Source organism: Microcoleus sp. PH2017_35_SFW_U_B, from assembly GCF_020737865.1.
Taxonomy (GTDB): Bacteria; Cyanobacteriota; Cyanobacteriia; order Cyanobacteriales; family Microcoleaceae; genus Microcoleus.
The window spans coordinates 1-48,998 of the sequence record NZ_JAEQDE010000076.1 but is presented as its reverse complement, the minus strand read 5'-3'; the positions used below and the strand labels follow the sequence as shown (position 1 = coordinate 48,998).

The window sequence follows — 48,998 nt, the reverse complement described above, 5'->3', positions numbered from 1 at the left end:
TCTTGAAGGAGTCAGTAGAGGCGCTTTGATTTCGCCTTTGAAAGTTCGCATTTGGACTCTTCAAGAATCCCCGTCCCGGAGCGGGCTGGGGAGTATCAAGGGACTACTGATACTAAATTCTGGTTTGTTACTCCTTGATGATTCGGCGATTGAAATCGCTACTACACAAGCGAAGTCCGCCTCCGCGGACTAAGAAATAAACGGGGTATTTAAGCTTGATTTGGCATGAAAACTGAAAACTGACAACTGAAAACTGAAAAATGCTTACTTTGATTCACCCAACTGCTGTGATTCATCCCCGCGCCGAACTGCACCCGACTGTAGAAGTGGGTGCTTATGCTGTAATTGGGGAAAGAGTGAAAATCGGGCCGGAGACTAAGATTGGTGCCCATGCAATTATCGACGGGCTAACAGAAATAGGTGCTCGCAATCAAATTTTCCCTGGTGCGGCCATTGGTTTGGAACCTCAAGATCTCAAATATGAGGGTTCTCTGACTAGGGTGACAATTGGCGACAACAATGTGATTCGGGAATACGTGACAATCAACCGCGCTACTGGAGCGGGGGAAAGCACGACGCTCGGCAATAATAATATGTTGATGGCTTACGTTCATGTGGGCCATAATTGCGATATTGCCGATCGAGTAATCATTGCCAACGCTGTAGCCCTAGCGGGACACGTCAAAATTGAGTCTCAAGCCAGACTCAGCGGGGTTTTGGGCGTTCATCAGTTTGTCCACATCGGCCGCTTATCCATGATCGGTGGCTTGAGCAGGATCGATCGAGATGTGCCACCCTATATGCTAGTCGAAGGGAATCCTTCGCGAGTGCGAGCTATCAACAAAATAGGCCTCGAACGTGCAGGTTTAACTCCAGAAGATTTGCTAGTTTTAAAGAAAACTTTTCGGATTTTATACCATTCTGGCTACACTCTCAATCAAGCTTTGGAACAATTGGATTTGTTACCGGAAAATCATCACTTGCAGCACCTGCGGAGATTTGTGCAACAGTCTGTAACCAAAGGGCGGCGAGGCTTGATTCCTGGTAAAAAATGAATGAGCCTTATATTAATTCTTGCGGACTCAAAGAATTAGTATTATTGAACCGCGAAGACGCGAAGGACACGAAGGAAGAGAAGGAAGCTGTACGGTGCGTCAGTCACCAGCTATAGGTAACTCAAACAGTTTTTGTCTGACGCACCTTACCGAGGATATTGAGGAGTTTATGAAAATTTTTATCAGCACTGGTGAGGTTTCTGGCGATTTGCAAGGAGCTTTGTTAGTTGCAGCTTTAAAACGTCATGCTGTCGCCGCTGGTTTGGAGTTGGAAATAACCGCATTGGGCGGCCCTCGTATGGCTCAAGCTGGCGCTACTATTTTAGGCGATACTCTGGGTATTGGTTCTATGGGTATTATAGAATCTGTGCCGTATATTTTGCCAACGATCGCAGTTCAGCAAAAAGCTAAACAATATCTAAAAAAATTCCGTCCCGATGTTGTTGTATTGATTGATTATTTGACTCCAAATCTCGGTATTGGTAGCTACATTCGCCGCTGTTTGCCCGATTTGCCGGTGGTTTGGTACATCGCGCCTCAAGAATGGGTTTGCTCGATTTCTCCTCGCAATACCGATCTGATTGTCAATATTGCCGATCGCATTTTGGCGATTTTCCCCGAGGAAGCTACTTATTATCGCGCCAAAGGCTCTCAAGTCAGTTGGGTTGGTCATCCTTTGCTGGATAGAATGCAATCTGCGCCCAGTCGGGAAGTTGCCCGCAAAACTTTGGGAATTGAGCCGGAACAGGTGTCAGTCGCGCTAATTCCGGCTTCTAGAAAGCAAGAACTCAAGTACCTGATGCCGGTGATATTTGAGGCTGCTCGCATTATTCAAGCTAAATTGCCGGAGGTTCATTTCTGGATTCCGGTTTCTCAAGCAGCTTTCCGCAGCAAAATCGAAGAAGCGATCGAGAATTACGGTTTGCGGGCTACTTTGTTGGAAAATCAAAATCTGGAAATCTTGGCTGCTGCCGACTTTGCGATCGCCAAATCTGGTACTGTTAATTTGGAATTAGCTTTGCTCGACGTTCCGCAAGTTGTCGCCTACCGCGTCAGTCGCATTACGGCAATGATTGCTCGCCACCTGCTGAAATTGTCGATTCCTTTTATCTCTCCGCCCAATTTGGTGCAAATGAAGCAGATCGTCCCGGAGTTGCTGCAAGACGAGGCTACTGCCGAAAATATAGTTTTCCACTCCCTGGAATTGCTGCAAAATGCCGATCGGCGCCAGCAAACCTTGGCGGATTATCGGGAAATGCGGGAAAGTCTGGGAGAGGTCGGTGTGTGCGATCGCGCGGCTGCCGAAATAATCAAAAATGTTAAAATAAATACAGCTTCTTAAAACAATTTTAGTATTGAAATATTATGTCAAGCTATCGGAAAAAGCGACCGATCGCTGTTGATTTATTTGCAGGCGCAGGCGGCATGACGCTGGGCTTTGAACAAGCAGGTTTTGATGTACTTGCCTCAGTCGAAATTGACCCCATCCACTGCGCTACCCACGAGTTCAATTTCCCGATGTGTTCTGTATTGTGCAAAGATGTCTCAGAGCTGACGGGAGCAGAAATTCGGCAAAAATCTGCGATCGGGCGGCGCGAAATCGACGTAGTAATCAGCGGTTCGCCCTGTCAAGGATTCTCGCTGATGGGGAAGCGCGATGTCGGCGATCCGCGAAATTCTCTAATTTTCCACTTTCTGCGCTTAGTTTTGGAGCTAAAACCCAAGTTTTTTGTAATGGAAAATGTGCCGGGAATTGTAGCAGGCGAACACAAAGAACTCCTGAATCTTTTAATTAGCTCTTTTCTGGAAGCAGGCTATCAAGTAGAAGAAAACTATCAAGTTCTCAACGCCGCTCACTACGGAGTGCCGCAAGCTCGCAAACGATTGTTTCTGATTGGTTGCAAAAAAGACTACGATCTGCCAAAATATCCTCAGCCAACTACTTTTTTGCCTAAAAAGAAACTTCCTAAACGCTATAAAAAAGTTAATTTACCTGCGGTTCCGACAGTTTTGGATGCGATTGGAGATTTGCCGGAAGTAGAAAAGTATAACGAGTTGCTGCACCGAGATTGGGTAATGGCGGAGTACGGAAAGTGCAGCAGCGATTACGCGAGTTTTTTGCGCGGATTCGATGATTTTGATAATGATTATGCTTACGATCGCCAGTACGATCGACAAATCCTCTCATGCAGTCGGCGCACCAAACATTCTGCCGAATGTATGGAAAGATTTGCAGCCGCAGCCTACGGCGAAAAAGAGCCGATCAGCCGTTTTTACAAGCTGCACCCCGACGGAGTTTGCAACACTCTCAGGGCTGGAACCGACAGGGCGAGGGGCGCTTATACTTCGCCAAGGCCAATTCACCCGATCGCGCCTCGGTGCATTACAGTCAGAGAAGCAGCGCGATTGCATTCCTATCCTGACTGGTTTAGATTTCACGTCACAAAATGGCACGGTTTTCGCCAAGTCGGAAATTCTGTACCGCCACTATTGGCGAAAGCTGTAGCAGCGCAGATTATTAGCGCTTTGGGCGTAAAACCAATTAAGCCGAGTTTCAAGCTTTCAAGTGGAGAAGATTCGTTACTTAAACTAAATTGGTCGGAAGCAGAACAATATTATCTCGAAACATAAGAGTTAGATTTAATAATTGGTAATTGGTAATTGGGAATGGGTAATTGGTAATTGGTAATTGGTAATTGGTAATTGGTGTTTCATAGCGGTTCTAAACTTTCGCGATCTACTCGCTATTTGTCTTGCTAATTAGCCATTACCAATTACCAATACTGTACCTCACTTGATAATTGCTATATATACTCTGATTATTAATCAATTATTTTTCTTGATTGTTACCTATTGACTGTAGATAAGCATTCAGCTTCGGTGACAATTCATCAATTATTGGTTGGAATCTTTTTACCTGTTCACTTCCCACTAATTTTCTGGCATATGCTAGCCTCAAAAAGCTGATTGTTTCATACAAAGAACCTCTGGCAATCTTGACAAAACGCCGATTGTCTTGATAATTATATCTACCACGTCCTTCTGCAATATTAGCGCAAACGCTATCGGCGGCGCGTACAAGTTGCTTCCCGATAGTATCTTTTGTAAAATAGTCCCATTCTTTGACGATAAACCAAACCTCATTTGCCAATTTTTCAGCCAACTTGTAAACATCCAAATCCTCAAAATCTGGTCTACTCATATCTCACACCCCTTAATCAATAATTACCAATTACCAGTTACCGGTTCCCAATTACCGATTACCAATTCCCAATTACCAATTCCCAATTACCGATTACCAATTCCCAATTACCAATTCCCAATTACCCATTCCCAATTCCCAATTAAAAATCAACTTCCAATCTTCCTTTTAATAAATAAGCAGCCATTTGGCCCTTACCTTTGACATTGATTAAACCGCGTTTTTCAAAATCATACTTGTCTTCTATAAGCAAATAAGTTGCGTCGGAAATCTGAATTCCGTCCGGGATACCGTGAGATTCCATGCGGGAAGCGGTATTTACCGTATCGCCCCACAAATCGTAAATAAACTTTTTTGTCCCGATGATTCCAGCTACCACTGGGCCCGAATGAATGCCGATGCGGATGCTAATAGTGAGACCGAACTCTTCTCTGTATTTCACTATGGCTTCTTGCATATCTATCGCCATTTCCGCGATCGCATCTCCGTGATCTGCTCTCGGATTTGGCAACCCCGCCACTACCATATAAGAGTCACCAATTGTCTTAATTTTTTCTAAACCGTGTTTTTCGGCGAGATCGTCGAACTTGGAAAATATATCGTTGAGTAAATGTACTAATTTTTTGGGCGATATTGATGCTGACAACTGGGTGAAGCCAACAATATCCGCGAACATCACGCTAACTGCTGCGAATTCGTCGGCGATTACACCTTGTTCTTTTTTTAATCTTTCGGCGATCGCCTCTGGCAATATATTTAACAGCAACTCCTGAGATTTTTTTTGTTCTATCTCTAATTTGACTAGATAATCCTGCATGGTTTGATAGGCGAGATTCCTTTCTTGCAGGTGCATATAAGCTTTTGAGTGATAGCGAATTCTAGCAATGAGTTCGACTGGATTGGGCAGTTTTACTAAATAATCGTTAGCACCCAAGGAAAATGCTTGCGCTTTTAGTTCCGCTTCTTCTTTACTGGAGAGAACAATCATCGGAATGTCTCGCGTCAGCGAATTCCCTCGAAAAAAGCGCAGCAACTGCAATCCATCTATTTCTGGCATTACTAAATCTTGGAGGATTACTGTTGGCTTCACCTCTAATGCTTTCTTAATTGCTTGAGCTGGATCGTTACAGTAATAAAATTTAATGTCTTTTTCATTAGCAAGCATTCGGCGCACCGCTTCGCCGATCATTTCCTGATCGTCAATCAGTAAAACTGTAACAGTGTATTCGGTCAAGCTAGATATTTTTTTGCTTTCTGAATTTAAAGGTAAATTTAAGTCGATCGAGTGACGGCTTTTCTCCAATTTGAGGTTACTGAGAATGGCGCTATCTCTGGCGGTAACTGGGTTTTTCCCATTGTTTCCCCTATCCTCAAACTTCAACTTTACCACGTTGCCGTTGACTATTTGACTTTCTCGTTGATTTAGTGCACAACTGCAATCGAATTCAATAGCCTGAGAGTGAGTTAATTTCATAACTAGATCGGGCAACGGCCATTGTCTGGAGAGGATCGAAACTTTTACTTAAATATTTTCTAAGTGTCAATAGCGACCCGGTATTATTTAAGTACGCTTACCAGGTGATAATACCAGGTTGGTAAAGTTTTATCCGCTGATTTTTGTAAAATCTTTACACAGCCTAGCACGCTTGACATTGATTGCAAGGGCTACGATCGCTAATTGTTGGGTCAGCCGACTGCTGCTTGCTAGCAGGTGCCCGGTAACCGCAGCATTCCGTGAAATTACAGACTGCTGGCAAGATACACGCGCGATCGCGATCCCAAAACATCACCCCAATAGATTGATTATGATCGCTGAGAGTCTGGCACGACCTCGGCCATTGTGCTCAACCACTTAAGCCTTATGGCCCAAACATCTCTAGTATTTTCTACACGAGATATTTCATGCAGGCTGGGGCGATCGCCTCGATCGGCAAAACCTGCACAGCCGCATTCAAATCAGCAGCAGCTTTCGGCATCCCGTAAACTACTGAGGTAGCGCGGTCTTGGGCGATCGTGTGCCAGCCTGCCGATCGCAAAACTTTGAGCCCTTTAGCGCCGTCTTTGCCCATACCGGTTAACAGCACTGCCACCCCTTTGCCCGGCCAGTATTGAGCGACACTCTCAAAAAAAGTGTCCACTGAAGGGCGGTAAGGATATTCTAAAGGTTCTTTCGTATACTTAAGTGTTAAATTCGATTGTAATACTAAGTGGTCGTTAGTCGCGGCAATTATCACCTTACCGACTTCCAAAGGTCGATCGGCAACTGCGACACTCACCGACAACTTACTTTTTTGACTCAGCCAATCTGCCAAACCAGGAGCAAACTCAGCATCTACGTGTTGGACGATCGCCACAGCCGCCGATAAATTGGCAGGTAAAGCCGATAGCAGAGTTGCCAAAGCTTGGGGCCCGCCAGTCGAAGAGCCGATCGCCAGCAGCGGCGGAGTCAAGCATTTAGGAGTTGCGCTGTGAAATAAAGAAGTCGAGTTACTTTTACCAATCAATCTAGCGACTTTAGAAATAGTTTTTAACAACTCCATACCGCCGCTTGGGGAATTGCCCATCAACCCCAAAATTGGCGTATTAATAGCATCCAGAGCTCCATATCCCATAGCTTCAAAAACCCTGCCCGCATTACCTGTCACCGAAGATGTCACTAGCAGAATCGCGCAGGGAGATTGCTTCATGATCAGGCGCGTCGCCTCAACACCATCCATCACCGGCATGATCAAATCCATCAATATCACATCCGGTGTATTGCGGGCGCACTTGGACACAGCTTCGGCCCCATCCGCCGCTATCCAAATAATTTCATACTCCGGTACCGTCACCAAAACTCGGCGCAAAGCTTCAGCAGCAATCAACGTGTCGTTGACGATCGCTATTTTCATGTTGAAATTGCTCATAGTTAATTAATTTTCAGTTGCGGGTAGTTGCGGGAGCCTGCCGATCCAGTTTTTTATGCTGCGGCCTTTTCTTTAAAACTGAGATATTGCACTATTGTCAATAAGCCTTTTATGAACAGGCAAGATGCCTGTTCCACAAGAGATGAATTTTTTTGTGGAACAGGCATCTTGCCTGTTCCTGAGAATGGTGTTCGTCGGTCAGTTAAAACTAAACTTGTAGACGGAGGCAGCAAACCGCTTCTCAATTAGCGATCGATACTGTTGGGTTAACACTTTTTCGGGCCCGGAGATCCCCCTAAATCCCCCTTAAGAAGGGGGACTTTGAGTGCTTCCGGTTCCCCCCTTCTTAAGGGGGGCTAGGGGGGATCTCCGGGCTCGGGGCCAAGCGTATTGAATTACCGATTGAATTACGAACTATCACGCAGCCTACCACTATTCATACCACATTTTGGTCGTATTTTTAGTTTTTAATTAAAAAAACTTAACCCGAGATTTTTTTTCAAGCCTCACCGATTAAATCAACCACCGCATTTAACAGCGTATCGTCGTGAAAACTGCTTTTAGTTAAATAATAATCCGCTCCCACTTCCAATCCTCTGATTCTATCTTGCTCGCGGTCTTTGTAAGAAACAATAATTACCGGAATCGACTTTAGGGCCGAATGATTTTTAATTTGACTAACCAGCTCAATCCCCGTCATGCGCGGCATATCAACATCGCTAATTACCAAATCAAACTGCCCGGTACGCAGAGCATTCCAACCATCCATACCATTAACAGCTATTTCTACCTCATATCCTTGATTTTCTAAAAGTTTGCGCTCTACTTCTCGAACAGTAATTGAATCATCTACTACCAAAACGCGCTTGCGAGTTGTTGATTCAGCAGTTTGTTCGGTTTTACTAACTTTCTGTAACTGACTTTCAGCCAGCAGTTTATCAGTCGATCGCACCAAATCTTCAACATCGATAATCAGCACCGGCGTACCGTCTTCCATAAAAGCAGCCGCGCTGATATCCGCTACCTTACCCAAACGCGGATCTAAAGGCCTGACAACTAAATCGCGTTCGCCCAGAAACTTATCCACAGCTAAACCATAACTGCTAGAGCGATCGCTCACAATGATCACCGGCAGCAAATCCAACTTTTCAGGTGGCGCAGCTAACTCCAACACCTGATAAGCTGTCACCAAACCAATATTTTGGTTGTCAAGAGTAAAATACTGTCGGTTTTCGGCGATCGCAATATCAGCAGACTCAACCATCACAATGCGATCGATCCGAGTCAGCGGAAAAGCATAAGGTTCCCCCGAAATTTCCACCAACAGCGTCCGAATTACCGACAGAGTTAGCGGCAACTGCAAATGAAAACTCATACCTTTTTCCGGCATAGATGTCGCCCGGAGAATGCCACCAACCTCCTGCACCATACTTTGCACAATATCCAAACCAACACCGCGGCCCGAAATTTCCGTCACTTGACTAGCAGTAGAAAAACCAGGCAAAAACAGAAAATCCATCAATTCCGGTTCAGTCAATTTCGCAGCCATTTCCGCACTTACCATACCTTTCGTGACAATTTTTTGGCGGAGTTTTTCCGGTTCTATTCCTTTTCCATCATCCGAGACGGTAATTGATAGCATCCCGCCCCGATGTGCAGCTTCCAGTCGGATCGTACCTTCAGCCGATTTTCCCGCAGCCAAACGTGCGTCTGGGAGTTCAATACCGTGGTCGATAGCGTTACGCAAAATGTGTGTTAGCGGTGCTTCTAATTTTTCTAAAATATCTCGATCTACCTGAGTAGATTTGCCAACAACTTCAAATTTCACTTGCTTACCCAACTGTCTCGCCAAATCTCTCAGCATTCGCCCAAAAGCTGAAACGCCGTCAGCAAACGGTCGCATATTGCTGGCAATAACTTCTCGGTACAAGCGATCGGACAAGTTGGCAGAACGGCGGGCAAACAGTTCTAGTTCGTTGAGGCGATCGGACAAAATATGGCGGCAATCATTAGCTTTTTTGCGAGCACTGCCGAGATAATCTTCCGATCGCTGATCTAGAACAGAATCGCTTAAAGATTCCTGCAATTTCTCCAACAAATTATAAAGCTGTCCTTGGTTTTTTCTCAGTTTTAATAATGAATCAGCAAACGGTTGCAGCCATTTTGCTTCTACTAAAGATTCGCCTGCCAAACCCATAATTCGGTTTAAGTTTTCCGCATTTACTCGTACTACGCGGTCAGCGGTTTTAGGCTTTTGAGCGTTTTCCCTGAGATTTGAAGGTGCAGGTTTTGCGCTAACAATTTTAGTCGGTCGTTGCTCTACAGCTACTGCTGTAGAATTGGCGACGGGGGAAATTTGACCGCTATTCTTTGTGCGTTGGGAAGCATTATCTTGAGGTTTTGGTTGTGGTGTCGGGGTTGTTTGGGGACTCGTTGCTTCGGCAGATTTTTGTGAAACAACTGCGGCAGTTGTTGCCGATTGTTTAGTTGTTAATAATTCAAGAATCTTACTTATATCTGCGACAATATTATCTATTTCTGCCTCTTTTTCTGCCAGCCAAGCTTCGATTTTCAGTACCGGAATTTCCTGCATATTTACCAGAAAATTTACTCCGGCGAGCAGGGTGTCAATTTGACTGGCATTTAAGCTAGATTTGTGCTTCTGAAGTGCCACAAATGTATCTTCTATCGCCTTCGCAAGTTTAACAACTTCATGGAACTGAACTATTCTGCCAGCACCTTTTATTAAATGAGCGGATTTAACAAGGGAGTCTAAGTCTAAATATTCATTGGGGTTATTTTTGAGCGAGAGTAAAGTTTGGTTTAATAGTATTGATTGTGCTTCTACTTCTCCGGCAAATAAAGCTAACATCGATAAATCAGTTTTAAGCAACCGAGTTTCTGGACTTTCAACCTGTGGCAAATCGGGCAATATTTCATGAGGAATATCAGAATTGAATTGTACGTGGTCTGTTATTTCTGCGGTAAAATCAACAGGTAATTGCGGCTCCCATTCCGGCAGAATTTCTGTTTCAACAATGGTCTCTTGTTCTATTGTTTCTGCTTCATCTGGGCTGCCCAAATCTAATTGTTCGTTATTGATAATTGCTAAGATGGCAGTTTCTAAGGTTTCAATTTGCGATCGATTAACCGGGAGCCAATTTTCGATCTCGGTTTCCGGAATCTGGCTGATTTGGGCCAAAAGGTCGATCGCCCGCAGCATCACATCAATCTTATCAGGTGAGTCTAGGGCGATCGAGCCAGCCTGCGCCGCCACAAAGCAATCCTCCATCACGTGAGCGATTCGCACAGCAGCATCCAGTCCCACAATCCGCGCCGCGCCCTTGAGCGAGTGGGCCGCCCGCATCAAAGATTCCAGTTCAGCCGGAGAATTAGGGTTATTTTCTAATACCAAAATGTTCTCATTTAATACTGCTACTTGAGTGTCCGCCTCCATGCGAAATAAATCCATCATGGAGAAATTGCTCATATCTTGATTGCTCATTTTTTATTAATCCTTAATTTATTCCAACCCACTTTCGCCCGGTTTTGTTCATGTAGGCGCGAATTCCCTTCGCCCGTTCTTCAACCCGCGGAGGCGGGTTTCGTCTGTGTAGGCGCGAATGACCTTCGCCCGCTTTTATTCGCCAGATTCCATTCACCCAATGCCCAATTCCCAATGCCCCATGCCCAATTCCCAATGCCCCATGCCCTATTCCCAATTCATTAGATAATCTTCTTATTCAACGTATAAAACAGCAAATCATCATCGAGATAACAAACACTTTGCCCCTGCCAACTGATAATCCCTTTAGTATAAGTTTCTGGCACTTTAGAAACAGTAGATGGAACATTTCTGATTTGTTCCGGGAGAATGCGGTGAATGCCGTAAATCTCATCCACTCCAAACACCCAGCGGCTGCCTTCTCTCTCAACAACTACCATCCTTTCGTAAACAACAGGACTAATATTTTGTCGGCTAGCATCTGCTGCTTCCAATCCCAAAAGTGCTTTTAGGGAAACGCACAACTGGATTTCACCGCGAATATTCACCAAGCCGATAAGTATATTATTACTGCGGTGTGGCAAAGTGTGGATAACAGAAATCTGCGTCACTTCCTTAAACAGCGCCGCCGGTAAAGCCAACCATTCGCCGTTAAGCCTAAAAATACCTACAGATATAGTACCCGCAGCCGTGACGGCGTTAGTTACTCCTTGACTCGATCGCAATAAATTAGTCCACTCTTCCAGATATCCAGTCGGCAATTCCTGTTCCAGCAAACTCCGGCCCGCGTCGGAATAGACTGGACAGTTGCGGCAGTGAATAAATGTTTTTAATTGAGGACAAGTGCGATCGCCCCCAACTCCGATCCGATTCCAGCAATCATCAGTCATTCGATTTTAGATTTTAGATTTTAGATTTTAGATTGTAGGGTGTGCACCGCGCACCAGTTTGTAGTTTGTAGTAGTTTGTAGGGTGTGCACCGCGCACCAGTTTGTAGTTTGTAGCGTGCGCACCGCGCACCAGTTTGTAGCGTGCGCACCGCGCACCAGTTTGTAGCGTGCGCACCGCGCACCAGTTTGTAGCGTGCGCACCGCGCACCAGTTGATTTAAGTGACATACTCCCACATCAACCTGAGTACAGGTATGATGTGGGCTTCTTAGCAGCCCGATGAAGGGTATGCAAGATTTCCTTCGCGGTACTGTCGTCCATAGTTCCTACTACAGAAAGATTCCCGCTACGGCGTTTTATTTTGGGGAAAATGTCCAACCCCAATTTCTTCAAATTAATCGAAGCGTTGATATCGCGATCGACCATTAAAGAATGTTGCTCGTCCCAATAGCTTCGCATACCGCAATCGGTGAAAACGATTTCATTCCGATAGCACAGAAGCATTGAGGTATAAGCAGGTTTTTGCGGAACGACGGCTGATCCAGCTTTTTCGGCTATGTATTCCAGCGTCTTGAAAAATTGACCAAACGCAGCATCCAGCCAAGACTTGTTTAGTCCTGATTTGGCTGATTGACCGTTTGGGAGGTAGTTACCCTCATCGTCTTGCTTAACTTTATTCCGCTTCGTTAAGCCTTTTAAGTTCAAATCTTCGTGAAAAAAGAATTTAGCTCCAGACCTGACAAGTTTGTGAGCTGTTTTATAGTGGAAGTCTTGGCGAGAACGCGCTATTTTTTGGTGCTGTCTCGCTTCTTTTTTTGCTAATTTCCGTCGGGCGCTACAGCCACGCTTCCGCTTATTCCGCTTTTTTGAAATGCGGTCTAACTTAGCTTGGTTTTTGCGAAGCGGTTTCAATGAAGGCAACTTTTCGCCCGATGACGTTGCTAAATAGACATCTTCATGCAGCACCGCATCTAACCCAATTGAGTTATCCCAGTTTGGGGTAACTTTGTCAGAAATAAACTGGGGTACTGAAGCGTCTTCAAGCATTATCTGGGCGAACCAACCATCAGCCTTTCTAGTTACACTAATTTGCTTGACGGTAAATCCATCGGGGATTGGGCGGTGCCTCCGAACTTTTATCACGCCCAACTTCGGCAATCGGATATAAAACCAATTCTTGCGAACCAACTTAATCCAATCGCTGTTAGCCGTAGAAAAAGTCATCGTCCGGTAATCAGCTTCAGTCTTGAATCGGGGTTTACCCGATCGACCGCCTTTACTATCCCCTACTATAAACCGTTCAAAGGCTTTATCTACTCGTTTAGAAACATCTTGCAGGATAGTTGAATCTACCTGCTTGAAGTCCAATAGCTCACCACTGTGGAAGACTTTTACTAGGTCTTTTTTGAGGGCGGGCAATTGTTGCTTTTGAGAGTAGTAGTTGGGCTTTTCGCGAGGCGCAGAGATGCTAGCAACCAATGGACAAGCATTTATAGCAGTGCGGTTTTTTTCCCACCAATCAAATCGATCGCCTAGCTGTCTGTTGTACCAATAGCGACAAATTCTCAACCAATGGTTGAGGGTTAATTTTTGATTGGTGTCGGGATAGAACTGATACTGATACGTTACTTTCATTGCGCTACGACCTTTACGCATTTGCTGGTCATAAAAATACCAGAAAATACTAGATAAAGTCAAGTAGTAATTTAATAATTGTGTCGAGTAATGATGCTAGCAGATAAAGATTTGTTGATCTCGTCATCCACACCTTCATTGCTCGCCCGCTATGCTGACGAGGACATGAAGATGTGGAATCCTCGGTTCACGCGCCTTTCATCCCACACTAATCGAAGCGATATAGTGTGGGGATTCCCGTCTGACTAGCTAAAAAAACCGACTCGATCCGCCGACTCCCTATTTACTTTAAAAACGCTAGCATTTCGTGGCGTAAACCGAGTGTAGCATCATTAACTTGCCCGATCGCCCCATTGATATCCCGGAGCGCCGACGCAGTTTGCGAAGAAGCCTCACTCAACTGCACCATCGCCTCGCTAATTTGCACAGCACCCTGAGACTGTGCATCCATCCCCTCATTCACCTCTTCAAAACGCGGAGTCAAAGCTTGCACCCGCTGGATAATCGATTCCAACTGCAAACTAATAGTTTGCACATCTTCCACCCCGCGGCGCACCTCATTAGTAAACTTATCCATTTCCATCACGCCAACACCCACCGCAGACTGCATTTCTTTAACCATATTTTCAATATCCAAAGTAGCCACCGCCGTTTGATCTGCCAGTCGGCGAATTTCCCTAGCCACCACCGCAAAACCCAACCCGTACTCTCCCGCTTTTTCCGCTTCAATAGCCGCGTTGAGCGAAAGCAAATTAGTTTGATCTGCCACCTTCGTAATCGTCGTGATAATACTGTTAATATTATTAGCTTTTTCGCTAATAACTCCCAATTTACCCGAGATCGCACTGGTAGAATCTGCTAATTTATTCATCGTGGATTCCATGCGACCAATTTCTTGTTTACCGCCGCCGGCAGATTGAGCAGCTTGGTGGGACATCTCCGAAACTTCATCCATTGTCCTCGCCAGTTGCATAGCAGTAGCAGCAATTTCTTTAGCCGTGGCTACTACTTCATTAGTCGAAGCCACTTGTTGATTCATCGTCGCTTCCAATTCCTTGCCGGAGGAGGCAATTTGGTTCGTAGATCCACTAATTCTGAGGCCCGACAGATCTATTTGATTTTCCAGAGTTTGGGATACCGTACTCGTGAGAAACAGTCCAAACAGTCCAGCCGTTAGCGGCCCGAGAATCATGCCCAAAATTACCCAGAATGTGGTTTGACTAATATCGTTTTTAGACTGCTGTTTAGCTAGTTGTCCCGTTGTTTCATTGATTTTGAGGTCTTCCAAGATTAAGTTAGTAGCTGATTCAAACGAGGATCGATTCGCTTTGGCGCGATCGCTCAATTGATTGTAAAACGCCCCAGCCCTTCTAGCAGCCTCGATATCGGGCGACTTAGTATTCCCTTGGCCAATCAGTTCGATCTGCCTTTTAAATGGGTTGAGAATTCCTAAACTCTCAAATCTTTTATTTAAATCTAAAAAAGCTTCGTGATTTTTCTTCCAGATATCCCATTTAGCCTGCAATTCTTTGTATATCTTATCTTCCTCCGCAGTTCTGGATGTGGTTTCATACTCTTTGAAACCCTCATTAATCTGCTCCCAAGCTTTCTGAATTCTCGTCAACTCACTTCTCCTTTCCTCTGGGCTGAGTTCCAGATCCAGTAATGCCCGTTCCGACGACTCAATTTGCGTTTGTCCTTCATTAACTTTCCACAATCCACTAACGCTCGGCAGGCTATTGTTAGCTAGCGTATCAATATGTCCACCTAGCCGATAAGTGCCACTCCAACCAATACAAGCCACAGCTAAAACAATCACAGCTAGAAAAATAAATGCAGCATTCAGGCGCTTTTTAAAACTGATATTTTTAAACATTTTCTACATCCTTATTGCTTACTTTAAACCGAGAAATTTCTTGACGCAAACCTTGAGATGCCTCATTTAATTGAGAGATAGCACCGTTAATTTCGCGCAATGCGCCCGCCGTTTGCGACGACGATTGACTCAGATACACCATCACCTCGCTAATTTGCTGAGCGCCTTCCGATTGAGCCTCCATACTCTGATTTACCACTGAAAAACGCGGAGTGATAGCCTGCACCTGCTCGATAATTTCAGTCAGTTGCCAGCTCACACTTTCCACATCCTCAACGCTATCATTTACTTCTTCAGTAAACTTGTTCATTTCCGTCACCCCAGTAGAAACTGCTGCCTGCATTTCTTTAACCATTTTTTCAATATCTAAAGTAGCAACAGCAGTTTGATCGGCTAAACGCCGAATTTCTCTAGCAACTACAGCAAAACCCATACCATATTTTCCTGCTTTTTCTGCTTCTATGGCAGCATTCAAAGAAAGTAAATTAGTTTGGTCAGCTACCTTGGTTATTGTAATAATAATTCGACTAATATTATTAGCTTTTTCGCTGATGTTGCTAAGTTGGCTAGAAATAGAAGTTGTGGCGGTTGATAATTCCCGCATGGTATTTTCCATGTGGCTTAAATTCCGCTGACCGCCCTCTGCTGCTATTGTGGTAGTTTGGAAGGTAGAAGTAATTCCCTGCATTGCTTGCTTCAGTTGTCGAGAAGTAGCAGCTATCTCTTTTGTAGTAGCTTCCACCTCTCTAATCGAAGCTGCTTGTTTGGCGATTACTTCCTCCAATTCCTTGCCAGAGGCAGCAATTTCATGAGAGGAAGCAGTTACTTGAAGACCAGAATTTTGTACTTGCCCGATCAAGGAACTTAGGCTTTGAGTCATGCTTTGGAATCCGGCGAGTAGTTTGCCAACTTCTCCCTGATAATTTGCTGAAATATTGGCAGTTAAATTGCCCGCCGATACCTCTTCTGCAACTTTTACTGCTATTCCCAAGGATTGCGCGATATTCCGGATAATTACCCAAGAAATTAACACCCCAACTCCGACAATAATCAAAGTGCTCGCCCCAGCAAAGTAAGTTGAAAAAATTTCAGCTTCCTGGGCGAATTTCTTTCTTTCATCCAAGAATCGATTTTCAGTTTCTTTGATTTCTGTGATTTTACCCCTCAACTTCGCCATAATTTCTAGTCCTGTTCCAGCACTTACTATTTTTTTTACCTCCTCTTCTCGACCAGATTTGCGGAGTTGAATAGTTTTTTCTAAATAATCGATTCTTTCTCTAATCAGGATTTGCAATTGACCGAGTTTTTCTTGTTGTGTCGGATTTTTCATCTTCTCTCTCAACTCTGCTAGTTGCACGTTAATGCTTGCATTTGCTTCATTGTATGGCTCTAAAAAATTCTCTTTTCCCGTGTACAGATAGCCGCGCTGACCAGTCTCAGCTTCCAGCAAAAGCATATCTAACTGTGCCAATTCTTGCAAAATTTTATGGCTCGAAGTAACGTTATCTAAAGACTTAACTAAAGTATTTTTAGTGTGTTGTGATACAATATTTGCTATAAGTATTAACGTAAAGATTGTACCAAACCCCCTCCACAAAATTTGTTGAATAGTTGACTTCTTCTGCACTGAATTTACCTCTTTTTTGCCTGCTACAAATAATGAATAAAATTTGATATTTTAGAGTTTAGATACTGACGAATATTGGGTGTGAGTAACTATCAATTGACTTTGAATCGCGAAATTTCGTGGCGCATCCCCTGGGCTGCTTCGTTCAAAAGGCCGATCGCACTATTGATTTCCCGCAAAGCATCAGCCGTTTGCAGGGAAGTTTCGGCCAACTGCGCCATAGTTTCGCTAATTTGCTGAGCTCCTTCCGATTGAGCTTCCATGCCTCTATTTACCGAATCGAAGCGGGGAGTGAGAGATTGTACTTGCTGAATAATTTCGGCTAATTGCACGCCGATGTTACGAATATCTTCCATCCCTTTGCTGACTTCATGGGAGAATTTATCCATTTCCATCACCCCAGTAGAAACGGCTGACTGCATCTCTTTAACCATGTTTTCAATATCGAGTGTGGCAACGGCTGTTTGGTCGGCTAGGCGGCGAATTTCGCGGGCGACGACGGCAAAACCCATGCCGTATTCTCCGGCTTTTTCGGCTTCGATCGCTGCATTTAAGGAAAGTAAATTAGTTTGATCGGCTACTTTTGTAATCGTGGTAACAATGCTGTTGATATTGTTGGCTTTTTCGCTAATGATTCCGAGTTTGTTAGAGATAGAAATGGTAGCATTTCCCAAGACTTTCATGGTATTTTCCATGCGAACTAACTCTTTTTGACCTGTGCTAGCTTCGCGGGCAGTTGACTCTGCCATGTGGGAAACTTCATCCATCGTTTTTACGAGTTTACCACTGGTGGCTGCGATTTCTTTGGCAGTAGCTACAACTTCGTTGGTGGATGCTGCTTGTTCGTTGACTGTGGCTTCTAATTGTTTGCCAGAAGCGGCTATTTGGGTGGCTGATGAAGTGATTTGTATGCCCGATGTTTGCACTTGTTTGATTAATCCGGCCAAACCGCGATTCATGCTGCGGAAGGAGTTCTCCAATTTGCTAATTTCGTCTTTGGTGTCGCTGACATGAACTTCTCCTGTTAAATCGCCGATCGACATTTTCTCTGCTACATCCACCACTCCGGCAATTTTAGCCCCTAACGGTTTGGCGATCGTATTGCTAAAGTACAGTCCAAACAGTACGGCCGTTAAAGGGCCCAGCAGCGTGCCTAAAATCACCCAGAACCGAGTTTGACTGATATCTTCGGTGGCAGCTTTGCCTGAGTCTGCTGCTAATTGGCGATCGTAGTTCAGGAGTTCCAGCATTCCCTCTGTCGCAGCTTGAAATGTAATTACTTTCTCGTTCAAAGCTTTGTCGTTCATTCTGTTAAGCACCTCAACTGCTGATGCAGCAGTTGCTAGTTCAGGTGATTTAGTTTTACCCTGTTTGAGCAAATCAATTTGGATTTGCCGGGGATTGACAATGCCTATTCTTTCATATTCTTTATTGAGTTCTTGGAATTCTTTGTGAGCCTCAGTCCACTTTTGCCACAGCGGTTTAAATTTTTGATAAAGTTTGTCTTCTTCCTCGTTGCGCCCAAGTTTATCGTACTCTTGAAAACCTTGATTTATCTGATTCCAAGCATTATTTATTCTCGCGATTTCTCGGCGTCTTTGGTCAGCATTGATTGCTTCGTTGAGCAGCATCCGATCGGAAGACTGCACCTGTGTTTGTCCTTCGTTGATTTTCCACAAAGCGACGGTGCTGGGATAAGCATCGTTGGCGATCGATTTCAGGTGCCCGGATAGCCGAAAATTTCCGCTGGCGCCGACTAAAGCTACAACAAGCACGATCGCCCCCATGAACACAAACGCAGCGATCATGCGTCTTTGCAAAGTCATATGCTTAAAAATATTGTCCATGCTTCGATTCTCAGTTATTACCAGAAAGAATTGGTTGAAAGCCTCTCCCTTTGAGGGAGAAATTAAACTCAGACTATTAATTACTCCAATCCTCTTCCTTGTAGGTAGAGGTCGCCCTCAACTGTCAACTGTCAACTATCAACTGTCAACTGTCAACTGAATTCTTAGGCTATTTTTCCATTCGCTGAATGCGCCGGCGGACGATCGCAGCACCGGCAATATCTCCTCGCTCTTCTTTGAGCAAAGCTAGGTGAATTAGTCCTTCATAGTGATCCGGCTTGAGGTAAGTTGCTTTTTGGAAAGATTGCTCAGCTTGTTGGCGATCGCCCCTTGCTTGATAAACTTGGCCCAATAAGACGTAAGCATCAGCATTCGTGGGATTTTGACTGAGGTAAGTTTCGCACAGTTTGGCCGCTTCCTGCAATTGTCCGCGATCGGCCAAACGTCGCGCTGCGTCTAAATCCGCACTCGCAGACTTAGCAGGATCTGGTGGTGGGGCGATCGCCCGAATTGGCAAAATCCCCGAATTCTCATTCTCTCTCGGATATTTTTGATGGGAAGTAGAGGATTTACTGTTAATACTTGGCAACTGATCGCTGCGAATATTTTCCCTATTTCCCGCGTGTTTAAACTCTCGAACAATTCGCGAATAACTGATATTAGTCGGCTCTTTTTTGACCTGAACTTGCGGGCTGTCTGGAATATCTGTTTTGCGGTAAGCAAATGCTAGGGAATGACGCACCGAGACAAATTGAGGAGGCAGTTTCTGCCCGCTTTCTGAGTGACCCAAAAATAATATTCCTGTTTTGTTTAACAATCGATTTAACAGTTGAATGGTCTGATTTCTGCCTGTTTGATCGAAATAAATTAACACATTGCGACAAAAAATTGCATCGTAAGGAAGTTGGTTAGATAAAAAATAGCTATCTAGAATATTACCCTGAATCAAATTAACTTTCCTTCTCACCAAGTCGTTCAACTGATAAAGATCTCCCGGCAGCGGAGTAAAATAGCGATCGCGAAAATCTAAGTTTTTGTCGCGGAAAGAGTTTCTGCCGTAAACTGCGCGCTGGGCTTTTTTGAGAGCAACTTTGCTGATGTCTGCCGCATCGATGCTGAAGTTGATCGGATTTAAACCAGCGTCTAGTAGGGCGATCGCGATCGAGTAAGGTTCCTCTCCCGTCGAACAAGGAAGGCTCAACACGCGCAGGGTTTTGCCGGGATTTTGTGGAAACCATTCCGAAAGCGCGTAGCGGCTCAAAAAAACAAAAGGTTCGCGATCGCGAAAAAACCAAGTTTCCGGTATCACTACAGCTTCGATTAATTCTTCCAATTCTGGAGGGGATGTTTGCAATTTTGTCAAGTAAATACTGATATCCGTTAAACCGCAATCTTCCATCCGACGGTTTACGGCTCTAGTAATTGTATTAGACCCAATAGTCAGGGCATCTAAACCAATTTTTTGTCTGAGTAGAGCTTCAATCAGTTGACAGTTGACAGTTGACAGTTGACAGTTGACAGTTGACAGTTGACAGTTGACAGTTGACAGTTGACAGTTGACAGTTGACAGTTGACAGTTGACCAATTACCAATTACCAATTACCAATTACCAATTACCAATTACCAATTACCAATTACCCATTGCCAATGACTAATGACCAATTACCCATTGCCAATGACTAATGACTAATGACCAATTACCCATTGCCAATGACCAATAACCAATAACCAATAACCAATAACCAATAACCAATAACCAATAACCAATAACCAATAACCAATGACCAATGACTAAATCTCAGTCTTCCTGCTGGGGAAGCAGATAAGTTTTTTGGGATTCAGGCAGCAGATGTTCTACCCTGACAAATTGAATCATACCGCGATCGTCTGCAATCATTTCTCCCAAATAAGGAGTGCTGTCAATCTTAATGCCGGGACTAACAAATTCGGTTTCTGGTTTGTCGAGAGTTTCTGTCACCCGTTCCGCCATCAGCCCTAAAATTAGGGGGCCGTGCAAACTGTGGTTGTTCCCCTCAGAAGTATTGGGAAACTGGCAATTGACTAAGACAATGCGCGTGCTCAAGTAAGCGCGGGCGGCCGTCCCCTGTATCATTTGGCACAAATCAATGACCGGGACGAGATGTCCTCGGTAGTTAAACAAGCCGGGAATGTATTCCGGCGCGCTGTGGAGTTTTTTCAAGGTGACAGTGGGAACTACTTCGACTACGCGCCTGCTATCGAGGGCATAGCGATCGTCCCCGACATAAAAAAGTAACATCAACATAGGGATACCATTGGAGATTTTAGATTCTGAAAGTCGGTCGAAAAAGCATTTTCAGAAATTTCGCTTAGTTTTGCAACAATTACGATTCTTTTGGAATTCTAGAGCTATCTTGGAAAAAGTGTATTTTCTGGAGACTCAACTTCTATGGGTTGGTTTAAAAGACTGTTTGGAATGGAAAAGCCTGAAGAGCAGGCTCAACCGATGGCAGAAGTAGTACAGCAAGCTGCCGAAGCACAATCGATTGCTCCTGCTAAAGTCGGCCCAGACGGAAATTTTGACGAAAGCGGCCTGGCGAAGCGGGTGGCCTTGGCTTTTGACGGCGATTCAGAAGTTGCTGATATCGAGACTGTTTGGGTTGCTCAGCTCAGCGGCACGGTTGTTCTCAAGGGTCAAGTTCCCAGTCAGGAAGTTCTTGACAAGTTGGTGGCCATTGCCTCTGCTGAAGAGGGTGCGACGGGCGTGCAAACCGATCAAGTGACAGTCGGGTAGTTCTTCGGATCTCAATCAGTTTCGTTCTGAGTACGATCGAATTAGTCAAAGCTCGATAAAACCCGCTGCGGCGGGTTTTTTCCTGCCTTCTCACCCTCAAAATATTAATTTTTGTAAGTAAGCGCGCTTTAGTTAAAAAACAGTATAATTGAATACAGAAACTAAATAAGTTTTAGGTAACAAAAAGCAAACCTGACCTGACCCCGCCCAAAAACGGGTACAAGCCGGGACACTCATGAGGGTCGATCGCAAAATTTTAGACGAAAGTCCCAGCTACCAGATTCATCTGTAAAGTAAATCTAAAATCGACTGACGATCGTTTTTATCTCAATATAAGGATCGAAAAATATGAAACTCACTTATCGCGGTGCCAACTACGAGTACGACATTCCGACAGTGGATATGATCGAAGGGGAAGTCGCGGGCAAATATCGGGGTCAAGACTGGAACTATCGGTATCCGAGACACCTGGCTGTCCCCAAAAAATACGGCGGTATCAACTCTACCACAAAGCGAGATTTTCAAGCCCAGCAGGATGTCACAACAGTTGGCGTAGCTTGCGCGGCGGTTGAATCTGCACCAACTGCTGCGGATTTGGCGCAAGTTCACCGGGTGCATATTTGCAATATTCTCGATCGGCGGAAACAAGTAGCCACAGCCAAAGGTGATGAAAGATTACTGCGCTTGCTAGAAAGAGAGTGGCAGCAAATGGCCTGTTAGGAAATAGCTTGGGAAAATTACAATCCCCGGTTCAATAACCAAAAAATAGGTTTGTAGTGAGGACTTCAGTCCGCATAAATCCAAAAACTCGCATTCCTCACTACCAAAACCTCGATCGCGCTTAACTAACCGAAGATAATATAAACTACGATCTTAAATTCAGCATCAAAAGCAAGTCAAGAAAGTGACAAAAATCCAACTTGCCTATCCCAAAATTCCCGACAGCAAAAACGCTCCATTAGATAAGTGCACAGCCTTTGAAAAGTACGATGGCACTAATCTGCATTGGGTTTGGGAACAGCAACTGGGCTGGTATGCGTTTGGAACACGTCGCGACAGATTTGATTTAGACGATCGGGGAATTGCAGAATTTAACGCTGCACATCCGGGTTTGGAGGAAGCGCCGCAGATTTTCGTCAGAGACTTCGCGAAATCTCTGGAAGTTGTATTTCAGGCGAACCCAGAATATCACAGCCCAGAAATCACGGTATTTACAGAGTTTTTTGGTGCTAGCTCATTTGCAGGAATGCACAAACAGGAGGAACCCAAAAATTTGGTGCTGTTAGACGTGCAGGGCGATCGAGGTATTGTCGATCCAGAGCAATTCCTTCGAGATTTCAGTTTAGTAAACATTGCCAGAGTTGTGTATCGCGGAAAGTTGACAGGCAAATTTATCGATGAAGTCCGTCAAGGAAAATACGGTGTAGCCGAAGGAGTTGTTTGTAAAGGAAAGGATAAGGCTAACAGTATCTGGATGGTCAAGATTAAAACTATGGCTTACATGAAAAAACTGCAACAAGCGTTTAAAAATGATTGGGAGACATATTGGGAATAAAATAGCGTTCGATCGATACCACGATTTTGTAGGGCGGGTTCGCCAAGATATCCAGCACAAATCCGAAATCTTGTCAACCCGCCCCGCCTCGATCGAGATCTGACGATCGCTAAATCGAACACGATCTCAAGGGCGAAACCGATTTAAATAACTGAAACTGGTTCCAGCACTTTTTGCTGTTTTGCGCGATCGATGGTTTCTAGCTGTTGCAGCAGTTGCGCTTTCACTTCATGACGGTAATTAAAGAAATGTTCGCCCAGGCCTAAAACAGTCATGTAATCGTAGAATAGACGAGGTTTAATCAGAGCGATCGGCATCATTTGCCACCAGAAACGAAACCGCGTCGAACGCATGACACCCTGACGCCAACAAACAGCCAAAAAATAGAACTTAATTGGGGCAATACTTAAGTGGATAAAAGCCCACTATAATAATTAAATACTCACATCGAAACGGCTAAAATATAAATAGATTATGTATTATTTATTTAATTGCTCCTTGATTCTTAAACAAAAACTTATAAAATCTTGAAAATTCAGTAAATGATCTGAATTTGCCTCAACTCTTGCCATCAGTTGTTTAAGATAATATTCTTCTTGCACTTCTCTCGGTCTAGGTTTACTATAAGAAAAATGCGTTTTTGAAGCCAAACTACGTTCTTTAAAAATTTCTCTAAGATAACCTTCATGAAACAAAGCTTTTGTTTTATATCCAAAAATATCCTTTGTATTTTCCCCATCTTGAACAAATTCACTCGCTAAATCTTCAGGATTATCTTGACTGACATCAAAATATTTAATATATTGCTTCAAAATTTCATTATGTTGTGGATTTCTCACAAAAAATTTTCGATTTCCTAAAAACCAAGTTTCCAGACAAACTTTCTGCACAATAACTTCGAGTTGACAATTTACCGGTAGAGATTGAAAAGGTTTATCTTTTAATTCCGACTTAATTTGCTCATCAGCTTCCGCTTGTTTCTCCGAAACTGTAAAACGATCTGCGTCTGTGAATAAAACCAAGTAATTATATTGAGGAAATAGGTTTATTTCTTGGATAGCATTAGCAGTAACTCTATAGCAACTAGGAACGCCCATATCACTTTCGTAATAATAATTATTCTGAATTACCGCATCAAAACTATCCACTTCCGTCAACTCTGGAAGCAGCACAGATAACCACTTTTTATAAACAATCGGTTCTGTCTTTCCTTCAAATACAAAATACAAATTCATACTACGATTGTTTTTCGAGAATTTTGTTTAACTGAATAAATGCGTCTTGTTTAGATTTACCTAGATGATAATCCGAGGCATTACAGGTTCTAATGTGTCCGCCTTGTCGAGTAACAATTTTCCAATATTCATAGGGAATATTATTTATAATATAAGGGTGATGACTTGTGGCAATAAATTGCAAGGTTTTATTTTCGTGAATCAGGTCATCAGTTAAGATATCAATACAATTAATTCCCAAACTATTCTCAAATTCATCAATCAATATTACCGAACCTTCATTTGACAGAAAAATTTCGCCAAGATGAATAATTGTACGTAACATACCCGAAGACATCCTATCTTCCCTAATCCATTTAGGCACAGATTTCTCTTTGATAGAAATAACAGGGACAAATATATCAGCAAATCCTTTGAACAAGTCGTCTGTTTTAAAAGGCTCAACTCTGACATCTTCGATTTGTTGAAAAACATCAATGAATCTTGACTTAATTGCTTCAAAAATATCTAACTTATTTTCATAAATCAGATATAGCTTAGTTCTAATATCCTCATCGCTATTTACTATGCTCTGTAAGGTTTGATATTTGTTTTTAATCGAGTGCAAAGATTGCTTTGAGCTTCTAAGACGCAGACCGTTGATTGTATGGTCGCGATATTCTATTTTATTTAGAGCATCAAAAGCTTCTTTTATAACAGTTTCTTCTTTTAATAAATACATCATTGATTGATGTGAAGAAAGCTTTGGTATTTGGCTATTTTTGAATTTTATATCCTCTTTATTCCGCTCAAATAATACCTCATTTTTTGAAATCAGTTTTTCATGAATAAATGATGGTTTTTCATTTTCATCTGGGTTTTCTTTTTCAGGATCGTCAAAATTTAGTTCATTGGTTTCAACAGTATCAAAACCACCTTCCCAAATAAATTCAGTGCCGTTTACAGTAGAAAATATGATTTTCCATTCCAATCCATTGATAGCTTTTCCATTGGCTATACGTTTTAAATCGATAATTCCACGCAAGATTTGGGTTTTGCCTGCACCTGATATGCCAACTAAAAGAGTTAAATTGGATGAAAATTTAATTTCATCAAAATCCCAACCCAAAAAATGATTTTTTAATTGGAGTGAAATAATTTTCATAAGTTAATTCTTTTTGTTCAAATTGCTAAAAATATTTAAATTGTTGCAGTTGAGCAATATTGTAGCATGGAAGAAAGAGGAGACGATCGCAAAACTTCAACCCTAAAATAGGCTGAAAATCTCTCCCCACTTCCCCCATCAACCCTTGACACAAACTACCTGCTTCAGAGTCGCCACAACTTCCACCAAATCCGACTGCTGACTCATCACCTCCTCAATCGGCTTATAAGCCCCCGGAATTTCATCTAAAAATTCCTCATTTTTTCGACACTCAACCCCCTCAGTTTGCCGCACAAAATCATCGAGAGTGAATACATTCTTCGCCTTACTGCGAGACATCAATCGCCCCGCACCGTGAGAACAAGAACAGTAACTTTCCACATTTCCCTTACCTTTAACAATAAAAGATTTCGCCCCCATCGAACCTGGAATAATCCCCAAATCGTCAACTTGCGCGCGCACAGCACCTTTGCGAGTCACATACACATCTTCCCCAAAATGCACCTCTTTTTCCGCATAATTGTGGTGGCAATTCACCTGCAACAGCGGCTTCGTAACTTTGCCACCCGCGAGATGCTTTTCCACAATTTTCTTAAACCGATTCATCATGATATCGCGATTAAAACTCGCATAATCCTGTGCCCACTGCAAATCGTGCCAATAAGCAGCAAACTCCGGCGTACCCGCTACAAAATAAGCTAAATCTTTGTCAGCCAAACTAATTTCTGCGAGTTTAGCTAAGTCTTTGGCAGTGTCGATGTGGTGTTGGGCTAGCAGATTGCCGATACCGCGCGAACCAGAGTGCAGCATCAGCCAAACCGAGTTTTCGGTGTCAACGCAAACCTCAATAAAATGATTGCCGCCGCCGAGGGAACCTAACTGTTTTAAAGCTTTATTATCTTGGTGCTGGACTCCTTGATGCAGTTCCTTGAAATCGCCCCATCTTTGCCAGTTGGTGACAGATTTTTCGACTTCTTTGTTTTCTGCAAATCCGACGGGAATTGCTGCTTCGATATCGAGGCGAATTTGTTTGAGTTTGCCTTCTAATTTGTTGGCGCTGAATGGCATTTTTACGGCCATCATCCCGCAACCAATATCCACGCCCACAGCAGCCGGAATAATTGCTTCTTTTGTGGCAATTACTGAACCGACTAAAGCTCCTTTTCCTAAATGTACGTCGGGCATTAATGCGACGTGTTTGAATACAAAGGGCAAAGATGCTACATTGGTTGCCATCTTGGTCTCTTTGTCGCCCAGGGCGTGATTTGCCCAGGATAATACTGGTTTTGGGGTGGATATTTCTAATTTTTCGTAGGGCATTTTTGTTTAAATATATTTAACTCGATCTACTGTGTAGTATATTTGTAGCACAAATATCGGCTAAGGTCAATAGCCCGATCGCCCAAAACGCGGTTTTCAACCAAAAAACTTACTTCAAACCTCGAATATCCGTTAAAAACCCCGATCGCAGGCAGAAAGTTTGTAGTGAGGACTTCAGTCCTCCAAAAGAGCGCCCTACAAGCTCAACCCGCTCGCAGTGCACACCCTACAGGCTACTTACAGGCGGTTATTTGTCGATCGCAAATATTAGTTGTTTCAGCACATCCAACCGCGAACAGTTCCAGTAATCGATGTGGGAAACGATTAAACCGTCGCCGTTAACCTTCAGTTCGCTTCTACCCGCGATCGCCATTTTCGGTTTCCAAGGTAGAGGCGCGATCCAACTCAGAGTCCAGCGAGTTTGTACAGTATCTCCAGACTGAGAAATATCGTGCAAGTCGAGTTTAATCTGTTGAAAAAAAGTTCCCATAAACCCGATCATTTTTCGGTAGCGATCGACTCCAGTAAATCGATTTACTGGGTCTTCAAAATAAACATCTTTTGCATAAATGCTGTAAGTCTGATTTTCAGGAAATCTGCGGTAGTCATCTTTAAGAATTTCCAGAATATTCATTATTATTAATCATACGCCTTAAATCACTATAATATAATCATACCAAAAAATAGGGTTTCCCATCCGGGTTCCCAGGATTCCCCAAGTTTTTAGAACAGGGTATAAATTCCAGTCTTAAAAACCTTGTCCTCAACTGTCAACTGTCAACTATCAACTGTCAATTATGATCGACCTCTACACTTTTACCACACCGAACGGCCGCAAAGTCTCGATCATGCTCGAAGAAATAGGTTTACCCTACAACGTGCACGTCATAGACATCAGCAAAAACGACCAATTTAGCCCGGAATTCATCGCCATCAACCCCAACAGCAAAATACCCGCTATAGTCGATCGCGATAACAGCATTACAGTCTTCGAGTCAGGCGCCATCCTGATCTATCTAGCCGAAAAAGCAGGCCAATTTCTGCCCACCGACAAACACAAATACTTTCAAGTCATGGAGTGGCTGATGTTTCAAATGGCCAGCGTCGGGCCAATGTTCGGACAACTAAACCACTTCAGACGTTTTGCACCCGAACAAATTCCCTATGCAATTCAACGCTACGAAAAAGAAACCTTGCGCCTCTACGGAGTATTAGATTCTCAACTAGCAAAATACGAATACATTTGCGGCGAATATTCGATCGCGGATATCGCGACTTATCCGTGGGTGGCTATTTACGAATTTCAAGGATTAACCCTCGACAACCATCCCCACCTCAAACGTTGGGTAGAAAACTTGCAGAAGCGTCCCGCCGTTGAGCGCGGTATGGCTGTTCCAGCTATACAAAAATAGCACTTTTTGTAGCGGGCTAGGAGCAACGCCCCACAATCAAATATTCTGGTTTTGGGCGGGCTAGAAGCCCACCCCACAATCAAATATTCTGGTTTTGGGCGGGCTAGAAGCCCACCCCACAATCAAATATTCTGGTTTTGGGCGGGCTAGAAGCCCACCCCACAATCAACTTCACTCTTTCTTTGTGGAACGGGCTTCTAGCCCGTTCAAAAAAATCCCTCAAACCTAATCAGCAAAGTGCTTAATAATCGCTTCAGCAAACTCCGAACACTTTAACTCAGGTACAGGCGGCTCCATCAACCTTGCCAAATCGTAGGTAACTTCACCGTTAGAAATTGCCGCGCCCAAACCCTTCTTAATCAAATCTGCGGCTTCCTGCCATCCCATATATTCTAACATCATCACCCCCGACAAAATCAGGGAACCGGGATTAACTCGATCGAGACCGGCGTGTTTCGGTGCAGTACCGTGAGTCGCCTCAAAAACAGCACATTCATCACCAATATTCGCACCGGGGCCCATGCCCAATCCGCCGACAATTGCTGCGGCAGCATCTGACAAATAATCGCCGTTTAAATTCATGGTTGCCAAAATTGAATATTCGGCTGGTCGAGTTTGAATTTGTTGGAAAATACTGTCAGCAATCCGGTCATTGACCATGATTTTTTCTTTCCACTTTCCGCTACCGTGACTTTCCCAAATTGCGGACAGAACATCGGCAACTTCTTTACAAATTACTGCTTGTTTTTCCGGAGTCAAAGCATCGTAGCCCGGATCTATTTGGCGGGCATTTTCTTCTAAGCTAATCTCGGAATTGTGCTCTTTGTTGCCGAGAATCCAGGACTCTCTTTCTGTTACGCAATCAGCACGAAATTCGGTGGTTGCCAACTCGTAACCCCAATCTCGGAAACCTCCTTCGGTGTATTTCATGATGTTGCCTTTGTGCACCAAGGTTACTTGCTGCTTATCTTTTGGCAACCGCAAAGCGTGGGTAATTGCCCGCCGCACTAAACGCTGAGAACCACTTTTGCTAATTGGTTTAATGCCGATCGCAGAATCGAGGCGTATTTGTTTTTTGCCGTGTTCTGGCGTTGCAGGAATTAACTCATTGTTGAGGTATTCAATTAGTTTGTTACCGATTTCGCTGCCTTGTTTCCATTCAATTCCCAGGTATATATCTTCTGTATTTTCCCGGTAAATAATTACATCTAGCAGTTCGGGAGTTTTGTGCAGCGATGGGGTGCCATCGTAATATTTGCAGGGCCGCACGCAGGCGTAGAGGTCAAATATTTGGCGCAATGCTACGTTGAGCGATCGAATTCCGCCACCTACTGGGGTTGTCAGCGGGCCTTTGATGGCGACGCCGTACTCTTTGATGGCATCTAGGGAATCTTGGGGTAAATACTGGTAAGTACCGTAGACATCGCAGGCTTCGTCGCCTACGTAAATCTTGAACCAGTTGATTTTCCGCTGGCCTCCGTAAGCCTTTTCTACGGCAGTATCCATGACTTTCTGGGATGCTGGCCAGAGGTCTACGCCCGTACCGTCACCGCGTATGAAGGGGATAATTGGGTCGTTGGGGACGATCGGCGAACCGTCTTTGAATGTAATTTTAGAACCAGTTGTGGGGGCTACAATCTTTTCGTACATATCTTAACAGTGCGGATAGCAATTCTCCTTATTTTGCCACGATTATCTGTCTAAACCTCAAATTTTTCTAAATAATTGCCAAAAATTTGGATGACTTTATTTTTTACCGCACAGCAAAGCAGATGAACGCAGATAAACGCAGATTCTTTTGATGATGTCTTTATTTGCGATATTTTTCCTTCTGCATATTCTTTTTCACAACCCACAAAATAAAGCCGATGACAATAGTCACGGCAACTATTTTGGAAACGGGAGCGAGGTAATCATCTACAAGTGCATAATTTTCACCTAATTTATATCCGGCAAAAGTGAGGAAACTCACCCACAAAATTGTGCCGATTGTTGAGTAGACTAAAAACGGGATTAAAGCCATATTGTTGATGCCGGCGGGCAGGGAAATCAGAGTGCGAACTCCCGGTACCAGGCGACACAAAAATACGGCTTTGTTGCCGTGTCTGTTAAACCATCTATTTGATTTGTCAATATCTGCACCGGATACTGTAATCCATTTGCCATATTTGTCTGCTAAATTTCTCAAGCGTTCTTCGCTCAATAATTTGCCGGCATAGTACCAGGGAAGTGCTCCGAGAATGGTGCCGATTGTCCCTGCTGCGATCGCCAGGGTTAAGTCCATATCGCCCTTCGATGCGGTGAATCCTGCCAGCGGCATGATCAATTCTGAGGGGATCGGCGGGAACAAATTTTCTAAGAACATCAACAGTGCAATGCCGAGATAGCCCATCGACTGCATTGTGTTAGTTATCCATTCAACCATTTTGATTTAATAATTGGTAATAGGTAGTCAGTAGTCAGTAGTCATTAGTCAGTAGTTTGCTCGTTCCTAGGCTCTGCCCATTGGTGACAACTTAAGACTGAAAGCCCTGAGAAATGTCGTTTTTACCTGAGTCTAGATCCCCCTAAATCCCCCTTAAGAAGGGGGACTTTGAGAAGATTCCGGTTCCCCCCTTATTAAGGGGGGTTAGGGGGGATCTAGACTTCGACACAAACAAGAAAGACTATCGGTTTAACATTAACTTGCCAGCAATGGGATTGCCGCTACAACTCAATACTATGATTAAGTGCCCGAAGTCCAGGAGTTGGTGTACTCAATTTGATCGGGAGTCAAGGTATCAATGTAAATACCCATTGCTTCCAATTTGAGACGCGCGATTTCTCTGTCAACTTCCACAGGGATTGAGTGAATACCTGGCTCTAGTTTGCCTTTGTTTGTGACAAGATGTTCGGCGGCTAAAGCTTGGTTGGCAAAGCTCATATCCATCACGGCGCTAGGGTGTCCTTCGGCGGCTGCCAAGTTGATCAAACGGCCTTCGCCCAAGACAATAATCGACTTGCCGTTATTGAGACGGTATTCTTGAGTGAAAGAACGTACTGTCTTCACGCCAGTGCTTTTTGCACCGAGGGATTTGAGGTCAATTTCGATGTCGAAGTGACCGGAATTGCAAACCATTGCGCCGTCTTTCATGGTGTCGAAATGTTCGGCACGAATGACGTGTTTGTTGCCGGTGACGGTGATGAAAATATCTCCGACGGTGGCTGCTTCGTCCATTGGCATGACGCGGAAACCGTCCATCACTGCTTCGATCGCCCGAATCGGATCGATTTCGGTGACAATTACGTTGGCGCCCATGCCGCGAGCCCGTTGTGCCGTGCCTTTGCCGCACCAACCGTAGCCTGCAACTACAATATTTTTACCGGCTAACAAGATGTTGGTAGCGCGGATAATGCCGTCTAGAGTGGATTGACCGGTGCCGTAACGGTTGTCGAAGAAGTGCTTGGTGTCGGCGTCGTTAACGTTCATGGCTGGGAAAGTCAGCACGCCATCTTTCAACATCGCCCGCAGACGTACAATGCCTGTGGTGGTTTCTTCGGTAGTTCCGATCAAGTCGGAAATTTGGTTGGGGCGGTGCTGGATCAGGGCTGCTACCACGTCGCTGCCGTCATCGATGATGATGTTTGGACGGTGATCTAGGGCTGTGTTAACGTGACGTTCGTAGGTAGCCGCGTCTTCTCCTCTCAGGGCGAAGACGGAAATGCCGTAGTCTTCAACTAGGCAAGCTGCTACGTCATCTTGGGTGCTCAAGGGGTTGCTAGCGATGAGTACAGCGTCTGCACCGCCCATTTTCAGCGCGATCGCCAAATGAGCTGTTTCTGTGGTGACATGGCAGCAAGCTGAAATACGGATGCCTGCGAAGGGCTTTTCTTTAGCGAAGCGTTCTTGAATTTGACGCAATACCGGCATTTCGCGGCCGGCCCACTCGATACGTTGCTTGCCCAACGGGGCGAGGGATAAGTCTTTGACTTCGTGTTTAATTTTGACGGATGTAGCTACCATTTATGTTATTTCCCAGAAATCATTCAACTTTGTTAGTTGTACCAGATTAACCTAGGTCGCTGCAAGTTCCCCGATTTATAGATATTGTGCCCGATCGACCTTTTTGACACACACCAGTCTCGCACTCCTCGCCATCAATCTTTTTTATTAGCGCGGCGTTCTTGAATTATATGAATAACTGAAGGCACAAAAGAAAGTACAATTATTACACCAACAATCGGCAGTAAATATTGGTCAACTTTGTCCGGAGGAATCATCTTTCCCAAAAAATAACCGAGTAGAGTCAGCCCCACCGTCCACACAAACCCGCCGATCAGGTTGTAAAACATAAAAGTTTTGTATTTCATTGCCGCCACTCCCGCCACTATCGGTGCAAAAGTGCGGACAATTGGCATAAATCTCGCCAGTACAACTGCTTTTTGGCCGTGTTTTTCGTAGAAGTTTTCGGTTTTATCTAAATATTCTTTCTTAAACAGCCAGGAATCTTCCTTGTTAAATAAGCGACGGCCCCAGCGGTGTCCAGTTGCATAGCCCACATTATCGCCAGCCACCGCGCAGACAAAACACCCAAAAATTAGCGTCCAAATATTCATAGAGTTTGGCCCCGACGCCACAATTCCCGCAGCAAATAGCAAGCTGTCTCCCGGCAGAAAAAAACCGAACAGCAATCCGGATTCTGCGAACACAATAGCCCAAATTCCCAAATAGCCGAAGGTTTTAATCAGTTGCTGCAAATCAAAATTCATCTTTCTGTTTTTCCGGGGAATGAACTCAGCAGTACATATGACATCTCGGATATCATTGTCTGTTGAATATAGCATAAACGAGGGTCAGGCAAAATAATAAATTAGCCAGCGATCGATATATTTACCTAAAAATTTTTAGTTCAAATTTAACAATGGGCGCCATAATTCAACAAATCCAAACTAGCTTGTTAAATCTGCTGGGTCAAGCGATCGAGGCAATGCCTTCAATAGCAGCGGCTGTGGTAGTTATTGTGCTGACGAACACGGCAGCAAAGTTTGTTAGCCTCGCAGTCTCGGCAGCTACTCAACAGACTGTCAAAAGTTTATCCTTGCGATCGCTCTTGGTGCAGATAGCCTTTGCCCTCACTTGGGCGGCTGGCAGTTCGATCGCCTGCGTCATTGCTTTCCCGGCTTTGCGTCCCGGAGACATCATCGGTTTGTTAGGATTGGGTTCAGTAGCTGTTAGTTTTGCCTTCCAAGATATCTTCAAAAACTTTTTAGCAGGCATCTTGATGCTGTTGCACGAACCGTTTCAATTAGGCGACCAGATAGTTGTAGAAGGCTTTGAAGGTACTGTTGAAGAGATTTCGATGCGTTCAACTCAAATTATGACTTATCAGGGAGAGCGAGTGATTGTGCCGAATGCGATCGTCTTTACCAATTCAGTGCGGGTACTCACTGCCATGCCACACAGGCGAACTGACTTGCCTTTAATTTTGGACTACGATACCGAACCTTCCTTGGCAATTGAAACCTTGGTCAAAGCTATTTCTGAAGTCGAAGGTGTTTTTTCGCAACCAACCCCAGAAGTAGATATTTCAGGTCTTAACGATGGTTCTTTGCATCTGATTGTCCGTTATTGGACGCTGCCGGAACTTTTCACAGGTGCGACGGACAAAAACCAGGGCTGTGGTGGCGATTCTAGCCGCGTGCGATCGAGCGGAGATTAAAATTCCTCAACCCGTACCCGTGAATTTGTATAAGTTACACTCCTCGAACAACTCTGCGTCAAATTCAGCTAGCGACGCATAATTAAGGATCGCAAATTAAATAATTTACACAAGTTTGTGGAATGGGCGTCCCGCCCGTCCAGAAAGGACGGGCGGGACGCCCATTCCACAAGAATAATAAAGATTGTAAGTTATTTAATTCTCATTCCTAAGCTACTGCCAGAGTGGGAGAGTGGGAGAGGGGGAGAGAGGGAAAGGGGGAGATGGGGAGATGGGAGCATCTCAATTTTTGCAAAAAGCATTTTTTATTCTAGTGCTGTCCCCGATCGCGTATTTTATAAGCCAATACGGTTGACTTAACGCTTTTTGACGAATGTCATCTCAGGATTTTCTAGGCAATACAGGCATTTCTTGAAAGTCAGATTGTTCTTAAGTCAACCGTATTGTTTTATAAGGAATGAGAATTAAATAACTTCCACAAGTTTGTGGGATGGGCGTCCCGCCCGTGCTTTTTGGACGGGCGGGACGCCCATCCCACAATAACAATTAAAATTGTAAGTTATTTAATTTGCGATCCTAAGCAAGCGAGTGGGGACAGCACTACAAATGCAAAACAGAGATTCTCCCTGCGAAACATCCTCTTCCCTTTTCCTTCTTCTTTCTTCCTTATTCCTGATGACTACTGACTAATGACTTCTTTCTTCAAGCAAAAGGCGAGCCGATTTCCCATCAGCGCGCCTGAAAATTTTATGCTTTTTTTGTCAAACGTAATTGAACAGATCGTTCCGTTTCAAAAAATTATCAAACTGTCTTGCTAGCGCGGCGGCGGCGGGCTGCAACCAAGCCGCCCAAACCGAGAGCCAAACCAGTCATGGTAATCGGTTCGGGAACTGCTTCTGCGCTGACGGTGAAGTCTTGGAAGTCTGCGTCGTTACCGCCACCGCGATCGTCAAAGGAGATCAGAGTGCCTCCGTTAGACAGAGAAGCTGTTCCATTTGTATAGCTTCCAGCAGCTTGGAAAGCGTTTGTTGTTTCTCTGCCGAGCGCTGTCCACAACGAGGATCCGCCAAACACGGCTTGTTGGGTGCCAGCGTTCAATGCCGAGGTCGAGTAGACAGTGCCGCCATCGCCGCTGTTGAGTCCCAAAGTGTAAACTTGATTTGCCAGGAATGTGAATACTGCTGTTCCCGAACCCAAGACTGTATTGCCCAAAGATCCTTTCCATTCGTTCTGGTCGCCATTGTCAGAGGATTTAGTTTCCGAAAACAGCGTGCTAACTAGAGATGTCACCGAGCCCACGCTGTAAATTCCCAAAGAGGAAGTGTAGCCACCGTGAGACTCTTTGAAGTTAAACTTGACATCTGTATTGTTGGCGAAGGTGATACCGTTGGTACCAAAGGAGAAGGCTTGGGCTGGAGATCCTGCCCCTAACAAAGCGGTGGCGACTGCGGTAGCTGTTAGGGCGGATAAGAGTTTGGTATTCATGACCTGATTCCTTGTGTTGCAATAATTAATTAATAATTTCATTATCTGATAGTTTGTGTTTGTTTTTTTCACTTTATGTGAATTTTGACCAACTCTTTATCAAGCCTTTACAATACCTTTATAAATGCTGTCGAGCCAATCGGTAAGCGGGCGATCGCTCCCTAAAAATACACACCAAAAATTATAAAAATTAGGGCTATAAACCTTGCACTCGCGGTCATGCGAGCGCTAACCCCCAACATAGATTTCGGTGAGTTTATCCTAATTTTTAATTTTCTTCCAAGTCTAAATCTTTAACAGCCAACACTTAGGTACAAACACTGTCAGTCTATTTTAGATTTTAGATTTTAGATTTAGTTGCACGATTGAATCTGGGAGATTGAACTCGGGTAGAAAATTTTGGCTTGTACCCTGACGCTCGTGCACGTGGGACGGTACCTGTTTTTGGGCAGGGTCACTGTCTGGGAATCTAACAGTTATAAAAGTTTTCTATTAATCCAGAAACTAGGAATATTTGTTGTTTCCGACTCGCGTATGGGAATTAAAGTAGTCGATCGCTCGGGTAAATTACTTACAAAGTGCGATCGTTTGGTTTAGGTCTTGTGGTTGAACAACACAGAGCCCGCACCGTGATGGATCCCAAAGATGCGATCGAGAGGGGCTTTCTGCTTTGAAAATTGCCAAAAAGCAGATTTCCATCAGAAAATACCATATATAGATGCGCTTGGCAAGCCCTATTCGCGATAGATCGTCAGATCGCATCAAAAAAGACCGCTGTAGCGTTCCTCAGCCCAAGGTTCGCCCCTGCGGTGGTAGCCGTTGCGTTCCCAAAAACCGAGTTGTTCGGTTTCTGTAAACTCCAGGCCGTTAATCCATTTCGCGCTTTTCCAGGCGTAGAGGTGCGGAACTACCAACCGCATCGGGCCGCCGTGATCGGGGGATAGCGGTTCGCCGAAGACGGTGTGGGCGAAAAAGTTTTCTTCTCGGAGGAAGTCGGCGATCGCAATATTAGTAGTGTAGTCGCCGTAGCAGTGTTCCAGGACGTGGAGGGCTTTAGGATCGACTTCTATGCTGTTCATAAAATCCGTGACTTTGACTCCCGTCCACTGCACGTCTAGTTTTGACCAGCGGGTGACGCAGTGAAAATCCGCAGTAAAGTTACTTTGGGGCATGGCCTGGAAGTCAGACCAAGTGAAGGTTTTTGGTTTTGCCAATCCCCAGACTTTAAATTCCCAAGTCTCAATGCTGACGGAGGGTGTATCGCCGTAAGTCAGAACGGGAAAGCCGTTGGCGAGGTATTGACCCGGGGGGACGCGATCGCTGTTATCTGATTCTGGCTTGCGAAAAAATTTGCCCTGCATTTATTCAAACTCTACAGTAAATGACTGCAATCCTCAGTATAACTTAGAGACAACTACAAACAACAGCTTTACCGGTGGATGATTTACCGACTTTGACCGAAATTGCAACGCTTGATTTTTTCCCGTTTTCGCCACCGAAATGATGCTGATGAACATTGGCGAATTATTAAAATATTGCTGCCGCAAGTGGAGTTTGCGAGATCGTTTTAGGATGGCAACCTCAGCGACTGGGGAAACGTTTTCACGTGCAGATTGCCCGAGGATGCGTAGAAAAAATATATTAGAACTGGGAGTGTCGATCGCCTATACTGAAGAGAAAAAATTCACACCACACTAAAACTCAAAAGGCTAGTTCCAGCAGTTAATATTGATTGATGTAGCACAATGATATATCCTACACCAACTACCACGATTCGGCTTTCGCCGGCGCTAAGCGATGTCTACCGAAACATTAGTTAACTGGCTCGAAGAGAACACGGAATTAGGCATATTATCCCGCGATATCTTACAGGCGATCGCGCTGGAAATGTCCATGTCAACTTTTCCCCCGGGATTTCGAGTGGTAATCGAAGATACACCAGTCACCAATCTCTACATCCTAGAAAGAGGACAAGCCGATCGCTACCGCCGCAAACAACCGGGTTTAATGTGGGGGAGTAGTTTGTTACCGGGGGCGATCGTCAATTTATCGGCACTCCAGCGATCGCAAGCTGCGGATAGTAGAATTATTACTCGTACAGAATGTCAATTTTGGGTCATTAGTGCCGATCGCTGGCGCAATTTACTAGAAAGATATCCGCAGATTGTCGAAGCCTACGCCCAACGTTTGGCTGCGAAATTAGAGCAGTTAGAAGCAGAAATCGCCTACGAAAAAGAGCGTCAAAATGCCCTCCGCAGCTATCTAGTACCGCAGGCGAAACGGGGAGTCATTGGGAATAGCCGTTATGCGGTAAAATTGCGGCAACAAATTCGCACTGCATCGAGTGACGCGCGATCGGTATTAATCTCTGGCGAACCCGGTTTAGAAAAAGATAATTTAGCCGCTTTAATTCATTTCGGTTCAAGTCGCCGCAACGAGCCAATTATTCAGATCAAAAGTGCCTTGCTTCAGAGCAATGGAGCAGAATTATTCGGGCGTTTGGGCGGTAAGCCAGGGTTGTTGGAATGGTTGGGAGAAGGGACGTTAATTTTAAATGACGTTCAAGAATTACCCGCTCAATTAAGCCCCCAAATTCAGCAACTATTAAGCCAGGGAACCTATACACCAGTTGTCAGAGAAGGACAAATACCGCGGCCACCGCGTTCTAGCAATGCCCGAATAATTTTAATCTCAGAAATCGTCCAACCCCAGCTAGATAAGCTAACGCAACACAAGATTAAAGTACCGTCATTGCGGGTGCGTAAAGAAGATTTAGAAGCACAAGTCAACTATTATCTCAACATCTTTTGTCGCCAAAAGAAATTAGTCAAGCCCCAAGTCACGCCGGAAGCAATTCGCCGCTTGCAAGCCTACGATTTTCCGGGAAACTTGCAGGAATTGCAGGGAATGGTCGATCGCGCTTTAGTTCAAGCACAAGGAAGTCAGGTATTAACAGAAGAAGTCTTTTGGGCGCAGGCGGCAAAGCAACAAAAATTTAGACTCAATTTATTCAAGATATATCCCAAATTTCGGCAATTTTTACGTAGCGATTGGTATCCCGATCGCGTGAATTATTGGTTTACCACTTGGGTATTTGCATTAGTGGTAACTATCCTGTTTGTTGCTCCCCAAGATCGACAGCATAATTTTGCCCTAAATATCTTTTGGGCTTGGTGGTGGCCGTTAATTTTATTATTATTCCCCATCATCGGGAGATTGTGGTGTGCTTTTTGCCCTTTTATGATTTATGGAGAAATCGTCCAGAAACTATCGCTGAAAATTTTCCCACGAACTCTCAATAAATGGCCGCGCCAATTAGCCGAAAAATGGGGCGGATGGTTTCTCTTCGGAATGTTTACTTTGATATTTCTGTGGGAAGAGTTGTGGAATTTAGAAAATACCGCCTATTTATCCAGTTGTTTGTTATTGCTAATTACGGCGGGCGCAGTAATTTTTTCGCTGATATTCGAGAGGCGGTTTTGGTGCCGTTATTTATGCCCGATCGGCGGCATGAATGGATTATTTGCTAAACTCTCAATTATCGAACTGCGCGCCCAACAAGGAACCTGCGCGGCGGAATGCAGCACCTACCATTGCTATAAAGGAGGCAAAGGTTTTGGGGAAGGATTAACTACGAATGGATGTCCGGTTTATTCCCATCCCGCCCAATTAACCGATAATAAAGATTGCGTCTTGTGCATGACTTGCTTAAAAGCTTGTCCGCATCGATCGGTAGAATTAAATCTGCGCCCTCCCGGAATTGAATTGTGGACAACCCACGTTCCCCACGGTTATGAAGTTGCACTATTATTTCTATTATTAGGCGGAATTTATATCCACCGCTTGCCGGAGATAAATATTTTGTTGGGGCTGGGCATCAATTTAGAACAATTTTTACCACATTTAGGAATGTCAATCGCGGTGTTAATTATTCCGCCGATGATTCCGTTATTTGCCTATGCAGTCATGCAAGCAATTTACCAATTGGGAAAAGCAGAAACTATCCCATTTAAAATTACTAAACCCCTTTCATTTGTCTGTCTCGCCTACGGATATCTACCTCTAGTTTGGGGCGGTAGTTTGGCTCACTATTGGCGATTGGGTTTGCAGGAAGGCGGGCGAGTGATTCCCGTAACTTTTGCGACTTTCGGACAAATTAGAGATGATTTGCCGAGTTTTGTGGGAGATCCGGCGGTGATTAGTTTCTTGCAAGGTCTAACTTTAATTGTGTCATTGTTGGTGACGATATTTGTGACTCAGAAAATTGCCAAGCGATCGATTAAATCTTTGATGCCTCAGCATTTAGCGAGTTTGTGTTTGATGGTGAGTTTGTGGTATGCGATCGTGGGAAATTAATGTAAAATAAAACAAGGAGGATTTACTATGACTTCACAACTTCAACAAGCGATCGATCTTGCTCAGTCACTGTCATTGACAGAACAACTTGAACTACTTAAAACACTATCCGATATTATTCAACGCACCCATTCTCTGGAAACTCAAGCTGCAACAACAGAGGAAGATACAGATTTTTCACGTCTCAGCTTTCGCCAATCTTGGGAGCAAGCAATAACCGGACAAACCTTACCCCTTTCTCAACTGTGGGAGGGAATCGACGTTGACTAATTCTCCCCTTGTTGAGATTCGTCTCACACCTGAATTTCAGCGAAAACTGAAAAACCTCGCCAAGAAATACCGCCAAATTCCAACCAATATTCAACCTGTGCTTGAACAATTACAAGTTGGAGAATTTCTGGGAGATAGAATCCCTGACATTGGCTTCCCAGTTATGAAGGTGCGGATTAGAAACAGCGATACTCAAAAAGGTAAGAGTGGTGGTTATCGCCTAATTTACTGGATTTCATCAACCACGCTGATTGTTTTACTGGACATTTACTCAAAATCAGAGCGCGAAGACATTGAGATAGAGGAGATTCGTCAAATTATCAAAGGGTTCAGCACAACTCCTGAAGAAACAGATGCTTGAGTTTTTTCGTTTTAATCACGCAAGTAAGCCAGCTTGAAGCAAACTATGTCAATACCGAAAAAAGGAACAAGAAAAATCCTTGTTGACGGGGAGCCTTTCATCTGGCTCATCCGCAGACAAGCTAGTAATATGCAAGCAGACTACGGTTGCGGAAAGCTTCATGTTGCTGTCGAACACGCTGAAAATTCTGGTTCGGTATTAGTTATTATTACCGATCGACCTCACCCTCAAGATTGTCTTCGATCCAACAAAGTAATACCAGTAACACCCTCTGATGTAGCACAATGGATACGGCAAGCGATGCAACTCGGATGGCAGCCAATGCGATCGGGAATAACTTTTCGCGTGCAAATTGCAGGGCAGTGTATGGAAAAAATATAATGCTTTATGCTGTTGCCCAACATTAAGCATTATATTAAAGCTAATTCAGTTGATTTGGTAAATGTAAACATCGTCTGAAAGTTAAAAGTGTATAATTAAGTTGACAACCACAGAGAACTGCGATGACTATTCTGAAACCCCGTTATAGCAAGCAAGAGTTTGCACGACTTGGCGATGAGATATACGATCGCATAGTGCGATCGCAAGTTGAGCCGAGTAACAAAGGTAAAATTGTGGCGATCGATATTGAGACATCTGCATGGGAGATCGATAGTAACGAGATAGTTGCCTGTAGCCGACTCCGAACAAAGTACCCCACTGCTCAGATATGGATCGTGCGCGTTGGTTCAACCTATGTGCGTCGTTTTGGTGCCGATCGCATCCAAAAAGCCAAATGATTACAGGAGTAGTTAACGGCGATTATGAACCAATTCTTCGCATATCCATCTACAGCAATAACGGTGAACTATACGAGCGAGATGCTGTTGTAGATACGGGTTTTAATGGCTGGCTATCTCTACCACCAGATTTGGTTGTTATTTTAGGATTGCCTTGGCAGAGACGAGGACGGGCAATACTAGCTGACGGCAGTGAGAGTATATTTGATATCTATGAAGCAACTATTCTCTGGGATAGTCAGCCAGTTACTATACCAATTGATGAAGCTGATTCAGATCCACTTATTGGTATGTCATTGATGGATGGCTACGAGCTAACAATTCAGATTGTAGACAGCGGTATCGTGACTCTCAAAAAAATATAAAGTCTAACAAATTACTACGCTCGATGCTGGGCAACAAAGTTGACAAAGGACGCTAATTGTGATAATAATATTTACACATTCAAATATATATAGCCTTTCTCAAAAAGATGAGGTATGACTGACAGCTTGTATAACCAGTTCAACTAAGAGGGCCCAAGCCCAACAACATACCTCATCTTTCTGAGAACCGCTATAGTTATCGACCCACTCCAAACAAAGAAACCGGGTTCTCAACCGAGATAGAGGGCCTCAAGCAAGTATTTGGATAAAAACCAGGTTGTCGATCGCCACCCGTGCGTAAGTCCTAATCTCCCAAAAATTGTCAAAAATAATTTATTAAATATAAAAAATCATCGCGAACTTATGAGCGAATTATCAACCAGACCAGCCCTAATTACCAAAGTTATCCCCGACAGCATCTGCGCGGAAATGGGATTTGATGCCGGAGACTCCATCGTCGCCATCAACGGCCAAAAACCCCGCGACTTGATCGACTATCAATTCCTGTGCGCCGATGAATTTCTGGAACTAGAAGTTTTAGATGCTAAAGGCAAAACTCACAAGTTGGAAATAGAAAAAGAGTATGACGAAGACTTGGGTGTGGAATTTGAAACCGCCCTCTTCGACGGATTAATTCAGTGCAACAACCGCTGTCCTTTTTGCTTTATCGACCAGCAGCCTCCGGGAAAGCGCGAAACTTTATATCTCAAGGATGATGACTACCGCCTCAGCTTTCTTTATGGCAGCTATCTGACTCTCACCAATCTGACTGAAAAAGAATGGAACCGAATCGAACAAATGCGACTTTCTCCTCTTTATGTTTCCGTGCACGCTACGGAACCGGATGTGCGAATTCGCTTGTTGAAAAATTTTCGGGCTGGGAAGATTTTAGAACAAGTTAAATGGTTTCAAGAGCGCCGCTTGCAAATTCACGCTCAAGTTGTGGTTTGTCCGGGGATTAATGATGGCGAACATTTGGAACGCACTTTGTTGGATTTGGCAAAGTTTCATACTGGAAATATCCCGGCTGTAGCGTCGGTGGCTGTGGTGCCGGTGGGTTTGACTCGCTTTCGTCCTGCTGAAGATGAATTGATTGCTGTAACTGCGGAAAAAGCGCGGGAAGTTATCGCGCAAGTGCAGAAAATTCAAGCGGTTTTGAGTCAAGGGAAAGGCGGTAAAAAGGCTAATAAAAAAAGTTCAAAATTCACCCCCCCCAGCCCCCCCTTACTAAGGGGGGGAGAAGAGTTAGAAGATTTAGAAGATTTAAACTTCCCTGTGGTAAGGGGAAATTCAAAATCGCGCTGTATTTGGCTGGCTGATGAGTGGTTTTTAATCGCGGGTTTGGATTTGCCGTCGGCGGCGGATTATGAAGATTATCCCCAAATTGGTAACGGTGTGGGTTCGATTCGGCAGTTTATTGGGCAGTTTGAAACGGCTTTTGCTAAGCTGCAACCGCTGCCAGTTATTGGGCCGCGCCGGTTGGTTTGGGTGGTGGGAAATGCTGTTGAAAAGGCTTTTTTGCCGATCGCACAACAACTAAACCAAATTCCCGGCTTGTCTGTCAACATGGTGGCACTGTCCAGCCGCTACTGGGGACAAACTATCACTGTTACGGGTTTGCTCACCGGGCAAGATTTACTCGAAGCTTTGCAGGGAAAAGACTTGGGAGATGGTATCCTCCTGCCCTCGGTTATGCTAAAACAGGGGGAACCTCGTTTTCTTGACGACATGACGGTAGAACAGCTCGAAAAATCGCTGAAAACCCGGATTTGGCCGGTAAGTGGCGTAGAGGAACTAATCTCGGGGGCGATCGGTCTGGCAACTGCTGAAGTTCAATTGTAAATTTTGAATCAAGCCTTCACAAGCAACACGAGTACGGTAATTATGACTTGTAACTGTCGAGTTCAGGTCACAAACTAGAAACTTGAGACTTCAATCTTGATCTAAAATTGTCTCTAGAATTGCAAAGTAATTAAAAAATTATGCGTGTTTTTCGTCAAATCGTGGTGGTCGGAGTGGGCGCTGCAATTACTTTCAGCAACGCCGGACAGAGTGCTTCAGCACAGCCTCCGGCTCAATCTCAGGACAGTTCCCCCCTTAGCAATCCGATCGAATTAGCGCAGAATATTCGATCGACCTCGAACACAGCCTCAGAACCAACATCAGAAGATCCACAACAGTCGATCGCCCAAAACCCACCAACCTCGGAGTCTCAGGAACCTGGGGAAGCTACGGCAGCAACTCTCCCAACCGAGTCAGACCAAGCATCAAAGCCCCAACAGGCTGCTCCGGCTGCCCCATCAACCCAGCAGCAGGAGTATTTGGCGCAGTCTCCAAAACCAGCACCGGCAAACAATCGGCAGAAACCTGTCCCGAGCAACCCCAACAATGTTCCGGTGCCGAATTTGCCAGCACCAGTTCCCCGCGGCACTCCGAATGAAACTTTCCCGCCTCTGACCCCGAAGGGCATTTTAGACACCAAGCCCCCGGCTTCCCTAGCACCCAACCCGAATCCGCTACAGTTTCCGACAAAGCCCGAGGATGTCAGAATCGAGGAAATTCAGTCAATTACTTTGCAGCAGGCGATCGATCTGGCCCGCCGCAACAGTCAAGTTTTGCAAATCGCCCAGAAACAAGTCGAACAAAATCGATCGGGCGTGCGCGAACAGCAGGCTGCTTTATTTCCAGATCTGACTTTTCAAATGGCCGCAACCCGCCAAGTCAGCGCCAGCGGACAGATTGGAGTGCAGACTCGACTTCGCCAGAATGCAAATTTACCCGTCAGCCGCCAACTTCCGACCAATTCTCCCGAGTTTCAAAATTTCGGCACCATCGGTCTCAACAACACTTTACAGTTGAGCTACGATCTAGACATTTTCGGCCGCCGCACGGCTAATATCCGCGCGGCTAGGGAACAGTTGCGCTTTCGGGAACTGGATTTGGAACGCCAAGCCGAGCAACTCCGCTTCGACACTTCTGAGGCTTACTACAACCTGCAAAACTCCGACGGACAAGTTGCTATCCGCCAAGCTTCGGTGAGAAATGCCCAGCAAAGTTTGCGGGATGCGGAAGCTTTGGAACGCGCCGGGGTGGGAACCCGCTTTGCTGTGTTGCAGGCTCAGTCAAATGTGGCCAACGAAGTGCAGCAACTGTCCGTGGCCCGTCGCGATCAGCGAGTGGCCCAGCGGCGGCTGGCTGAGATTTTGAATATCAGTCAGTCGGCGAACTTGACGGCGGCTGACCCGGTGGAGCAAGCTGGCTCCTGGAGGCTGTCTTTGGAAGAGAGTATCGTGCAGGCTTTTAAGAATCGCCCTGAGTTGGAACAGCAGTTAGTACAGAGGAATATCAGCCAGCAACAAAGGCGATCGATTCGGGCGGGGGGGCTACCTCAAGTTAATGTCACTGGTTCCTACAACTTTCAAGGGCTAACTACTGACGATACGAGACCGTTTTCAACTCGCGGCTGGGCCAGTGGGTATGCGGTACAAGCCAATTTGACTTGGAATTTCTTCGACGGGGGCGCGGTGAAGGCGAGGGTGAAGCAGCGGGATGCCGATATCTCGATCGCCGAAAGTCGATTTGACCAAATCCGCAACCAGGTGCGCCGAGAAGTTGAACAAGCTTATTTTGGTTTGGAGTCGAGTTTTGAGAATATCGAAACTTCTGAAGCCGGAGTTTTGCAGTCGAGGGAAGCTTTGCGTCTGGCCAGACTCCGGTTTCAAGCTGGCGTAGGCACTCAGACTGATGTGATTCAGGCGGAAACAGATTTGACTAGGGCTGAGAGAAACCGATTGTCGGCAATTGTCAACTACAACCTGGGGCTATCGTCTCTCCAGCGCGCTGTGAGCAATCTTCCCACTAATAACCTCTCGGATGCTCCTTGATATCAGTTGACAGTTGACAGTTGACAGTTGACAGCGACCTCGACCTGTAACTTGAAGGAAGAGGATTGGAGGAATCAATAGTCTGATTTTAATTTCTCCCGACAAGGGTTCCGGCTTTCAACCAATTCTTTCTGGTAAAAAAAGCCCACTGTACCTCAACTCCAAGCCACGATCTGCATCAGTCAATCCCACTCATCACTCATTCCCAATTCTAAAATCTAAAATCTAAAATCTAAAATGGGTTGGGTTGAGTTGGGTTGGGGCTATTCCTTGTCGGGATAGCTAGGCCACGTGTCCTTGAATCAAAAAAGGTAATTAGACATTTGTTAAATATCCGACACTTCACCAAAAAACTGGGCGGAGCGAAGCGGAGGGCTGAAGCCCCGTCCTTATAGGACGGCTTTAATTCTCTTCATTTCTGTCAATTATATCAGCAATACATGGTAAAATAGAACAATCAAACAATAGTAAACAATGAAAGCAAGATATCGCTACAGAATCTATCCAACCGACCAACAAAAGCAGAGCCTCGCTCAGCTATTTGGTTGTGTTCGGGTAGTCTGGAATGATGCTCTTGCAATTTGCAAACAGTCTGAGAAAAAGCCCAGTTCGGCAGATTTACAAAAAATCGTCATAACCGGGGCAAAACAAACTGAGGAAAGAACTTGGCTGGAAGATGTGTCATGCGTTCCTTTACAACAGTCCGTTGCCGACTTAGATATTGCTTTTAAGAACTTTTTCAATTCCTGCAAAGGGAAAAGGAAAGGACGTAAAGTCGGATATCCTAAGTTCAAGAAAAGAACTAGCAATCAATCGGCAAGATTTACTCTTCGTGGATTTTCATGCAAGAAAAATGGTGGTGTCTATCTAGCTAAGATTGGTATTGTGAATCCGATTTGGTCAAGAGAACTGCCATCTGAACCTAGTTCTGTCACAGTAGTCAAAGATTGTGCGAACCGTTATTTCCTGAGTTTTGTCGTAGAAATTCAACCCATTTCATCTGAGGCTAAAAGCCTCAGCATCGGAATCGATTTAGGAATCAAAACTTTTGCGGTGATGAGCAACAGCGAAAAAGCCGAAAGTCCTAGCTACAAAAAACTAGACCGGAAGGTTCGCAAACTACAACGCAAATTAGCCCGCCAACCCAAAGATTCTAAGAGAAGGAATGTAACTCGGATTAGAATCGCCAAGCTGCACAATAAAATTGCGGACACCCGTAAAGACTTTCTGCACAAATTGTCAACCAAAATTGTCAACGAAAACCAAGTGATTATTTTGGAAGATTTGAATGTATCGGGTATGGTCAAGAACCGGAAACTTTCAAGGGCAATTAGCCAACAAGGATGGTATGAATTCCGAACTTTGTGCGAGCGTCAATCTGAAAAGTTTGGTAGAGAATTCAAGGTTATCAGTCGATGGGAACCTACCAGCCAGGTCTGCTCAGACTGTGGTTTTAAATGGGGTAAAATCGATTTGTCTATTCGCTCAGTGCTTTGTTTGAATTGCGGCACAGAGCAAGACAGAGATGAAAATGCGGCTAGAAATATAGAGAAAGTCGGGATGGGAAATCGCCACGACTCTAAACGGACGCAGAGGGATCGTCAGACTATTTCGGTAGCAGAACCCTGCGAAGCGTCAAGAATCACCGCGCCTGATAGTCGGTGAGTATTTCAATTAATATTTTGTAATAGAGTTCTATGTCAACTGCGTTAAAGGATCGGCAATGGCTAATATCAAGTTTGTGAAGGAAAATCAGGAAGTCATCGCAGCAGACGGAGCCAATTTGAGATTCAAAGCTCTAGAAAACCGCATCGACTTATACACGTTTTCGGGAAAGATGATGAATTGCGGGGGCATCGGTCAATGTGGCACCTGCATTGTGGAAATTGTTGAGGGTAGTGAAAATCTGTCGCCCCGCACTGACTTTGAGAACCGCAAGCTCAAGAAAAAGCCCGAAAACTATCGGTTGGCTTGTCAAACTATGGTCAACGGCCCGGTGAGCGTCAAGACTAAGCCTTAACTGCCGGTGGGCGAAGTGAAGCGGAGGGATGGGGGATGGGGCATGGGGGATGGGGCATGGGGCATGGGGCATGGGGCATGGGGCATGGGGCATGGGGCATTAGGAAATAAAAATTCTTGGATTTTGAATGTGGATTTTTTACCTATTCAACTGTCTGGTGCTACCTTCTGCTCCATTCCAGTTTCCCTTTTGCCTTTGAGTGATATCCTAGTGGTGTGTATTTTCCTATTTTCCGATACAGGCGGGGGTCTTCATGGAAGTTAACGATTTAGGGTTTGTGGCAACCATTCTGTTTGTATTGGTTCCCAGTGTTTTTCTAATCATTCTGTACATTCAAACCGCTAGCCGTCAAGGCGGAAAAGAGTAGCAACTGCTGCTATTTATTTCTGGTGAAAGCTAGTTGTAAAAAAAGCGCCAACAGTTTTTTGCTGGGGCGCTTTTTTGTTAACTATTAGTATTGAGAGTTTAGCTGACGATCGTCCGGGCTAGCAAGACGGGACAGTTGGCGTAGACTCGCACGTAATCTGATAGGGAATTTCCTAGGAGTCGATCGAGATCCAGGAAATTTTTAGCAACGTTTGGCCGCCGATCCGGGGAACCGATGACCAACAAATCTGCATTCACTTCCTCTGCAATCTGACAAATTGCTTCACCGGGCTTACCTGTAGCACTCACGCAACGGTAGCTAACTCCCATTTGTTTCGCCAGTGCTACTCCCTCAGCCAATACGGGGTCTTTTTCAGCATTTGCTGTCACATCTTCGGTGTATTTTCCCGTCAAATCTTTGGTGACGTGTACTAGAATTATCTGCCCGCCACTCACTTCTTTAACCAAAGATAGCGCAAGCTGCAATGACTGTTTGGCAGATTCTGACTTGTCGAGCGCCACCATGACGCGCCTAATTTTTTTGACGTAGATGTCGTCTTTTACTAACAACATCGGTCTCGATGTTAGCTGGAAAACGTACTGACTGACTGAGTTTTCCAAAATCGATTGCAGCCGTCCAAATCCCCGCGAACCCATAATTACTAAGTCGGATTGTTCTTCTTCTGCGACTTGGCAAACTGTGGTTTTCGGGTCTCCCTGTTTCAGCCGCGGATTGACTTTGCTGGGATCTATTTTCAAAGACTGCACTGCTTGTGCTAAAATCTTTCCTCCTTCTTCCAACTTGTCGGCCATGCCATCGGAAGTTACTTGCTGCGGCACGACGTGCAAAACGGTGACAGAGCTTTGTTGCAAGGAAGGGATGTCCATCAACATATTAAACATCTCTTCGCACAAGCCGCGACCGGCGACGGCTACTAAAATTTTTTCTATCATGGTTTTTGGTGTGAAAACAGTTGAGTTTTGTTGTGGGGCGCTCTTACTAGGGCGTTGTTATACCAATTTAATGTGAAGTTGCACATATCTTGATCCCCCTAAATCCCCCTTAAGAAGGGGGACTTTGAGCGGAATCTTGTCCCCCCCTTATTAAGGGGGGCTAGGGGGGATCGGATTCTATGCAGCTTCATAAAAAATTGGTATTACTCTAGTGGGTTAATGTTAAGCATAAGCCTGAAGTTTGCTTTATGATTTGTAGAAATGTAGCGTTTTGGAACAATTTGTAACGTGTTAGAGAACGATCGAACTCAACCAGAACTTGCAGCGGCTGGCGCTATTCAAAAGCGGTCGGGGATGATGGACTCGGAGGGCTGGTTTGGGTGTTGCTTAATCAGGGTATGAAAAAAATAAGTTGAAAATTCCCAAGCTTTGTCGATACTGGTTTCTCTGACTGGCATATTTAGCCTTTCATACCGTC

General features: G+C 44.7%; 42 protein-coding genes. 19 read left to right on the top strand and 23 right to left on the bottom strand.

Annotation, left to right across the window (positions count from 1 at the left end):
• Nucleotides 1–260 precede the first annotated feature (260 nt).
• The 3 genes from lpxA to JGK36_RS21355 all read left to right on the top strand — a co-directional run bounded on the left by lpxA (nt 261) and on the right by JGK36_RS21355 (nt 3,686).
• Nucleotides 261–1,055 (top strand): acyl-ACP--UDP-N-acetylglucosamine O-acyltransferase, encoded by a 795-nt coding sequence (gene lpxA, locus JGK36_RS21365; RefSeq protein WP_293183966.1) that lies wholly within the window; start codon nt 261–263, stop codon nt 1,053–1,055.
• Nucleotides 1,056–1,224: 169 nt separating this feature from the next.
• Nucleotides 1,225–2,397: a lipid-A-disaccharide synthase gene (lpxB, locus tag JGK36_RS21360; RefSeq protein ID WP_293190597.1), complete on the top strand. Its 1,173-nt coding sequence runs from the start codon at nt 1,225–1,227 to the stop codon at nt 2,395–2,397.
• 23 nt (nt 2,398–2,420) lie between these two features.
• Nucleotides 2,421–3,686: a DNA cytosine methyltransferase gene (locus tag JGK36_RS21355; RefSeq protein WP_293190598.1), complete on the top strand. Its 1,266-nt coding sequence runs from the start codon at nt 2,421–2,423 to the stop codon at nt 3,684–3,686.
• 199 nt (nt 3,687–3,885) lie between these two features.
• Here the strand turns inward: JGK36_RS21355 and JGK36_RS21350 are convergent, their stop codons facing one another.
• The 11 genes from JGK36_RS21350 to JGK36_RS21300 all read right to left on the bottom strand — a co-directional run bounded on the left by JGK36_RS21350 (nt 3,886) and on the right by JGK36_RS21300 (nt 20,826).
• A complete protein-coding gene (locus tag JGK36_RS21350; RefSeq protein WP_293183958.1) occupies nt 3,886–4,257 on the bottom strand; it encodes a four helix bundle protein in 372 nt (123 codons plus the stop codon).
• Between the two features lie 142 nt (nt 4,258–4,399).
• Complete coding sequence (locus JGK36_RS21345; RefSeq protein WP_293197944.1) at nt 4,400–5,731, bottom strand: adenylate/guanylate cyclase domain-containing protein; 1,332 nt, start codon at nt 5,729–5,731, stop codon at nt 4,400–4,402.
• 412 nt (nt 5,732–6,143) lie between these two features.
• The gene (locus tag JGK36_RS21340; RefSeq protein ID WP_293197942.1) at nt 6,144–7,163 is read right to left on the bottom strand and encodes a chemotaxis response regulator protein-glutamate methylesterase; all 1,020 of its coding nucleotides are present in this window, start codon (nt 7,161–7,163) and stop codon (nt 6,144–6,146) included.
• Between the two features lie 499 nt (nt 7,164–7,662).
• Nucleotides 7,663–10,668: a hybrid sensor histidine kinase/response regulator gene (locus JGK36_RS21335; protein WP_293183952.1), complete on the bottom strand. Its 3,006-nt coding sequence runs from the start codon at nt 10,666–10,668 to the stop codon at nt 7,663–7,665.
• 221 nt (nt 10,669–10,889) lie between these two features.
• Nucleotides 10,890–11,558, bottom strand: coding sequence for a chemotaxis protein CheW (locus JGK36_RS21330; RefSeq protein ID WP_293183950.1), 669 nt, complete (start codon nt 11,556–11,558; stop codon nt 10,890–10,892).
• A gap of 236 nt (nt 11,559–11,794) precedes the next feature.
• Nucleotides 11,795–13,192, bottom strand: a complete 1,398-nt coding sequence (locus JGK36_RS21325) for a transposase (RefSeq protein WP_366035292.1) — start codon at nt 13,190–13,192, stop codon at nt 11,795–11,797.
• Nucleotides 13,193–13,475: 283 nt separating this feature from the next.
• Nucleotides 13,476–15,068, bottom strand: coding sequence for a methyl-accepting chemotaxis protein (locus tag JGK36_RS21320; protein WP_293183948.1), 1,593 nt, complete (start codon nt 15,066–15,068; stop codon nt 13,476–13,478).
• Nucleotides 15,061–16,695 carry a CHASE3 domain-containing protein gene (locus JGK36_RS21315; RefSeq protein WP_293183946.1) on the bottom strand — a complete coding sequence of 545 codons (1,635 nt, stop codon included), beginning with the start codon at nt 16,693–16,695 and terminating at the stop codon, nt 15,061–15,063. Before JGK36_RS21315 ends, JGK36_RS21320 begins: the two co-directional genes overlap by 8 nt.
• A gap of 92 nt (nt 16,696–16,787) precedes the next feature.
• A complete protein-coding gene (locus tag JGK36_RS21310) occupies nt 16,788–18,542 on the bottom strand; it encodes a methyl-accepting chemotaxis protein (RefSeq protein WP_293183944.1) in 1,755 nt (584 codons plus the stop codon).
• Nucleotides 18,543–18,711: 169 nt separating this feature from the next.
• Nucleotides 18,712–20,127, bottom strand: coding sequence for a CheR family methyltransferase (locus JGK36_RS21305; protein ID WP_293197940.1), 1,416 nt, complete (start codon nt 20,125–20,127; stop codon nt 18,712–18,714).
• Nucleotides 20,128–20,340: 213 nt separating this feature from the next.
• Complete coding sequence (locus JGK36_RS21300) at nt 20,341–20,826, bottom strand: chemotaxis protein CheW (RefSeq protein WP_366516592.1); 486 nt, start codon at nt 20,824–20,826, stop codon at nt 20,341–20,343.
• A 144-nt stretch (nt 20,827–20,970) separates the two neighbouring features.
• Between JGK36_RS21300 and JGK36_RS21295 the strand changes: the two genes are divergently transcribed.
• From JGK36_RS21295 to JGK36_RS21285, 3 genes are all read left to right on the top strand, one after another.
• Nucleotides 20,971–21,315: a BON domain-containing protein gene (locus JGK36_RS21295; RefSeq protein ID WP_293126189.1), complete on the top strand. Its 345-nt coding sequence runs from the start codon at nt 20,971–20,973 to the stop codon at nt 21,313–21,315.
• Nucleotides 21,316–21,663: 348 nt separating this feature from the next.
• Complete coding sequence (locus JGK36_RS21290) at nt 21,664–22,035, top strand: DUF4278 domain-containing protein (protein WP_293183940.1); 372 nt, start codon at nt 21,664–21,666, stop codon at nt 22,033–22,035.
• Between the two features lie 184 nt (nt 22,036–22,219).
• On the top strand, nt 22,220–22,870 hold the full coding sequence (locus tag JGK36_RS21285; RefSeq protein ID WP_293183938.1) for an RNA ligase family protein: 651 nt from the start codon (nt 22,220–22,222) through the stop codon (nt 22,868–22,870).
• Between the two features lie 143 nt (nt 22,871–23,013).
• Here the strand turns inward: JGK36_RS21285 and JGK36_RS21280 are convergent, their stop codons facing one another.
• The 5 genes from JGK36_RS21280 to JGK36_RS21260 all read right to left on the bottom strand — a co-directional run bounded on the left by JGK36_RS21280 (nt 23,014) and on the right by JGK36_RS21260 (nt 27,203).
• Complete coding sequence (locus tag JGK36_RS21280; RefSeq protein WP_293197938.1) at nt 23,014–23,250, bottom strand: DUF4070 domain-containing protein; 237 nt, start codon at nt 23,248–23,250, stop codon at nt 23,014–23,016.
• 99 nt (nt 23,251–23,349) lie between these two features.
• Nucleotides 23,350–24,105, bottom strand: a complete 756-nt coding sequence (locus JGK36_RS21275) for a hypothetical protein (RefSeq protein ID WP_293197935.1) — start codon at nt 24,103–24,105, stop codon at nt 23,350–23,352.
• A gap of 1 nt (nt 24,106) precedes the next feature.
• A complete protein-coding gene (locus tag JGK36_RS21270) occupies nt 24,107–25,249 on the bottom strand; it encodes an AAA family ATPase (protein ID WP_293183932.1) in 1,143 nt (380 codons plus the stop codon).
• 138 nt (nt 25,250–25,387) lie between these two features.
• Complete coding sequence (locus JGK36_RS21265) at nt 25,388–26,569, bottom strand: RtcB family protein (protein WP_293197933.1); 1,182 nt, start codon at nt 26,567–26,569, stop codon at nt 25,388–25,390.
• Nucleotides 26,570–26,816: 247 nt separating this feature from the next.
• Entirely contained in the window at nt 26,817–27,203 is a 387-nt protein-coding gene (locus JGK36_RS21260) for a DUF2358 domain-containing protein (protein WP_293190604.1), read from the bottom strand.
• 163 nt (nt 27,204–27,366) lie between these two features.
• Here JGK36_RS21260 and JGK36_RS21255 point away from each other — a divergent pair, with 163 nt between their 5' ends.
• Nucleotides 27,367–27,981 (top strand): glutathione S-transferase N-terminal domain-containing protein, encoded by a 615-nt coding sequence (locus JGK36_RS21255; protein ID WP_293190605.1) that lies wholly within the window; start codon nt 27,367–27,369, stop codon nt 27,979–27,981.
• Nucleotides 27,982–28,206: 225 nt separating this feature from the next.
• Here JGK36_RS21255 and JGK36_RS21250 read toward each other — a convergent pair whose 3' ends face one another.
• From JGK36_RS21250 to JGK36_RS21235, 4 genes are all read right to left on the bottom strand, one after another.
• Nucleotides 28,207–29,631: an NADP-dependent isocitrate dehydrogenase gene (locus JGK36_RS21250; protein WP_293183923.1), complete on the bottom strand. Its 1,425-nt coding sequence runs from the start codon at nt 29,629–29,631 to the stop codon at nt 28,207–28,209.
• A gap of 160 nt (nt 29,632–29,791) precedes the next feature.
• Nucleotides 29,792–30,406: a DedA family protein gene (locus JGK36_RS21245; protein WP_293183920.1), complete on the bottom strand. Its 615-nt coding sequence runs from the start codon at nt 30,404–30,406 to the stop codon at nt 29,792–29,794.
• A gap of 300 nt (nt 30,407–30,706) precedes the next feature.
• Nucleotides 30,707–31,984, bottom strand: a complete 1,278-nt coding sequence (ahcY, locus tag JGK36_RS21240; RefSeq protein WP_293183917.1) for an adenosylhomocysteinase — start codon at nt 31,982–31,984, stop codon at nt 30,707–30,709.
• Nucleotides 31,985–32,118: 134 nt separating this feature from the next.
• Nucleotides 32,119–32,805 (bottom strand): VTT domain-containing protein, encoded by a 687-nt coding sequence (locus tag JGK36_RS21235; RefSeq protein ID WP_293183914.1) that lies wholly within the window; start codon nt 32,803–32,805, stop codon nt 32,119–32,121.
• 77 nt (nt 32,806–32,882) lie between these two features.
• Here JGK36_RS21235 and JGK36_RS21230 point away from each other — a divergent pair, with 77 nt between their 5' ends.
• Nucleotides 32,883–33,680 (top strand): mechanosensitive ion channel domain-containing protein, encoded by a 798-nt coding sequence (locus JGK36_RS21230; RefSeq protein ID WP_293183911.1) that lies wholly within the window; start codon nt 32,883–32,885, stop codon nt 33,678–33,680.
• 801 nt (nt 33,681–34,481) lie between these two features.
• On the opposite strand, the gene JGK36_RS21225 is transcribed toward JGK36_RS21230, so the two are convergent.
• Both JGK36_RS21225 and JGK36_RS21220 read right to left on the bottom strand, forming a co-directional pair.
• Nucleotides 34,482–35,165, bottom strand: coding sequence for a PEP-CTERM sorting domain-containing protein (locus JGK36_RS21225; RefSeq protein WP_293183908.1), 684 nt, complete (start codon nt 35,163–35,165; stop codon nt 34,482–34,484).
• 761 nt (nt 35,166–35,926) lie between these two features.
• Entirely contained in the window at nt 35,927–36,526 is a 600-nt protein-coding gene (locus JGK36_RS21220; protein ID WP_293190608.1) for a sulfite oxidase-like oxidoreductase, read from the bottom strand.
• Between the two features lie 436 nt (nt 36,527–36,962).
• Between JGK36_RS21220 and JGK36_RS21215 the strand changes: the two genes are divergently transcribed.
• The 11 genes from JGK36_RS21215 to psbM all read left to right on the top strand — a co-directional run bounded on the left by JGK36_RS21215 (nt 36,963) and on the right by psbM (nt 47,567).
• On the top strand, nt 36,963–39,521 hold the full coding sequence (locus tag JGK36_RS21215; protein WP_293197930.1) for a sigma 54-interacting transcriptional regulator: 2,559 nt from the start codon (nt 36,963–36,965) through the stop codon (nt 39,519–39,521).
• A 27-nt stretch (nt 39,522–39,548) separates the two neighbouring features.
• Nucleotides 39,549–39,791, top strand: coding sequence for a hypothetical protein (locus JGK36_RS21210; RefSeq protein ID WP_293183901.1), 243 nt, complete (start codon nt 39,549–39,551; stop codon nt 39,789–39,791).
• Nucleotides 39,784–40,152 (top strand): type II toxin-antitoxin system RelE/ParE family toxin, encoded by a 369-nt coding sequence (locus JGK36_RS21205; protein WP_293183899.1) that lies wholly within the window; start codon nt 39,784–39,786, stop codon nt 40,150–40,152. The genes JGK36_RS21210 and JGK36_RS21205 overlap by 8 nt, the downstream gene beginning before the upstream one ends.
• Nucleotides 40,153–40,197: 45 nt before the next feature.
• Nucleotides 40,198–40,533: a hypothetical protein gene (locus tag JGK36_RS21200; protein WP_293183897.1), complete on the top strand. Its 336-nt coding sequence runs from the start codon at nt 40,198–40,200 to the stop codon at nt 40,531–40,533.
• A 122-nt stretch (nt 40,534–40,655) separates the two neighbouring features.
• Nucleotides 40,656–40,931 (top strand): hypothetical protein, encoded by a 276-nt coding sequence (locus JGK36_RS21195; RefSeq protein ID WP_293197929.1) that lies wholly within the window; start codon nt 40,656–40,658, stop codon nt 40,929–40,931.
• Nucleotides 40,928–41,296 (top strand): clan AA aspartic protease, encoded by a 369-nt coding sequence (locus JGK36_RS21190; protein ID WP_293183893.1) that lies wholly within the window; start codon nt 40,928–40,930, stop codon nt 41,294–41,296. Before JGK36_RS21195 ends, JGK36_RS21190 begins: the two co-directional genes overlap by 4 nt.
• Before the next feature lie 363 nt (nt 41,297–41,659).
• Nucleotides 41,660–43,138, top strand: a complete 1,479-nt coding sequence (locus tag JGK36_RS21185; protein WP_293197927.1) for a DUF512 domain-containing protein — start codon at nt 41,660–41,662, stop codon at nt 43,136–43,138.
• Nucleotides 43,139–43,278: 140 nt separating this feature from the next.
• Entirely contained in the window at nt 43,279–45,180 is a 1,902-nt protein-coding gene (locus JGK36_RS21180) for a TolC family protein (protein WP_293197926.1), read from the top strand.
• 474 nt (nt 45,181–45,654) lie between these two features.
• On the top strand, nt 45,655–46,845 hold the full coding sequence (locus JGK36_RS21175; RefSeq protein ID WP_293197925.1) for an RNA-guided endonuclease TnpB family protein: 1,191 nt from the start codon (nt 45,655–45,657) through the stop codon (nt 46,843–46,845).
• Between the two features lie 58 nt (nt 46,846–46,903).
• A complete protein-coding gene (locus tag JGK36_RS21170) occupies nt 46,904–47,200 on the top strand; it encodes a 2Fe-2S iron-sulfur cluster-binding protein (RefSeq protein WP_293151570.1) in 297 nt (98 codons plus the stop codon).
• Nucleotides 47,201–47,453: 253 nt separating this feature from the next.
• Nucleotides 47,454–47,567 (top strand): photosystem II reaction center protein PsbM, encoded by a 114-nt coding sequence (gene psbM, locus JGK36_RS21165; RefSeq protein WP_193970859.1) that lies wholly within the window; start codon nt 47,454–47,456, stop codon nt 47,565–47,567.
• Nucleotides 47,568–47,665: 98 nt separating this feature from the next.
• Here psbM and JGK36_RS21160 read toward each other — a convergent pair whose 3' ends face one another.
• Nucleotides 47,666–48,520: a universal stress protein gene (locus JGK36_RS21160; RefSeq protein ID WP_293183883.1), complete on the bottom strand. Its 855-nt coding sequence runs from the start codon at nt 48,518–48,520 to the stop codon at nt 47,666–47,668.
• Between the last annotated feature and the right edge of the window lie 478 nt (nt 48,521–48,998).

Excerpts from the sequence above, each read along its gene's own strand:
- lpxA (WP_293183966.1), top strand. The coding sequence starts at position 261 with ATGCTTACTTTGATTCACCCAACTGCTGTGATTCATCCCCGCGCCGAA.
- lpxB (WP_293190597.1), top strand. The coding sequence starts at position 1,225 with ATGAAAATTTTTATCAGCACTGGTGAGGTTTCTGGCGATTTGCAAGGA.
- JGK36_RS21355 (WP_293190598.1), top strand. The coding sequence starts at position 2,421 with ATGTCAAGCTATCGGAAAAAGCGACCGATCGCTGTTGATTTATTTGCA.
- JGK36_RS21350 (WP_293183958.1), bottom strand. The coding sequence starts at position 4,257 with ATGAGTAGACCAGATTTTGAGGATTTGGATGTTTACAAGTTGGCTGAA.
- JGK36_RS21345 (WP_293197944.1), bottom strand. The coding sequence starts at position 5,731 with ATGAAATTAACTCACTCTCAGGCTATTGAATTCGATTGCAGTTGTGCA.
- JGK36_RS21340 (WP_293197942.1), bottom strand. The coding sequence starts at position 7,163 with ATGAGCAATTTCAACATGAAAATAGCGATCGTCAACGACACGTTGATT.
- JGK36_RS21335 (WP_293183952.1), bottom strand. The coding sequence starts at position 10,668 with ATGAGCAATCAAGATATGAGCAATTTCTCCATGATGGATTTATTTCGC.
- JGK36_RS21330 (WP_293183950.1), bottom strand. The coding sequence starts at position 11,558 with ATGACTGATGATTGCTGGAATCGGATCGGAGTTGGGGGCGATCGCACT.
- JGK36_RS21325 (WP_366035292.1), bottom strand. The coding sequence starts at position 13,192 with ATGAAAGTAACGTATCAGTATCAGTTCTATCCCGACACCAATCAAAAA.
- JGK36_RS21320 (WP_293183948.1), bottom strand. The coding sequence starts at position 15,068 with ATGTTTAAAAATATCAGTTTTAAAAAGCGCCTGAATGCTGCATTTATT.
- JGK36_RS21310 (WP_293183944.1), bottom strand. The coding sequence starts at position 18,542 with ATGGACAATATTTTTAAGCATATGACTTTGCAAAGACGCATGATCGCT.
- JGK36_RS21300 (WP_366516592.1), bottom strand. The coding sequence starts at position 20,826 with ATGTTGATGTTACTTTTTTATGTCGGGGACGATCGCTATGCCCTCGAT.
- JGK36_RS21295 (WP_293126189.1), top strand. The coding sequence starts at position 20,971 with ATGGGTTGGTTTAAAAGACTGTTTGGAATGGAAAAGCCTGAAGAGCAG.
- JGK36_RS21290 (WP_293183940.1), top strand. The coding sequence starts at position 21,664 with ATGAAACTCACTTATCGCGGTGCCAACTACGAGTACGACATTCCGACA.
- JGK36_RS21275 (WP_293197935.1), bottom strand. The coding sequence starts at position 24,105 with ATGAATTTGTATTTTGTATTTGAAGGAAAGACAGAACCGATTGTTTAT.
- JGK36_RS21270 (WP_293183932.1), bottom strand. The coding sequence starts at position 25,249 with ATGAAAATTATTTCACTCCAATTAAAAAATCATTTTTTGGGTTGGGAT.
- JGK36_RS21265 (WP_293197933.1), bottom strand. The coding sequence starts at position 26,569 with ATGCCCTACGAAAAATTAGAAATATCCACCCCAAAACCAGTATTATCC.
- JGK36_RS21260 (WP_293190604.1), bottom strand. The coding sequence starts at position 27,203 with ATGAATATTCTGGAAATTCTTAAAGATGACTACCGCAGATTTCCTGAA.
- JGK36_RS21255 (WP_293190605.1), top strand. The coding sequence starts at position 27,367 with ATGATCGACCTCTACACTTTTACCACACCGAACGGCCGCAAAGTCTCG.
- JGK36_RS21250 (WP_293183923.1), bottom strand. The coding sequence starts at position 29,631 with ATGTACGAAAAGATTGTAGCCCCCACAACTGGTTCTAAAATTACATTC.
- JGK36_RS21245 (WP_293183920.1), bottom strand. The coding sequence starts at position 30,406 with ATGGTTGAATGGATAACTAACACAATGCAGTCGATGGGCTATCTCGGC.
- ahcY (WP_293183917.1), bottom strand. The coding sequence starts at position 31,984 with ATGGTAGCTACATCCGTCAAAATTAAACACGAAGTCAAAGACTTATCC.
- JGK36_RS21235 (WP_293183914.1), bottom strand. The coding sequence starts at position 32,805 with ATGCTATATTCAACAGACAATGATATCCGAGATGTCATATGTACTGCT.
- JGK36_RS21230 (WP_293183911.1), top strand. The coding sequence starts at position 32,883 with ATGGGCGCCATAATTCAACAAATCCAAACTAGCTTGTTAAATCTGCTG.
- JGK36_RS21225 (WP_293183908.1), bottom strand. The coding sequence starts at position 35,165 with ATGAATACCAAACTCTTATCCGCCCTAACAGCTACCGCAGTCGCCACC.
- JGK36_RS21220 (WP_293190608.1), bottom strand. The coding sequence starts at position 36,526 with ATGCAGGGCAAATTTTTTCGCAAGCCAGAATCAGATAACAGCGATCGC.
- JGK36_RS21215 (WP_293197930.1), top strand. The coding sequence starts at position 36,963 with ATGTCTACCGAAACATTAGTTAACTGGCTCGAAGAGAACACGGAATTA.
- JGK36_RS21210 (WP_293183901.1), top strand. The coding sequence starts at position 39,549 with ATGACTTCACAACTTCAACAAGCGATCGATCTTGCTCAGTCACTGTCA.
- JGK36_RS21200 (WP_293183897.1), top strand. The coding sequence starts at position 40,198 with ATGTCAATACCGAAAAAAGGAACAAGAAAAATCCTTGTTGACGGGGAG.
- JGK36_RS21195 (WP_293197929.1), top strand. The coding sequence starts at position 40,656 with ATGACTATTCTGAAACCCCGTTATAGCAAGCAAGAGTTTGCACGACTT.
- JGK36_RS21190 (WP_293183893.1), top strand. The coding sequence starts at position 40,928 with ATGATTACAGGAGTAGTTAACGGCGATTATGAACCAATTCTTCGCATA.
- JGK36_RS21185 (WP_293197927.1), top strand. The coding sequence starts at position 41,660 with ATGAGCGAATTATCAACCAGACCAGCCCTAATTACCAAAGTTATCCCC.
- JGK36_RS21180 (WP_293197926.1), top strand. The coding sequence starts at position 43,279 with ATGCGTGTTTTTCGTCAAATCGTGGTGGTCGGAGTGGGCGCTGCAATT.
- JGK36_RS21175 (WP_293197925.1), top strand. The coding sequence starts at position 45,655 with ATGAAAGCAAGATATCGCTACAGAATCTATCCAACCGACCAACAAAAG.
- JGK36_RS21170 (WP_293151570.1), top strand. The coding sequence starts at position 46,904 with ATGGCTAATATCAAGTTTGTGAAGGAAAATCAGGAAGTCATCGCAGCA.
- psbM (WP_193970859.1), top strand. The coding sequence starts at position 47,454 with ATGGAAGTTAACGATTTAGGGTTTGTGGCAACCATTCTGTTTGTATTG.
- JGK36_RS21160 (WP_293183883.1), bottom strand. The coding sequence starts at position 48,520 with ATGATAGAAAAAATTTTAGTAGCCGTCGCCGGTCGCGGCTTGTGCGAA.